We start from the raw sequence: 54,107 nt of genomic DNA, 5'->3' as shown, positions 1-54,107 counted from the left end.
GTTGCCAGCAATACCCCAGTCTCCGCTCTTAACCTCTTCGAAGATGACCCAGGTAAGGGCACGCATGTTCTCCCCTTCCACTGACACCATTGCGTCAGTCACTTTGCGAATGACCTCGGCTTTTTGCTCGTCGGCAAAAACCCCTTCGATGCCTTTGATAGTCACGAGTGGCATAGTGTTCTCCTTAATGTATCGACTGGGATATCAGGCTTTGGCCGCTGCGTATTCGGGGTAGTCGGTGTAGCCCTTATCAATCGAACCGCTTACGCCGTAGTAGGTCGCGCGATCACCCTCGGCCAATGGCCAATCGTTCTGCATACGCTCTACCAGATCAGGGTTGGCAATGTAGGCGGTGCCAAAGGCAATCAGATCTAGCTCGCCTTTGGCCAGCTCAGACTCTGCGATCTCTTTGGTGAAGCCGCCCGCAGCCATCAAGGTGCCCTTGTACGCTTTACGGAATGCAGCGCCGAAACCTGGTGGCGTTTGCGCGGCAAGGATGGTCGGTTGGTAGTTCAGGTGAACAAATGCCAACTCTCGTTCGTTGAGGGCAGCCGCCATGCTCATCCAGGTTACGTCTTCGCCTTCGTACACACCGAAGTCGTAGAGGCGACCAAAAGGAGAAAAGCGCACGCCGATCTTCGATCCGCCGATTTCAGCAGCAATCGCGTCAATGGTTTCCAGCAGGAAGCGCTGACGATTGGCAATGGAACCACCGTACTGGTCTGTCCGAGTATTCAGTGCGCTGCTCAGGAATTGGTCGAAGAGAAAACCGTTAGCTGCCATGATTTCCACACCGTCAAAGCCGGCGTCCGTGGCCATCCGTGCGGACTTCACGAAGTCAGCGATGACGCGTTTCACTTCTTCGGTTTCCAACGCACGTGGAGCGCTGGGCTGCACCGGGCCAGCTTTGCCAGGTTCGTTCCAGGCATACACCGTGGTATCCACCGCAGGCACCGTGCCCGAGGAGACTGGCACCATGCCGTGTACCGAGGTGTGGGACATACGGCCTACGTGCCAGAGCTGCGCAAAAATCTTCCCGCCCTTGGCGTGCACAGCTTCAGTCACTTTGCGCCAGCCTGGTAAGTGCACATCTTCGTAAATGCCAGGGGTGTAAAGATAGCCGCGAGCCTCATCGGAAATGGGCAGACCTTCGGTAATCAGCAGGCCGGCAGAAGCTCGTTGCGCATAATAAAGGGCGTTGGATTCATTAGGAATGTTGTTCAAGGTTCGTGTGCGAGTCATAGGGGCCATGACAACGCGGTTTTTCAAACACATACCGGCCAGGTTGTAAGGAGTGAACAGCTTATTCATGGTTAATCTCGACGTCGTTAAGGGGGAAGAAAATCGGCGGTTGAGTCAGGACTTGTCGAACGCGTCGAGTACGTGAGTGCTGTAGACCAGCGCAGCACCAGCATTCATGTTGATGGCCACACCCAGTGCCTCTGCTACCTCTTCACTGGTTACACCGAGCTTCTTGGCTTCAGCTGCGTGGAATGCAATGCAGCCGTCGCAACGAGTCGTCACGGCCACTGCAAGGGAGATGAGCTCGCGAGTCTTGGCGTCTAGATGGTTGGTTTTCCCACCAGCGCCGCCGAGTGCGGCCATGCCTGTCATCGTTTCCGGCGACAGGCCGCTGAGCTCTACCAAACGAGTATTGATGTCTTTGCGGGTTTGCTTCCAATCTTGCATGGGATTCTCACAGGGATGGCGTTGATTGCATAAATTTAAGATACAAAACAAAGCTACCATCCAGTTGATAGGCATTCAATTGCTTCTTGGTGATATTTGATATCAGTGCAATGAATTAAATGTGGATTGTTGTTTTTAAAGGCACCGATTAAAAAGTCAAAAGGTGCGCAAAGGCCTTCAATATTCAGGTGAATACGTATCTAACTGACAGCACTTATGCCGACGTGAAAATTTGGTAAGCCTGCTGAGGATGGCCGTTTTCGGAACAGCGATCTCTTTCGCTGGCTGTTCAATGAAGTGCTGCGTCGTTGTATGGACGCAGGTTTGGTCAGGGACGAAGGCTTTGCCGTTGACGCCAGCGTCGTCAAAGCGGATGCGGGCCCGCAGCGCGGGTGCCGGGTGATAAACAGGTCAACTGGAGCGATCCGGTCTGAGCACGCGCGCGGTGCGTGAGCATCTTGAGGCACTCGATGAAGAGGCTCTGGGCGAAACGCTACCGAAGCGCCTATCGCCGACTGATCTTCAAGCTCGCACGACCGCTGCTCCCCAGCGGTCTACGCTGACTCCATGAATTATCTGGTAGATACCGAGCACGGTGTGATCATCGAAAAGGGGGCCGAAAAGGGAACAGATTTATTTTCCCTAGACATAAATCCGTCCCCTTTTCCGTCATGAGCCGGTCAACGCAGTAAATACTGCGTTGCCCGGCGGTACTTACCCCTGTTCCCAATGGATGTACGGGATAGTGCAGCCGTCGTCTGCACGACATGGCTCATTGAAAGGATTTTTGCCAACGGCTAGCGCGTTGGTGCCGAAGCCTAAAGCCAGCAAAGCAGAAAAAAGAACGATATGTAGTTTCATGAGGTTCTCCTTGAGCGACATTGCTCGCCTTAAGCGTAGTACGTGCTAGGCGGCAGGTCGCCCGCGCGCGCAGCGCTTAAAATCTAGTTCAGATTTTTCCTACACATCGTCGAGCCGATCGCTGAGCTGGGCGAAAGCGGCATAGATCAGGCGTCATGTTGAGCACTGCATCTTTCACCGCAATTGGTAGCGCCTGAAGGCAAAATCCGATTCGCGCGCCGCGGCTTGCTCCATTGCCTACGCGTGCGTCAGAATCCGCCGGCTTGTGCGCTAGGGAGGCCGTCTCTAAGGTGGCTCTGTCGCTGAATTGTTCAGTGATCGGGTTTAGTAGCCTGAGGGTTTATCCAAACAATGTGCACAAGCTTCATCGATCAGATATTGCGTCTGTGTTTGATGGTGGCTGTGCGCAGGGCACCTTCGGGTGCGCCGGCTTTGTTTGGATTCCCCGGTCTACTAACCTGCGCACAGCCGCCACCCTTATGTTTAGTAGCTAAAGGATGGTGGCCTTAAACAGGAATTCAAACATGCTCAAATCAGATTCAACCACGCTTTTCACCGTTGCCCCCAACGCCAGCAACGAAAGCCTCATCACCAACAGCTACGAAACCTTCACCAGCGTCAGCACCCTGCTGCTCGACCTGTCCGAAGACCTCAACGGCAAACAACGCGACATCGCCCTGGCCATCCACCAACTGAGCGAACTGGGCGTACTCCTCACCGCCAGACTTCTTGACCGCGAAGTGCCCTGCGCTGGCTGATGATCAGCTCTTCAACTCATTAGCCCGATGATTCGCCGCGTCGTCGTAAGCCACGTACGACGGCTCGGCGAGTTGGCTTTTGATGGTTTTGGTGCATTCAACCTCAGCAGAAGGCCCTCTGCGATGACTGGAACGGCGACTGCTTTCGGCCCAAATCGGACACTAGAAAAGTCGGGGCGACCGGTCAGTTCCCTGAACCAGTCTCCCACAGATCCGGACGTGCACAACTCACGCATCCGGCTCCTCAGTAACAGGGTTGGCTAATTCGTAACGCTTGCGCAACACCTCCAGCACCCGCCGAGCAGCCTGTTCATTGGCGAAACCAGCACCGCATCATCGGCGTACCGGTTACCCGAGCACCACGCAAGACTCGCTTCCGGTGGATGGCTGGTCCTTGCCGGACGGGGTTAGTACCCGCTGGGTTTCTTACGCCATTTCATGACGGCTTGCGCCGTTAATCCCAGGCGACCAAGCTTTGCCTGGCGCACATAAATCTGTTCCCTTTTCGATCTGGACTGTTCTACCACACCACGGCAGACTGGTTTTGCCCCCTACTGCACCACCCGTCCCCATACCCGTACTCGTACCTGGCCTAACAAAGCCCATAGTGAGAATGATTACCGTTTGTCTGAGTTATGCATAAATGCATAGATTTTTGTTGCGTTGAGCAGTGTTTATTTATACAGTGATTTTGCTTGCTGCCTGGTGTCCTTCGTCTGGTGGGTCCTAGTGACTTGAACGGTTAGTTATTGCCCACTTAAAGAGATCGCGCCTTGCTGGACTTTTAAGTTAATGAACTGCCGATTCGTTTACTAAAGACCATCTAGAAGGTTAGGTAGGAAGCTATTCAAACACAAAATGATCAAAATTCTTATACTCACTGAAGGGAATCGATAATGACAGAAAAAAATATCTTCGTTACTAGTGGCAGACCTTTTACTCCGCCAAGCAGCGGTGGTGGTAGTGGTAATTACGCAGGCTTACCAGCGGAGCCGAGTTTCACACGGCCTACTGCTGGGGTTGAGTTTATGTATCAATCCTTAACAGACCAAGCTGAGGAGCTATTGTTTGACTCTAGCGCGGCCACTCGAAAATATTATGCGGATGAACAAAAGAAAATACCAGAGCGTGTAAGTAACAAAATAGCTGACATTGAATCTAAAGTTTCCAGCAATACTGGAAAGTTGGTTGATAAGGCACAGCTAAGAATCTACAGCATCACAAAAATCATGGTAGAAAACTCAAATAACTATGTAGAAAAAGTTAATGCCGCCAAGGCTTTTGACGGTGCCGACCCAACTCTCGGCTGGCGATATTCTCATGGTAACTATGGGCCTGATTTTTACCAATCAGTCTTTGTCTGGAAGGATTCTTTTCGTGCCGCCTATGATGCAAAGTTGTTGGTAGAAGAGAATGATGCTTTGTACACTCACCTCATCGCCGCAAACGGGATGCTTGCAACTGCTCAAGCCGCGGAAGCTGCTGCGATTGCAGCCCAAGCCGAATCACAGGCAAAGCTCCTGAGGGATGCTGAAGAGCAGGCTCGTCTCGGTCAATATCCTGCTGCCCCGCCTGGAGTATCACTTGACCAAAACCTACAAGAAGCGTTAAATCAATATAAACAGAATCCAGGGTCTCCACTTGTTTACACTTGGTTCTATCTCAAAGTTCGAAATAGCGCCCCTTGGGATTACAAGCAGATTGCGCGCCTACACGAAAACTTCGGAAACTTTAACTATGGCGCTACTGGGACAGCAGCAGGCATTCCAGACGTTGTACTTTTGAGGGCTGCCGGTGCAGCACAGAGTGTTGCTGGTAGTTCATCAGCAGACTTTGGGAAATGGTGGTCGGAAGAGCCCTACGGGGATGATCCGGTAGATCAAGTATGGATCAAAGCAGGCATTGATTATGCGAAGTCAAAAGGGTACTAAGCTTAGTATATGGATACTTCTGATTATTTGTATCGGCCAAGGAATATACATATATTTTTCTGAGCCCACTAGGCCGCCCCCCACAAAGGTTGTTTCTGTCACGAACGTGGGTGAAGGTGGCGCTATTTATGAAATTTTATACGACTCAGGAGGGGCTACTGTTCCCATAATCTATAGATATTTCCTCATGGATGTTCAGGAGAACGATCAGGAGGTGCTTAAAAAGTCCACGGAGCGAGAGCCATTTCTTGTTACTAAAAGCTCTAATGCGGTTCGTAAAGTCATTGGTGATAGCGTTAAGTTAAAAACTAACGAGACCATTTATGACTTTCACAACGTATCAATATATAAAAATAATGGTAAAATCAATATCGTAACATTTGATTTGGTTTCTACCGTTAAATAGAACCGAAAAAGGGGACAGATTTATTTTCCTAGAAATAAATCCGTCCCCTTTTTCCCTCCATAGTCTCGCGCAACAGGCCCCCACAACATGTCACTTCTGTAGGAGCGAGCTTGCTCGCGAAAACCCCGAACGATAACGCAACGCCTGAAATTCCCCAGCCGCACCTTGCTCCATTGCCTACGCCTGCGTCAGCACCCCTGCTGCTCGACCTGTCCGAAGACCTCAACGACAAACACCGCGACTTGGCTTTTGAAGGTTTTGGTGCATTCCGCCTCAGCGCAAAGCCCTCTGCCATGACGGGAGATGCGACTGCTTTCGGCCAGAAGCGGACCTTCATCGTCCGAATTGAAAGCCCACGTTTTTTACCTCAGGGATTTGTAAATGCTCTGCCAAATTTGCTGGCAAGCATTTCCCGTACAGCACCGACCAAATCAGACTCGCCAGCACGCGCAGGTAACAGGCTGAACTCAACATCGGGTAAAGTCGGCAAGCGGAGGGCCGGCCGGCAAACCTCTGCCCCCAGCGGAACCGCGGAGGCATTCAGACAAGCGACGCCCAGCCCTGCCATCAGTGCTGATTGCAGCCCTGCCACACCGGACGCGGAATGGGCAATCACATAAGGCACTTTGTGTGCGTCCAGCGTCTCTCGGGTTAGACGTTGGAGGCTGCATCCCTCCGGCAGCACCAAAAGTGGCAACACGCTATCTTCTTCACCCTTCGGCTCTAACCCCGAGGCTGATACCCAATGCAATGCTTCCCGACGCACCGGAATACCCTCGGGAAAGCTGCGGCCGTCGAGTATGCGCATTGAAAGGCCGATATCAAAGTCTCCAACATCTGCCCCGTCCTCTATTTGCAGGCTCTTTCGCACCGACACATGCACTCGAAGGCGTGGGTAGCTCAGGCGCAGTTGTTTCAATAACTCAGCAATCGAGCCAGGTAAGAAGTAGTCGGTGATTGCCAATCTTAATTCGCCGGCGAACGTCACTCCACGTACGTCTTCAAGAGCGCGATCACTCAAGGCCAATAGTTCTCGTGCATGCGCCATCAATCGCTGCCCCGCCGGCGTAGGCCGAACCCCCTTTTTGCCCCGTTCCAGCAGCGTTACACCGGTGAATGCTTCGAGCTTACGTAATTGTTCGCTCAACGCCGATTGCGACCGGCATAAGTGCGGCGCTGCTTTCGAAAGGCTGCCTGAATCGATGGCAACGGTGAAAGATCGCAAGAGATCCAAGTCAAGGGGTCGCATGTTCATCCTGCTGTTTTTACGATAGATAGATGCATATCTTCCGGCTTTTCAGCGGCATCGCAACTTCTTACTCTGCGCTGGACATTCATTATCCGCAAAGGAGTTCAACATGCCCGGCATTACACTCAAGATTTCTGGCGAGCCAAACCTTGACCTGATCCATAGCATCGTCCCCAAACTCACCACTCTGACCTGTGAACTACTGGAAAAACGACCGGATCAGACATTGGTAATGGTGCAGTTCCTTCCTCATGCGCAGTGGTTCATCGACAGTCGTTCGCTGGCCCAACAAGGGCTTAACTCCTTCCGTCTGGAGGTCACCATCACAGATGAAACCAATACCAAGGCCCAGAAGGCACGCTTTCTGCGCGAGGCTTTCGAACTGTTGGCAACAGAAATAGGAAATGTACATGCGCACTCAAACATCCATGTGATCGACTGCCGTGCCAGTGCCTACGGCTATGGTGGGTTGAGCCAGGAGTACAAGCTCCATCACCCTTACTCCCCAGATTCACCTCGTCCGGCATAAAGGAGTTCACATAGGTACTGACTTCGGTGGGATGACCGCTTTGGGTCGAAAGCAGTCAACCACGACCGGCAACCATCGACCCGGAGCTGACCAGGTCAATGGAGCGCATCATCTACTGGCATCGGTTAGAATCCTCAGCTTATTTCGACAACGCTTGCTACAAACGAGGAAATTCCATGGCGAGGATGGCCGCTGTTTTCACTTTACTGAGTTGCATGGCGTCAACCTCGGCATTGGCGGCGTCTGATTGTCCGTTTCCGCAGGGAATGCAGGCATCCATCGGTGCATCGAAGCAAGCTATTGCGGCCAGGCAAGCGGGCGTCGCCAAGGATGATCTGCTCACCAAAATTTCCCCCGCGGCCAACGGGCAGATGTCCCAGATGCTAAAGAGTATCGTCGACGAGGTTTACGATTATCCGGCACTGCTGCCCGAGGTATATGCCGCCTTCCGGTTCGAGCGCTGCTTTGTTTCGCAGCAGCACGCCGAACAGGTGGCGGCTATGAAATTTGCCGATGCGTATCCGCTGCTGAAGAAATGCGAACAGCTCGACCCGGAAGGGGCTCGACCGCCTTGTGCAATGCGCGTAGTGCATACTGTGACCGGAATTCCCGAGTAAACGATCCGTTAATTTGCTTGCGGGAAGGCATGCTGTGTTGCTGCGTCCTGAAATCGAGAGCGAGAGGTCGTCTCCATCCTTGTTCGCATCGAAGGTCCGCTTCTGGCCGATTTCTGCCGTTCGTGAAGGGCAGCGCCCGGCCACACTGATACCCAGAGTTAAACCACCGGTATCTGATATACAACCGAATCATATTTCTCCGACGTCCGCCTCTCAATGACAACTCCCCCCAAAGCTTCGGCAATACATCGACTCGCACGATTCTGCGTCGCAACAGGGTAGATAAAGTGCTTTGCCACCACCCACTGGCTAGCCCACTGAACAACCGCCCGCACCGCTTCACCACCAAACCCCAGCCCATGTTTATCTTCACGGATCCAGATACCCAACTCCGGTGTTTCACTGCCAGTATGGTGCAGCCCGACCAAGCCGGTAAAACGGGCATCAGCCAGTTCCCTGACCGTGAACACGATGTCGCTGCCATCCGCTATCGCAGGCAGCCATTGCCGCCAGACTTGCGCGTATTCCTCCAGAGAGGCAGGCGGTTCCCAGGACATGTAGCGAGTCAGAGACGGTGTGAGGCAAGGGAAGGACTCAGCGGCGTCCTGCTCACAAAAGGGCTCAATGCTAAGGCGTTGCGAGAGAATGCGGATTGGGTGGGTGTCTACTGGCATTGCAATTTCCTTTCTGGGGGGCCGTTACTCCATTTATGCCGTGAACATACCATGCGGGTCGCTTCATCAGTATCAGGCTCTCTATACTGGGCCCCCAGGATGGTAGTTGGAGCACACCATATGCCCGTCGCACCCAATCAAAATTCCCCCATCATTTTGATCCCCGCTCAACAGAGCGACTTGGATAATCTTGTAGCCATTCGAATTGAGGCCATGCGCGAGAGTCTGGAGCGTGTTGGGCGGTTTGATCCGGTCCGTGCGCGGGAGCGGTTTCTTAGCGGCTTTGAAGCTCGCAACACACGCTACATCGAGGCAGCTGGAGAGCGGGTGGGTTTCGTGGTGGTCAAACTTCACCACAATGAACTCTTGCTCGACCACTTGTATGTAAGGCCGAGCGCGCAAGGATCAGGGGTGGGGTCTGCTGTTCTCACGCAGATTTTCAAAGAGGCGGATGCAGCTGCGCTTCCTATTAAAGTGGGTGCTCTCAAAGAAAGTGCTTCCAATCGCTTTTATACCCGCCATGGCTTCCAGTTCATCGAAAGCAGTGAATTCGACAATTATTATGTTCGTCAGAATGTTCCGGCGATTGGCCCAGCTTGATAGCTGGATATGATGCGCCTCAACGTACGCAAAGCTCTGCCTTTTCAACAGGCACGTTTTCAGCTTGGCCAGCCGGGTTCAAGCGCTACAACGCGACCAGGCACTGGCCACCGCTCAACAGAAGCTGTTCATAGTGCTGAACCGCCTTTGGGGTGAAGCGGAAGGTTTGGTGGCAGGGTTAGCGGCAGTGGTAAAGACTCTCGCTGCGCAGTTCCTCGCCACTGTGGTGATAGCCGGTAGCGGCAATCAGGACCACTGCGCAAGTTATTGAAATTGAAGGGTTGCAGGCTGGATATGTGTTAGTTTCTGCAGGTTGTGAAATCGTTATTCATCCGATGTGTCAAAAACAACAACCTTTGGCTTAAAGAATTCTGGTTACCTGCCGCTATAGAGGTTGAGTCTTGCTGTCTGTTCTACACAAGACAACGCGCAAGGACAAGAGTCATAGTGATTATCAAATTAAAGGGATATTTATGAGATTCGCTAAACTGTTCGGGGCAGCAACTTTATTCGTCTCTATGATTGCATCTGCCCAGGCAGGCATAATCGTCACCGTGAAGGTGAAGAACTCTACGACCGGTCCAGCCGCCTACACTTTCGAGTACTTTTCAGGGAGTGTAGCCCCCTCCCCCAGTACGATTCTGCCGTCTGCAACGACAACATTTGCCCTGACCAGTGTGGCGGATACGGTTTCAGGAATGCGGTTCGTCTATACGTCAAGTAATAAGCAATGTCGTTTTGCAGCAAGCCACCAAGTCAATCCAACGACTAAAACCCCTAGCTGGACTAAAATGGGCACTAGTACTGGTTCCGATAAGGCTACTTGCAATGCCAATATCACAGCAATTCAATCGGCGCCTCCCTATAACTACACTGTCGAATTTGAAATCAAATAATCCGACATTTTTATAGGCACCCTAGCTGGAGATAGCTCTCAATCTATCGTCGGCGTATGGAGTATCACCATGGATATTTCGATTAAATCGTATCAAGCGAGCACACAGGCAAAGGTTTCTACACAAGAGAAGCTTGCTTCGTCCAACTCTGCAAATTTACCTTCAGGGGATGCCGCCCTCAAGACGACGGAGACCGTCACAATCTCCGATTCTGCACGGGCACTGTACGCATTAAGTAGCGCTGATGATAAACAAGCCTCTATGTCCAATAGGGATTTAAAAGGACAATATGCAAAAGGTCAGAGCGATATGTACAGTTTCGGGCAGCGGATTGCTGGGGGGAATTTTAATAATGAGGATCTACTTCCCAAAACAGACGACCCTGTCCGTTTGGCGTTAGGTCAACGGTCACTGGATTACGCAATTGGGCTTTCTAAACTCCCCCCGGAAAAACTTCCAAACCCATTTGAAGGTATGGCCCGAAACGGGCTAAGCAATATTGTTTATGATGACTCAGGAACCTATACGGATGCAGAACGATATGCCGCTTATGGGGAGCTTAGTAAGCAGGATGAAACCTATTTTTCCAAGTTGTACGCCAATATAACGAACGGCGGTGACAACAGTGAAATCTTCAAAGGCATCATGGACTATTTCGATGATCTTCCAGCGGTCGAGAAAGCGGCATACCCTGATGGCTTCAGGGACAGTATAAAAAGTCTTTACCAAGAGCAGTTAGAACAATCGGGGCCGCTCGCCCTCCTCAGGCAATCGACTGAAAACGACTCTGATAAATTGTCACCGAGCGTCTTCAACAAGGCACAATCACCGGAGAAGATGTTACAAGCCGTTTTAGAAAAAGCGATTGCTCTTTCGACGGCCTGATCAGTCCAAAGCAACCAATGTGTCACTGCACGGATCAATCAGGAACGTCAGCATGGTGGTATATCCGACAGTATCAGCTGCTTGCTTGGGTACGCCACAGCACAGGCCAATACACCTGATCCAGCCCCATGCACGGGATCATTTCAGCCGCATGCGTCAGCGTGAAACCCTTACCATCGTAACGCCAGCGCAGCGCAGTGCCACAATTACCCATACTCATCGCCCTTACCTGACTGCTAAGTTCACCCGTGGCCGGATCAAACTCTACGAAGCCCTGGGGCTCTCTTTCCGGCAGGTTTGGCACTTCGGCGATCAGCGCTGCACGCGCCTGCTCCGGGTGGTCCAGAGGCGCTTGGTAAATATTGTAGAAACAGTTGTAGGCCCCACAGCCGGTTTCGATGATCACTAGCGCTTGATCTGAACTCAATGCGTACGCTTTGGTTTTTGGCGCGGCTCCTTCATCTAGATCTTCTTGCCATGCCCTACGCGTGGCAACCACCACGGCATCCGTGATCTCTTTTGCTTTGTCCAGAGTGAGCGCGGCAGGTGCCTGCCAACTGGGCGCTATCGCAGCGGCAGAGGCTTGCGGCACGCTGCTAGCGGGCGCCGGCCCCTTAGCGATCAGTGCGTCCTGGGTGCCGACCCGGCCCTGAACCGAGTCCATCAGCAACAGCGCCGCACTCATCCCGCTTAGCGATGCGTACGACTTGCCCTCCTCGAGCGGCAGCACCAGGTAGTTCCCGTCGCGCAACTCGGTGATGAGGGCTTGGGCAGACTTACCGTTCAGCGCAAACACCTCGTGGGTATCGCCTTCTTTCAGTTCGCCAGGCTCAAATTGAGACTTCAGCGGTTTGTCATCAAGTGTTGGCTGGCCGCGGGGTTTTGTATAGCTGAACACCCCGACATGCAAGGCGCCCTGAGGGCCGGCTTCACGTGTGACTCGTACGCTGAAGGTTGAAAAGCCAGTGTCATCGCGCTGCTGCACGGCACTGATAGCCGTGCATGTTCGTGTGTTATCGCAGCCGATAATCCAGTCCTTGATTTCGCGCGCCAACGGGACCTTCTCGGCAGCGTGCACGCAGCCAATGCCTGCAGCCAAAAGGAATATGAAAGTGCTTCGTATCATCAGGCGACGCCTTTGAACAAGTAAAAGCCGATTTCCCATCGTGGTCTGACCCCGTTTTTTACGTTTTTTACTGGCGCAGCGCATCGAGATGTTGTTGTGCGTGGGCTGCTTTGCAATAGGCGTTGAGGATGTCTGCGATCTGGTCGCAATCCAGGGTAACGCCCTCATGCATCAGGCCGGCAGATTGGATGCGGATCTGCGGCTGGGGCTTTTTCAGGGCCAGGGCCTGGTTGCCGAACAGCTGTCGCGCGGAGCGATGAACAGGCAGGGGCGCATCGGGACGCAACATCAGTTTCTGCACCGTCAGCCAGCCTTCCTCACTGACGGAGACGTCGACAATGTCCACCAGATCCAAGGGTGCGCTCAGGGTGTCCGCAAACAGCTGGCGGCGGGTCAAGCGCATAAACGCGTGTTGCCCGGCGTTGCGGTGCTGCCAAGTGATCAATCCACACACCACCGCTATCACCGCCGCACAGACGGTCAGGCCGGTGCCCCCGCGATTCAAGGCGAGCCCCAGCAAACCCAGGGCAATCAGAAAAAACAGCGGGCCGCGCACCTTGTACCGGCGCGAGTTGGTGAATTCGGTCTGCTCGGGTACGCGCTGGATAACTTGCTCGAGTTCGGCGATCGCACGCTCGCGCTGGGCGTCGCGGGAGTCGGCATATTCTTGGCTGAGTGTGCTGGCGAGATCCGATAGCGGATCGAAGGGTTGGGTCATGGGTCATTCTCCTTGGACGGTTGGTATTGGCGGTGATTCGGACTGCGTGGCAGGCGGCGACGCCGTACGGGTGAGTTGGCTGAACCAGTGCCGGTCGTGTTCGGTGGGCACACGGGTGGCCTCGGCCAGCAGCGTCTGATCCAGGGTTACGCCCAGTTGCTGGAGCCGTAATGCCGTCGGCGGGTGTGTATCGAAAGGGTGCGCGATGGCGTAGTCCAGTGCCGCCTCGTTCAGGCGCAGCGGCGTGTGGCTCAGGTGGTCGGCCAAGGCCTGGATCAGGTTGGAGTGACGCTCGGCGAGCAGCGTGTTGATTTCACCGTCCAACGCGATCACCCGTAACAGCGCCTGGCAGAACAGGCGCTCACCGCCGATGTTGCCACCCACCCGATCCGCGACCAATTCCTGAGCGCGGCCCCAGTGATGCACCGCCAGTTGAAAGTAATGCAGGAAACGTTGCGTCATCCAGATCGCCGGGCGCTCGATCCAGGCCGGGTCGGCATCCTCAGTACGGATAAACGCAAAGTGCAGGCACATCAGGCTGAACTGCGCACTTATCTCGCTGCCCCGCTCGGTGTCGCGGCGGCTGAAATGGCCCAGCTCATGACCGATGATCGACGCGGTCTCGGCCTGGCTCAGGGTCGAGAGGTAGGTCAGCGGCAGGTAAAGGGTACGCCCGCAGAGCAAGTCGCAGGCCGGTTGCAGGACCACATCGACGCTGGTGACGAAAAACGATTGGTCGATGCCCACCACTATATGGTCGGGCACCGGCGCGCAGGTGGCTGTGGCCAGTTGTTCAATCCATGCCCACAAGGCCGGGGCCTTGTCACGCCCGATCCTTTGCCCCAGAAGCGTCGAGGACGGGCTGGCCATCGCATCCCATTGCTGGCGCAGACGCCCGATCAACAAACATCCCGCCCACAGCACGGCAACCAGCGGCACCGCCACCAGCAGCATGGACCAGCCACCGGCCTTGAAGTGGCTCCAGCCCCAGTTCAGTTCATACAAAAGGCTCAGGGCCAACGCGCCCATCAACAATCCGGTATACGCCACCAGCCAATGCCCCAAGGCGTGCCAGCAGAGGAATAGGCGGTCGTAGAGAAAATCCCTGGACTTCAGCGCGCGCCAAGCATCCAGCCTCAGCTTGAGCCACGTCGCAGGCCCGGCCACCAACGCGGCAAGGGCCAGCCAGTAGGCCAACCCAGCCAGCACCTGACGCACGCGGAGCCAGGCGTAGTCGCTGCCGATACTCTGTGCTTGGCGCAGCACGTCATCGACGCGCCCGCTTTGCACACTGGCCCAGCCCATCAGTACCAGCGGCAGCAGCCACATCGTCAGCGGCCACGACCACCGCGCGAATCGGCCCATGGCTCAGTTGGCCTGCAAATAATCGGTCAAAAAAGCCTGTGCATTGCCTTGGCTGGACAGGAACTCGTCATAGCCGACGTTCAGCGCCTGCGATTCGCCAGGCAGGTATAGCTCGCCCCAACCTTGTTGCAGCACCAGCACCACGAATTTTTGGCCGTCCACGGTGGTGGAATAGCGGGTGTCTTTGCTGGTCTTTTCCACGGCCATCTTCTGGATCTTCATGTTCCAGTCATGGTCCACGCCCTCTACTTGCACCAGCGCCTGATTGTCACCGCGCGCGCCGATGCGCAGGGTCCAGACTTTCACGCCGCTTTCGCCGGTATAGGCCAGCACTTTTTCCGCGACTTCCGGGCGGTTGTCAGCATGGGCGACTCCCGCGATCACGGCCAGAACCAAGCCCAGCAGCGCTGCCCACTTGCGATACATCAACATTTATGGCTTCCTCGACAGTTCAAAGCCAACCATTGAAATCAAAGCTGCGGCGCCTGCCAAGCGGTCCGGCCGTGGCGCACAACAATAAGGCCGTGACTCACAACAACTGATCGGGCCGCCCGATGTCGATATCATGCAACGCTGCCCACCAGCTCTGACGGACGCTTTTGCCAATGCATCGCCGCAACCCCTATATGGACACCCACTTCTGCTTCGATCACCCGGAGGCCCTGGACCAGGCCGGTGTATTCGATGCCAGCGCGCGGCAGGTCATGGGCAGCGCGATCGGCCATTACCGCGCGCAGACGGTGCGGTCACACCTGCAGTATTTCGACTGCGATTTGCAGTTCCCCGAACCGTTACGCATCCACAAGGTGCTGCCCGACAGCATGTGCATCGTGCAGGTACTGGGTGGGCAATGGCAGCATCGGGTAGACGGTCGGCTAAATGAATACACGCTCGGCGCACCTCATGTGCTGGGCTTGAGCGAAAGCATGGAAGCCATGGACCAGATGCCTGCCGGCAGCCGTGCGCGCATGGCCGGGCTGCGCATCGGCGGCGAGTATCTACGCGAATTGGCCGAAGAAGACCCGTCACTCCAATCGCTGGCCAGGCTGCTCGACGATGGCATGCACTTTTCGGAACTGCACGGCTGTCGTATCGTCGGGCGTTTGTTCGAGCGCCTTTATCACTCGCCCTACCAGGGGACGTTGGAACGACTGAATCAGGAAAGCCTGAGCCTGGCCGTGCTGGTCGAGCTGGCGACGCATCTGGCGCCACAGCCGGCCAAACCTGTGGCCGCGTTGCGCAGCCATGCGGACCTGGCACACGAAGCGCGCTTCAAGCTCGACGCCGACCTGATGAACCCACCCGGCACTCTGGCGCTGGCACGGGAACTGGGCGTGGGTGAAACCACTTTGAGACGTGCGTTCAGCCGGGTATACGGCCAGTCGATGCTCGATTACGTACGCCAACAGCGCCTGGAACTGGCGCGCAATCTGCTGCGCCAGGGCAAATGGCACGTGGCACAGATTGCCCACCGTATGGGCTACGCCAACCCTGCCAACTTCAACCATGCCTATAAGGCGTATTTCGGCCATACGCCAGGGGCAGAATCCTGACGTTCGCTACGACTACTCTGCCGCCTTACGCATCAGCACGCCTAAAAGCTCACCGCTCGACGGGCTTTAGAGGCTAAGCGAGCTGACAAAGCTGCGTCTGTCCGGTAGCCACAGGCTACTACCGACCCAAAGCAGACGGTACCCACTTAGTGTCAGCTAAGCTGAAAATTTGCCGCTCAGAAGAACTGCCAAGCTCTCCGAAGATAAGCTCCACTTTAGTTGTTGGCTTTTGTAGAAAATCCAGGTTTTGGATATGCGGAAGGATGACGGCCAATAGCTGTTTTGCATCCAAGCCTCGAAATATAGCCTCACAGTCGCCGCCATCGATTGCCATGTCATCGCTATCGAATTGACCTACGCCACTCCGAGCAAGCTGTGGCTTGAGTTCTTCAATAACGTTGCACCACGGGACAATGTCCTCGATGGAATGAGTGAAATGAAGGATCAGATGTTGCATCGGTTATTCCTGAAGTTCTGATGGTGATAGGAGCGCTGGCTATTTTCTTTCCTTTATCGTTTCGCCGGTGGAAACTCCTACTTCGAGGATTTTCATCCTTCATAGCGAGGCTTGCTTAAGCCTAGCTTGATTCCTCAATCACGGGCTGGCTGCTTTCGAACTGAAGACGCGCATGCGACTCACATCATGCAGCTAAGCAACGGCTGACTCCGGCAGCTATTGGCCGATTTCTGCCGTTCGTGAAGGGCAGCAATCGGCCAACGTAGTACCTAGGGTTAAACCACCGCTATCTGGTACACACCGAATCATATTTTTCCGACAGCATTCTGCTCGCAGAAGGGCTCAATGCTAAGGCGTTGCGAGAGAATGCGGATTGGGTGGGTGTCTACTGGCATGGCGTTTTCCTTCCTGGGGGCCATTAATCCATTTATGCCGTGAAAATACCAAGCGGTTCGCTTCACGCGTGTCGCTTATACGTCAAGTAATCATGTGCCCCGGTACCGCTGCACACAAACCCTGCCTTCTCGTACATCCTCTTCGCGGGGTTATCAGGTCGCACACTCAGCCGCAATTGCGTGAATCCGTGCTGTATCGCGTCCAGGGCATAGGCTTCCAACAGCGCTATGCCCACCCCGCTACGCCGGTGTTCTGGCATGACATGGATAGTGCAAAGTTCTGCGTAATGCTGCTCAGGCGTCCAGAGTGAGTAACCCGCGAAGGTATTACCCATGAGCGCGACATTCAGACGATCAAAATTATCTACCCAACGCGTCAGGTGCCGTTCCAGTTGGGCTCGCCAGGATGCTTCATGCTCGGGCTCCCAACAGCGGATATAGCTCTCCTCGCCGCGGTAGATGGCCGGAAGATCGGTCACACGTGCTTGTCTGAGTCGTAGTGCCATTCCATTAGCCCTTGATGAGTTGAAGGGATGGTATGGCCTCATCCCGCAGCCATGGACTGACTCACACTAGCCCTTCAACTCACTCGCCCGATTGCTCGCGGCGTCGTCATAAGCCACATACAGCGACTCTGCAATTTGGCTTTTGATCGCCTTGGTAGCCTCCAAACCCAACACAAAACCCTCGGCTTTACCGCCAGCACGGTTAAGTTCTTCATGGGTGGAGGCGCCAGTAATGGCGTCAAGAAGCTTGGCGGCGTGAGGGCCGACGCCTTTGGGGAGGGAGATCTGGTCGATGGACATTATCGCTACCTTGAAAAATTGAGTTCGGGAGCGAGTGGAACCACTGCCGGGGCTGGCATGTTAGACCTGTTTGCCATGAAAAGGGTCGCTTTACGCGCAGCGGCGTTATTCTTCGAGGGCTACACAGTCAGCGTCGGGGCATTGATAAATCTGGAGGGGTTTATGGAGTATTGCGTTGAAAGCCACTGCCTTCGGCCATTGGCATGCGACGATTTCGAGAGGATCAGCCGTTACGAACGCGTCAACCGCAGGCACCTGCAACCCTGGGAGCCGCTCAGGGACGAGGAATATTTCACCACGGGCAACGCCAAGGCCAGGGTCGAGCAGCAGGTAAACAGTATGCAAGCTGGCAATGCTCTGTTTTTCCTCTTGCTTGAGTCCGAGAACGGAGAGGTTCTAGCGCGGTGTAACTACGCGAACATCGTGAAGGGGGTTTTTCAGGCCTGTCATCTCGGTTTCTCGCTGGCAGAATCGGTCCAAGGTCGCGGCCTGATGAAAAAGACACTTCAGGTCACCAACCGTCACTGTTTTGAGCAACTGGGTCTTCACCGGATCATGGCCAATCATTTACCCCGCAATGTGCGAAGTGAACGCCTTCTGGAGTCGCTGGGGTTTGAGAAGGAAGGTTATGCGCGAGCCTATTTGAAAATTGCTGGCGTCTGGGAGGACCATACGCTGAGATCACTGATCAACCCTGAACAATAAGCGCGCCACCTACCCCACTCAGGAAAAAAGCTGATGCCCACCGAGCCCCTCTGCCTGGTTTTCGTCCCCGCCCTCGCCGCCGTGCTGACAGCCGCCGAATCGAAAAAAGGCGCTCCCCTCAGCGAGGTCGAAGTGTGCGATATCCGCGACCAAGCCACTTGCATTGCGGTAACCTTCTCCACCGCGCTGGCGATGGAACAAGAGCGGGGTTACCCGGACATCGTTGCCGAGGATTGCTGGAATGAGTGGCAACGCTTGCGCCCCTCGCTGCAATAACCCTCTCACTGATCAGCCTATCGCCTGACGCCCCACCCCACTCCCAGGATTCACGGACTTGAAAAAATTACTCTCGCTTGGATGCTTCACCCTGGCCTTGAGCGGCTGCACATTCACCGGCGCCAATGAAGTTGCCCCGGGTGAATACATGATCAGCAGCCATGGCAGCATCTTCAACTCCAGGGAAGGCCTGCTGGAAAATATCAACCAGAAAGCCGCAAAGGTCTGCAATGGCAAGCCTTATCGCTTGGAAGGTGACACCGGCGCCAATATGCTGGTGAGCACAACCTCCCATCTGGGCCCGACGCCTACTACCGTGCTGGGGCTGAAAGCCATTTGCGAGGGCGACAAGCCATAAGCCGTTGGAGCCTTTATGCCGCCTGCCTCACGCGACCACGCACGTATTGAACGCCGTCTCATCGCAACCCTGACCGAAGCCTGCGAAATCGCGAAAGCTGAAATACCGGGCTTCGACTGGTTGACCCACACCGTCGACTACCGCGCCTTCCCCCAGAGCTTGCGCGTGACCTGGGTGTTCGACAGCCGTGCGAGCAAGGAGCACGCCCTCTCCACCGGGGCCGACGCACGCATGCGCGAGCTGACCGCCGCCGCACTGAATGACGCAGGCGTGCAGGTCACGCACGTGGTGCGTTGCGTCAGTTTCGACTCCGAAGAGGAATGCCATCACCAGCATGGCGGCGATTGGCGTCGGCGATTGGCCAATGTGCGGGCGATCTGAAATCGGCCTTTCACTCCCCCGCTTTACACGTCAACCAGGCCCCCCAGAAAAGGCTGCTGAAGAAACGCGTCGCGTCGCCAAACCCGGCGTCGTGCAACAGTTTCTGAACCGCCGCTTCGGAATGCGGAGGGTCGGCGCCTTGGAGGATTTTCCCGAGCTTGGCCTTTACTTCGTCCGAGCTGGTTCCATGCTGGCGCCACCGTTGCCCCCAGGCCGCCAGCAGTAACGGTTGGCTGGCGTAAGCATAGTGATTGCCCGCGACAATCAGCGGTGCGCCCGGTTTGAGATGCGCCTGTATCGATTGCAGAATCCGGCGCTTGGCCTCATCACCCTCCAGATGGTGGAGTACACCGATCAAGGTGGCGGCGTCGTATGACGCATCTGCTGGCAGGTCTTCGAGGTGCCCAAGATGCAGGGTGGTTCTTTCAAGCAAGTGGTTGGCTTGCAACTGCTGCCTTGCTGCTTCCAGCATCGGCTGGGAGGGATCAACGGCCATGAAGCGCCAGCCCGGCTCGAGCCCGGCCATGGCTATGATCTCCTGCGCCGTACCGCCCGCGCCGACCACGAGTATGTTGGCCGAGGGCGCATCGCCAAGGCTTGCCGCCAGCATGCAGGCTGCCAGATCCTGGCAAGCGTCATATCCCGCCAGGGCAATACGGCTCTGGCGTGCGTATTCACTGGCTCTTGAGGTATCGAATTTTTCAGCAGGGTTGGATGGGGTCGAGTTCAAGGCGGTTCTCCGTGGGCTTGAAGCAAATTACGTCACCCACAGAGATAAGAAAAATTCATTAATTTTATCTGCTGCATTCCCTTAGGGAATGCGCCTCTCAATCCTCAGCCTGTGACAACGGCCGCGCCACGGCCTCCAGCGCCTGGCGCTCCGCCGCCACGCCCCACACCGCCTGCACCAGCGCCGCCGCGCACATCAACCCTGCGCCGATCAAATACCCAATCAGTAAACTCCCGCGTTGCTGGGTTTGTATAAGTTGCCCGAACAACGTCGGGCCGATTATCCCGCCCAGCCCGGTGCCGAACGCATAAAACACCGCAATCGCCAGTGCGCGTATCTCCAGCGGGAAGGTTTCCGCCACGGTCAAATACGCCGAGCTCGCCGCCGCCGAGGCGAAGAAGAAGATCACCATCCACGCCAGCGCCTGCTGGGTCACATCGAACCAGCCCTGTTGGAACGCGTAGCCACTCAACGCCAACAGCACGCCGGAGATGGCGTAGGTCGCGCTGATCATCACCCGGCGACCAATCACGTCGAACAAGCGCCCCAGCAGCAGCGGGCCGCAGAAGTTGCCGAGGGCCAGTGGCAGCACGTACCAGCCGACTTTTTCGGCAGGGACTTGGTAGAAGTCCGTGAGCACCAAGGCGTAAGTGAAGAAGATCGCGTTGTAGAAGAACGCCTGGGCGGTGAGCAGGGTCATGCCGACCAGGGCGCGGCGACGGTAGCTGACGAACAGGGTGTGGAAGATCTCGCCCAGGGGCGTGTGGTCGCGGGCATGCAGGCGCAGCGCTGGGCCAGTGACGGCGGGGAGCGTGTGGCCGGTGTCGCGCAGGCGCGCTTCGATGCCTTCGACGATGCGCCGGGCTTCGTCGTGCCGGCCGTGGATCATCAGCCAGCGCGGGCTCTCGGGCAGCCACAGGCGCATCACCAGGATGATCAAGCCCAGGGCGGCGCCGATGCCGAAGCACAGGCGCCAGCCAAGGTCGCCGCCGACCACTTGAGGGTCGAGCAGCACAATCGCGCCACCGGCACCGAGGGCCGCGCCGAGCCAGAAGGTGCCGTTGATGGTGAGGTCGACCCAGCCACGAAAACGCGCCGGGGTGAATTCTTGGATGGTCGAGTTGATCGCGGTGTATTCGCCACCGATGCCCATGCCGGTCAGGAAGCGGAACAGCAGGAAGGTTTCCAGGCTGAAGGAAAACGCCGTGGCGGCGGTGGCGCCGATGTACAGCCACAGGGTGATGAAGAACAGCTTGCGCCGCCCCAGGCGGTCGGTGAGCCAGCCAAACAGCAGGGCCCCAAGCACGGCGCCGGCGATGTAGACGCCGCCGGCCAGGCCGATATCGAGGTTGCTCATACGCAGCTCTGGGCTGTTCTTCAAGGCGCCGGAGACCGAGCCGGCCAGGGTCACTTCCAGGCCGTCGAGCAGCCAGGTGATGCCCAGAGCAAACACCAACAGGGTATGGAAGCGGCCCCAGGGCAGGCGGTCGAGACGTGCGGGCAGGTCGGTTTCGAAGACCGTGCCCATTTCGCTTCTGAGTGCCTGTTGTCGGGTCATTGCCACATCCATCCTGTGCACATGCTCCTTGGTTATGAGTCAGCCCGCGCAGCGGGAGTTCAGTTGCGCAGGCTGAACGAAGCAGGCCCTGGTGCAGTCGGAACAGCAGGCCATAAAGGCAAGGAACCCTGCTCATGTCGTTACGCTGCGCCGCCCTCCTCAGCTTGTTCACCTTGACTGCCAGTTCGTATACCGCAGCCCAGGAGCCATTGCGCCTGGAAAACCTCAAGCGATGTGGCGACCTGCTGGACAACCGTCAGCAACACTGGTGCCTGACCGTGCGCGGCCTCGGCGCTGCCACTCCGCAGTTGAAACTGGCGGGCCAGGCATTGCCGGCGAAGGCCCTCCAGCGTGACGGCAACCAGTTGCGCCTGCACCTGGACAGCGCCACCTACCAGAGCGGCCCGCTATGGCTGGAAGACGGCCCGCGTACCAGCAACGCGGCCTGGCTGACCCTGCGCCACAGCCAGGTAGTAGCCGCTGGGCCAAGTGAAGTCGCCAAGAACATGGATGGGTTGACTACTTATGTCGATCTGGTCAGCGTATTGATTGAAGAAGACCACGAGGGTCGCCAGGAAGCCGAGCGCCTGGCGCGCAAGTACGGCGCAACCGTGGTGGGCAGCATTGCGCCGCTGAATGTCTACCAACTGCGCCTGCCGGCCAAGGACCTGATGCAACGCGATGCACTGGTGCTGCGCCTGGGCAGCGAGACCAGCGTGGATGCGGTGGTCATCGAAGAGTCCGCAGCCGAAGAAGCCGAACAGGCCCGCCCTGAAAAGCCAAACAAGCCGGCGCCAGATTCTGATGAATGGGCCGCCAACCGCTTTCTTGACGCCGTGGCTTACTACCAGCGGCGCATCCCCGGGCAGCACACGCCTATACCGCCCAAACCGGTACGCATCGGCGTGGTCGAGCGCGGGGTGGATTTCGACACCGCGGATTTTGCCGACTACCTCGGCCCCTGCTCGCCCAAACGCACCTGCGTGTATGCCCGCGATACGCAGGCGCCGGACAGCCACGGCACCACGGTCACCGGCATACTCGCGGCAGGCTGGGATAATGGCGGCAACAGCGGCTTTCTGCGCGGGCTGGACAAGGCCAGCGATGGCTTCGAGGTGATTGTCGACCGCAACTCTGATGCCGGCATTACCGCCAACATCGCCGCGTCAGTCAACTTGGTGGAAGACGGCGTGCGCGTGCTCAATTGGAGCTGGGGCATTCATCGCGTCGGCACCAAGGACGTCAATGGCAACGACGTCGATTCCCTGGTGCGCTCGGGCATCGCCATGAGCGGCTATGAAGAATTGCTGGAAGAGTTTTTCCTGTGGCTGCGCAAGGAACATCCCGACGTGATCGTGGTGAACTCCGCCGGCAATGGCTCGGCGTTTTCGGGCAGTGACGACTACCGCCTGCCCTCCTCCTTCATCACCGAACAACTGCTGGTGGTCGGCGCGCACCAGCGCAACCAGCGCACCGACATTGCCGTTGAAGACCCGGCTTACGCCGTCACACGCAGCTCTTCGAATGTCGACATGCGCGTAGACATCACCGCCGCCGCCTGCGCCCATGCCTCCACCGCCACTGCCGGCGAGGAAGGCGCGGTGCATTGCGGCACCTCCTACGCCACGCCTATGGTCGCAGGCCTGCTGGCGGCGATGCTGTCGATCAACCCGCAACTGGAACCCGAACAACTGCGCATGCTGCTGCGCCGCAGCGCCATGGCGATTGGCGACAACCATGATTTCGAACGCAGCGATGCCCAGGACCTCACGGCGCCCATCCTGCCGTCAGAGCGCAACTACCAACTCAATGACAAGGACGTGGGCCGTTCGGCACGGCTGGATATGCAAAAAGCGTTGGACCTGGCGGTGCAGAGTCGTACGCGGGTGCGCTGAGGTTGCAGGATCGTACAAGCCTGCTGAGCGCTTGCCTGGGTAGTCTGGCCTTCTCATCGACAGGAAGATCCAGCATGACTCAAGCACAGCCTGTAAATCTTGCGCAAAAAGCCTCGCTCATCGACCGGCAATGGAGCCCAAGGGTGGTCGCCGAAATGAACGACTACCAGTTCAAGGTGGTGCGCATCGAAGGCGAATTCATCTGGCACTCGCACCCGGAAACCGACGAGGCCTTCCTGGTGCTCGAAGGCACGCTGCGCATCGACCTGCCGGACGGCCCTGTGTACGTGGCGCCGGGTGAGTTGTATGTGGTGCCGCGTGGCATTGAGCACAGGACGGCGGCCGAGGGAGAAGCCAAGCTGATGATGATCGAGCCGCGGGGCATCCTGAATACCGGGAATGAGGGTGGTGAGCGTACCGCGTTGAATGACCAGTGGATTTGAACGTTGAGGCGCATGACTTTAGGTACTCCGCTGGACCCTGTGGGAGGGGGCTTGCTCCCGATAGCGGATTGTCAGTCACTGCATGTGTTGACTGAACCACTGCCATCGGGAGCAAGCCCCCTCCCACAGGGGCCAGCGGCGTACGCAAAAAAGTTGTGCTTATACCTATCACCGCGGCCTTATCGTCTTTGAACCTGCACACTCGCAAACGTCGGCTCGTCGCGCGCCTGCTCCAATGTGTTCTTGGGCCTTTCCGATACTGGGGCTGGCGTCACCGGTCGCACTGCGGCGGGCGGGTGCAGGCGCATGTCCAAGCGTTCGTCACTAGGGGCCACGCCGAAAAAATCCCGGTAGCACTTGGAGAAGTGCGGCGTGGACACGAAGCCACAGATCACCGCCAGCTCGACGATCGAAATCGGCGTCTGCATCAGCAATTGGCGGGCACGGGTCAGGCGCAGCTTGAGGTAATAGCGCGATGGCGTGCAGTACAGGTACTTCTGGAACATGCGCTCCAACTGGCGGCGGGACACTTGCACATAAGCCGCCAGGTCGTCGAGGTCGATGGGCTCTTCCAGGTTGGCTTCCATCAAGGCCACCACTTCCTGCAGCTTCGGCTGTTGGGTGCCGAGCAGGTGTTTGAGCGGTACGCGTTGGTGGTCGCGTTCATTGCGAATGCGCTCGTACACGAACATCTGCGAAATCGCCGCCGATAGCTCATGCCCGTGGTCGCGGCCTATCAGGTGCAGCATCATGTCCAGCGGGGCGGTGCCGCCGGAGCTGGTGAAGCGGTTGCCATCGAGGGTGAAGACGCTGGAGCTGACCCGCACGCGGCTGAACGCCTCCTGCATCGACGCCATCAGCTCCCAATGCACGCTGCACTGGAAACCGTCGAGCAAACCCGCCTGGGCCAGCGCCCAACTGCCGGTGCACACCGCACCGAGGCGCTTGCAATACAAGCGCGCCTGGCTGCGCAACCAGGCTATGTGGGCAGAGCTGATGGCCTGCTGAATGCCGATGCCACCGCACACGATTACCGCGTCGAAGCCACGCTGATCCAGCGCGCAGGCATCCGGCGTAACCGATACACCATCGCTGGCCCACACCGGCCTGCCATCGAGGCTCAGGGTCTGCCAACGGTAGAGTTCTTCGCCGGCCAACTGGTTGGCCATGCGCAACGGCTCGACCGCACACGACAGCGATATCAGCGTGAACTGGTCCAGCAGCAAAAAGCCGATGGTCTGGCAAACCGGCGCGTCAGCGTCCATCACGGCGACTCTCCACGCAGGATCAGGACTGTTCGAGCGCAACCGGCTTGGTCGCCCGATTATGCTGGCGCGCCGTGACCAGGCCGATGAAGGAAATCACCAACGCTAGGCCAATGGTCGAAGACACTTCGGTGCGGTGTTCCGGCGTCACCATCATCACCCCCAGCGCCAGGCAGATGAACACGATCACCAAGTAAGTCAGCCAGGGAAACAGCCACATGCGGAAGGTCAACTCGATGTTCTGTCGAAGCAGGAGCCGACGCATGCGCAGTTGCGAGATCGCGATCACCAGGTACACCAACAACGCGATCGCCCCGGAGCTGGCGAGCAGGAACTGGAACAACCCCGCCGGCATGAAATAGCTCAGCAGCGTGATGCCCGCGCCGATGATGGTGCTGGCGATCACCGCTGCCCTGGGCACACCCGCCGCCGAGGTGATTTTCAGTGCGCGTGGCGCATCGCCGCGTTTGCCCAGGGAGAACAGCATGCGCGAGGAAATGTAGATCGAGGAGTTCATGCAACTGGCCACCGCAATCAAGACCACCACGTCGACCATGAACTTGGCGTTGGGGATATTCATCAGCTCCAGTGCGCGCTGATAGGAGCCCACGGATGCCAGCAGCGGGTCGTTCCAGGGCACTACGGAAATCACGATGGAGATCGACAACAGGTAGAACACACCGATGCGCCAGATCACCGAGCGTGTGGCCTTGGCGATGTTCTGCGCCGGGTTGCTCGATTCGGCTGCGGCGATGGTCACCGCTTCGGTGCCGATGAAACTGAACATGATGGTGATGAACGCGCCCACCACCGCCGACAGGCCGTTGGGGGCAAAACCTCCGTGTTCTTCCATCAAACGGCTCAAGCCGCTGGCTTCACGATCCGGGATCCAGCCCATGAGCACGCTGAAACCCAGGCCAATAAAGCCAACGATGGCAATCACCTTGGCCATGGCGAACCAGAACTCGAACTCGCCGTATTTGGCGACGCTGAACAGGTTGGTGATCACCAGCAGGATGATCGAGAGCAAGGCGAACAGCCAGGCATCGACCTGGGGGAACCACTGGTTGAGCACATGCCCGGCGGCCAGCGCCTCGATGGGGATCACCAGCACCCAGAACCACCAGTACAACCAACCGATGGTGAACCCCGCCCAGCGACCGATGGCCTGGTCGGCATAGGTGGAAAACGAACCGGTGTCGGGGCGCGCCACCGCCATTTCCCCGAGCATGCGCATCACCAGTACCACAAGCAGGCCGGAGAACAGATAAGCCAGCAATACCGCCGGCCCGGCGGCGGCGATGGCGTGTCCGGAGCCGACAAACAGCCCCGCGCCGATGATGCCGGCGATGGACAACATGGTCACATGGCGGGGCTTGAAGCCCTGCGCCAGCTGACCGGTGGAATCGTTGGGAGTCAGGCTAATCATTGTTTTTGTTGTGCTCAGGCGGCCAATGACCCTCACCTTAAGTGCGTGAGGCCCGGTACAAGTAGCCTGGTTACGCCATCATCGTGTCTGATCTCGACATTGGTGATGGCGATGCACGGGTTCAGCGAGTGCCGCGTCTTACTCTTGAACGCTGCGAATCAGCGCGCCAAACAGCTCCCCACGCGGCATCTTGTCCAGTGGGATATCGGCATTCTCAAACCACTCCTGGCCGGCTTCCGGATGTGGCCCGCTCAGCACCACAACGCCTTTCTGGTAGGCGTAGCGCGCCGCTGCTACATCGCCGTTGTGGTAGGTGGCGAGGGTTTTGTAGGGCGCGTCAGCGCTGGGCTTGGGAAAGTACGGGCCATCCTGATAGAACACATGATCAGCCTGGCCGGCCCACGTCACCCGCACAGCAGCGTCGTCGATACCGGTCACTTCAAAACCGGGGCGGCCGGCTTCGGTGTCCAGCGCGTGGGGGATCAGCCCGAGGTTGTTGTCGTCCGCGAGGTAGGCGCCCATGCACAGGCCGAGGTAGCGGCCACCCTTGGCGACGTAGTCGCGGATGGCCTCGGCACGCTCATCGCCGAGACTGTCGAGGGCGCCGGGGATGTCCTGGCCGCCGCCGGGTTGTACGTAAAGGTCGTAGCGGGCCAGGGTGTGTGGGGTGATGTCGATGGGTTCGTCGGCGCCGACGAAGTCGATCTGGTAATTCGGGTTAAGACGCTGCAAGGCAGTTTTCACGTTTTCCGAGCAGTCCGCGCAACCCGCAGGGCCACGGTAGATGGCGACATGGGTGATGGGCGTTGCGCCGTGTACGGGTAAAGGGTGCAGCGTAGCGAAGGCAAGCAACGTGGCAGCGATGGCGGGCAGTTTCATGGGGTAGGCTCAACGGTCAGTTGAAGGGGTTGATCCAAACGTCGCAGCGCCAAGCCTATAACGATGAGCCTTTTGAAGTCGTGAAGAGTTGTAAATCCACGTGGGCCGCTCAGCCATTGCCCAGCATCTGCCACAACGACGCGCCCACGCCGGTAATGCTCTCCCCGGCGATCAACCCTGCCGCTGCCGTGATCGCAAAGCGTTGCGTCACGCTCGGCCAGCGACAACTCACCGCCCAGGTGATCACCGCGCCCAGGGCCATCATCAGCGACACCGAGGCGGGCAGGACAAAGGCCAGGCCCAAGGCTGCCGCGCTCGGCAAATAGCGCGCACGGTGGGCCGGCAGCGTGCTGTCGAGCAGGCCCAGCAGTACGCCGAACAGGCTGGCAATGCCGATGGCCCAGCGGATGCTCGGCGATAGTGAATCCAGGCCATGGGTCAGGGTCTGAGCCACGGCTTTCCAGGTGGCCACCGCCGGGGCCGGCCATTCTTCAGTGAGCAGCATGGTCTGAGGGTCGGGAATCAACGCCAGGTAAGCGAACACGCCGACGATGCTGCCGACGAAAATCCCCAGGATCTGGGCGATCACTTGCTTGTGTGGTGTAGCGCCAATCGCCTTGCCCACTTTGAAGTCATTCATCAAGTCGGTGCATTGCCCCGCCGAACCGCCGGCGGTATTGGCGCTCATCAGGTTGATCGGCACCTGGCCGGGCGCAACGATGCCAAAACTGAGCTGGGACAGTTGCCCGATGGCGCCAATCGGTGGAATGCCGGTGGCCCCCACTACCCGCGCCGCCACAGCGGCCAGGCAGATCGCCAAGGGAATGGTCAGCAGCGCCATGCCCAGGTTGATGCCGAACAGCAGCGCTTGCAGGCTTACCACCAGCACGATCGCCAGGGCAAAACCAGCGGCTGGTCCAGGTTTGGGCACCGTCCACGGCGTACCGCCAGCTGCTCGGGTCGAGCGATGCAATGCCCATAATCGGATCGCCAAAGACGCCAGGGTAGAACACACCATCAGGCTCACCCCCGGCCACAACAGCCATTCCACCAGCACCGCAAACTGCGGGCCGCTGCTGCCGGCGGGCAGGCTCACCAGCCCGTTCGCCAACAGCCACGGACCCAGCCCACCCCATGCGAGCAGGGCGCCGAGCAGCAGGGTCAAGCCCACGCGAATGCCGATAATGCCGCCAAACCCCAGCAACAGCAGCGAAGGGTCTGCGGTGAAGGTCAGGCGCTCCAACTGGGCACTTGGCGACCAGCGCGGGAAGGCCCACATAAAGGTATCCACCCACTTGACCAGTCCGGACAACAATGCCGCGCCGAGCAGCACTTTCAAGCGCGTTGCGGCTTCGCGCCCGTGGTTGTAGATGTGCAGGAGGGTCTCCAGGGTGGCCATGCCTTCGGGAAACTTCAGCGCCTTGTCATTGAGCAATGAAGGCCGCAGGTACCATGCGATCCAGATCCCGAGGAAGCTTACGGAAAACACCCAGGCGATCATCGGCAGCGCCGCCAGTTGGTTGCCTGTGAGCAAGGTATAGGCCGGGATGGGCGCGACCAGCCCGCCGGAAATGATCGAAGCGGCGGCCGAGGCCACGGTCTGGTTGATATTGCTCTCGTGCAGGGTCCACGGCAGGTGCTCGCCGGAACGCCGGGCCAGGCCTTGCCAGATTCCGTAGCCGATCAACAGGGCGATGATCGACATATTGAATGACCAGCCGATCTTCAAGCCTGCGTAGACGTTGGAAGGGGTCAGCAATATCCCCAGTACGATGCCGGTGATGACCGCCCGCAGGCTCAGTTCGCGTTCTACGGGGACGGTTGCCGAGGTGGAGTGCATGCAGATTCCTTTCGAGAAAAGCCAGTGCCACCTCTTAAGTGAGCGCTGGAGAACTCGAAGGTTCACCTACCGTACACGGGATTGGTTCCAAATGTGGGAGGGGGCTTGCTCCCGATAGCAGTCTGTCAGTCAGCATTTTTGTTGCTGACCCACCGCTATCGGGAGCAAGCCCCCTCCCACATTGGTCTTCCTCAAGCCTGGCTATTTGGCGAACGCATATTCCCCGCCCCGCTCCACCGCCTTGCGGTAAGCCGGGCGCGCCTGGAGCTTTTTGACCCACGCCGCCAGGTTCGGGTACGCCTGCAATTTGCCCTGGGCCTGGGCCACTTCACCGATAAAGCTCATCTGGATATCCGCACCGCTGAGTTCGTCGCCCACCAGGTACGGCGTGCGCCCCAGCACATCATTCAAGTAGCCCAGGTAGTTGGCCAACTCCGATTCAATCCGCGGATGCAGCGGTGCACCCGCTTCACCCAGCCGCCCCACATAGAGGTTGAGCATCAACGGCAGCATGGCCGAGCCTTCGGCAAAATGCAGCCATTGCACATAGCTGTCGTAGGCGTCGGTGGCCGGGTCGGGTTGCAGTTGGCCGTTGCCGTGGCGGCGGATCAGGTAGTCGATGATTGCGGCGGATTCGATCAGCACGCGGGAACCGTCTTCGATCACCGGGGATTTGCCCAGGGGGTGAATGGCCTTGAGGTCAGGTGGCGCCAGGTTGGTCTTGGCGTCGCGCTGGTAGCGTTTGATGTCGTAGGGCAGGCCCAGTTCTTCAAGCACCCACAGGATACGTTGTGAGCGGGAATTGTTGAGGTGGTGAACAGTGATCATAGCGGGCAACACCTTGGGGGATTTAGGAGAAGACTACAGGGTAGCGGTGAAGTGCCGTGAATGTGGCTCAGGCGAGCAACTGATCGATCCACTTCACCTGCTGCACGATCTCCTGCACTTTCTGCTCGGGCACGGCCTGCCGCGCTTGTTCGAGGCTGGCCAGTGTCTTGCGTTTCTCGCGCACTATACGTTGCCACTTCGCCAGGAAATCCGGGCTGCGCGCCTGCATTTGCAACGGGCCGAAGTACAGCTGCTCGGCGGTATAGGTCACCGTCTCGGTGGGTTCGGCGACGATGATTTCGTAGTAGAAGCGGTTTTCCCGCAGCAACTCTTCATGGAGGATCTGGTAGCCGTTGTCCATCAGCCATTGGCGCAGCGGCTGCTCGCCGCCGTTGGGTTGCAGGATCAGGCGTTCACGGCCATTGAGGTGAGCCTTGCCGCTGTCGAGGATGTCGCGGATGGTCTCGCCGCCCATGCCGCACAGGCTGATGGCGGTGATTGCGTCAGCCGGCTCGATGGCCGCCAAGCCGTCGGCCAGGCGCACCGTGATGTGCTGCGCCAGGCCGTTATCGTTCACGGTACGGTTGGCTGCGTGAAATGGCGTAGCGGCCACCTCCCCCGCCACGGCCGCCGCAATGGCGCCACGACGCATCAAGGCCACCGGCAGGTAGGCGTGGTCCGAGCCGATATCGGCCAGGCGTGCGCCGGTCGGCACATGCGCTGCCACACGCTCAAGGCGCATGGACAAGGTGTGTTGGTTCAACGGTGGTTCCTTATGATTGCCCGGAAAATCGATCCCGGCTGTTGGTCAAGTGCAGCACCATGGCCGCCCGTGCGGCGTCCGGGTCCTGGCGCTTGACCGCATTGTAGATCGCCTCATGCTCCAGGTTCGCCAGGTGCCCCAGCTTGGCAAAATCCGCGCCGCCACGCTCGGCGGCCTTGACCTGGGTGCGCGGGATCATCCCGCTGCCCAGGTGCAGCATGATGTCGGTAAAAAATCGATTGCCGGTGGCCTCGGCGATCAGTTGGTGAAAGCGCTTGTCTTCCTCCACGCAACTGTCGTTGTTGGCCAACGAGGCTTGATAGTCATCCAGGGCCTGGCGCATGTGGGCCAGTTGCGCGTCGCTCCTGCGCAGCGCGGCCAGGGCCACGGCCTGCACCTCCAGGCCCAGGCGCAATTCGAGCATGTTGCGCACGCTGGCGACCGTGTCCACATGCAGGCGCAAGCCTGGCTGCGTGTGCTGCTCCAGCACGAAGGTGCCGATGCCGTGACGGGTCTCCACCAGCCCGGATGCCTGCAGCTTGGACAGCGCTTCGCGCACCACGGTACGGCTCACCCCGTGTTCACGCACGATGGTGGATTCAGACGGCAGCTTTTCACCCGGCTTGAGTTGCCCGAGCAGGATGCGCTGGGTCAGCGACTCGACCACGCCTTGGGCCAGGTTGGTTGAACGTCTACGCACAGGTGTTGTGCTTTCAATGGGCATTGTCACGGTCCACGGGCTTGGGCTGGAGGGAGCTTATCACTCTGAATGCAAAGGACACCTCATTGCTGAAAAATACTCAACTTGTATGACAACACCACTACGCACCCTTTTTATCAACTGTTTCGCTCTGAAAGAGCCGCCTTACCACTGCACCTTCACCGCAGCGTTAAAACCCAACAAATACTCACAAATAACCAAAACACGCAGCTAAACCTGGCCCTTATAAACACAAAATCACTGACCTGAGCATTGCGATACTCAGAAAAGCACTTGTATGATGTCTGGCAACAAACACCTAACCCGCATAAAAACAATCAGGGGACGTTTTCAAATGGTGAGCCATTCAAGCCCAGCATCCGCCGCACTCGAACGTGATTCGGTACTCGCCCGCGCCGTAAGCAAAGTGAAGCGCCATGTGCTGCCACTGTTCGTCATCATGTTCATCCTCAACTACATCGACCGGGTCAATATCGGCTTCGTGCGCACGCACATGGAGCATGACCTGGGCATTGGCGCGGCGGCCTACGGCTTTGGTGCCGGGTTGTTCTTCATCGGCTACGCGCTGTTCGAAGTGCCCTCCAACATGCTGCTGCAAAAAGTCGGTGCACGTATCTGGCTGACCCGCATCATGTTCACCTGGGGCATCGTCGCCACGCTGATGGCGTTTATCCAGAACGAAACCCACTTCTACATCCTGCGTTTCTTGCTGGGCGTAGCCGAAGCGGGCTTTTTCCCGGGGGTGATCTACTACTTCACCCGTTGGTTGCCCGGTGTGGAGCGTGGTAAAGCCATCGCCATCTTCCTCAGTGGTTCGGCGGTGGCGTCGTTGATCTCCGGGCCGTTGTCGGGGGCGTTGCTGCAGATCGATGGTTTTGGCTTGCACGGCTGGCAATGGATGTTCGGCATCGAGGGCCTGGCCTCGGTGGCGCTGGGCTTCTTTGTGTGGTTCTGGCTGGACTCCAAGCCACATGATGCCAAGTGGATGACCCGCGAAGAACAGGACGCCCTGGTTGACGCCATTGACCAGGAACAGCGCGAACGTGAAGCCCTGACCACGGTGAAACCGACCATCGGCAAGCTGCTCAAGGACCGCCAGATCCTGCTGTTCTGCGCCCTGTACTTCTGCATTCAACTGACGATCTATGCCGCGACTTTCTGGCTGCCGAGCATCATCAAAAAAATGGGTGACCTGAGTGATGTGCAGGTGGGTTTCTTCAACTCGATCCCCTGGCTGATCTCGATCATCGCCATGTATGCGTTCGCGGCGCTGTCCGGCAAGTTCAAGTTCCAACAGGCCTGGGTCGCCGCGGCGTTGCTGATCGCAGCGGCCGGGATGTTCATGTCCACCACCGGCGGGCCGATCTTCGCCTTCGTCGCGATTTGCTTTGCGGCCATCGGCTTCAAGTCCGCATCGTCGCTGTTCTGGCCGATTCCCCAGGGCTATCTGGATGTGCGCATCGCCGCCGCCGTGATCGCGCTGATCAATTCCATCGGCAACCTGGGCGGCTTTGTGGCGCCAACCACCTTTGGCTTTCTGGAACAAACCACCGGCTCGATCCAGGGCGGGCTGTATGGCCTGGCCGGTACCTCGGTGCTTGCGGCCATTCTGGTGTTCTTTGCCAAGACTTCACCCTCTGCCGTGTTGGCCTCACCTAGCGCCGTACCGTCAGGCGCCGCCATCAGCAAATCCCTTTGAGCGTCTATAAGGACCTTGCCATGAATACCCCTGTAGTCACCCATTTCCAGGTCATCCCGGTCGCCGGCCACGACAGCATGTTGCTGAACCTCAGCGGCGCCCACGGCCCCTACTTCACGCGCAATATCGTCATCCTCAAGGACAGCAGCGGCCACACCGGCGTCGGTGAAGTGCCCGGCGGCGAACGCATTCGCGAAACCCTGGAAGACGCCCGCAGCCTGGTGATCGGCCAGCCGATTGGCCAGTATCAGCGCGTCCTCAACCAGATGCGCAGCACTTTTGCATCCAGGGATAGCGCTGGTCGCGGCCTGCAAACCTTTGATCTGCGCATCACCATCCATGCCGTCACCGCCATGGAAGCCGCACTGCTCGACCTGCTGGGCCAGTTTCTCGAAGTGCCGGTGGCGGCCTTGCTTGGCGAAGGCCAGCAGCGCGACGCAGTGAAAATGCTCGGCTACCTGTTCTATGTGGGGGATCGCAACGCTACCGACCTGGCCTACCGCAACGAGGCCGACGCCGATGATGAGTGGTTCCGCCTGCGTCACGAAAAAGCCCTGACCGCTGACGCCGTGGTGCGCCTGGCCGAAGCCGCCAAGGCCAAATACGGTTTCAACGATTTTAAGCTCAAGGGCGGTGTGCTCAGTGGCGATGAAGAAATCGAAGCCGTCACCGCGCTGGCCGAACGCTTCCCGGATGCGCGCATCACCCTTGACCCAAACGGGGCCTGGTCACTCAAAGAAGCCATCCGCCTTTGCCGTGACCAGCATCATGTGCTGGCCTACGCCGAAGACCCGTGCGGTGCAGAAAACGGCTACTCGGGCCGCGAAGTCATGGCCGAATTCCGCCGCGCCACGGGCCTTAAAACCGCTACCAACATGATCGCCACCGACTGGCGCGAAATGGGCCACGCCATCCAGCTGCAATCGGTGGACATCCCCCTCGCCGACCCGCACTTCTGGACAATGCAAGGCTCGGTGCGCGTCGCACAAATGTGCAACGACTGGGGCCTGACCTGGGGCTCACACTCCAACAATCACTTTGATATTTCCCTGGCGATGTTTACCCAGGTGGCCGCGGCCGCACCGGGTGAGATCACCGCCATCGACACCCACTGGATCTGGCAGGACGGCCAGCGCCTGACGCGGGAGCCGTTGAAGATTGAAGGGGGCTACGTAAAGGTGCCGGCCAAGCCGGGCCTGGGTGTGGATATCGATATGGAAGCCGTGGCCAAGGCCCATGAGCTGTACAAAGGCATGGGCCTTGGGGCGCGGGATGACAGTGTGGCGATGCAATTCTTGATCCCGGGTTGGGGCTTTGATAACAAGCGGCCTTGTTTGGTGCGGTAAATCGGCTTTATGAACGCTCAGCGCAATTTGAGCGTGACGCAAAAAATCCGATGCCCAAACAGGCATCGGATTTCAGTCAGATCAGAAGCTTAGCTGTTTGACCTCTGGCACGTCTGCCAGAGGTCTCTTTGCGCTACTGCTGATTGGCGACCTCGAGATCCGCCGTATCCTCCTCAAGGCCAGAGACAGCAGTGCCATTGATCAACGGCCCATAACGGCGGCTGAACTCCCAGTTGTAGGGCACGTGGTCTTTGTTGACCCCGTTATCCCAATTCACCGACCAGGTCATCAGGCCCTTGATCGACAATCCTTTGTCGTACAAACGCTTGAACGCACGGGTCACGGCTGTTGGGTTGATCACATAACCGGTGGCAGCCGCGTCGACGTTCGCGGGCAGGCCAATGACGAACTTGTCTGCCGGGATTTTGGTAAACCCGCGCGTTCCGCTCACCAGGCTTTCGGTCAGGTAAAACAGGAAGTCCTCTTTCATCGCGTCGTTGTTCTGGGCAATCCAGGCGCCGTTGCCGTTGTTGACCTCTTGCACCCAGATCCCGTCGCCACCCTGGTTGTAATACTGCGGGGCGATGAAGTCGTAATAGCCTTCCAGCGCCTGGATGTAACCGACGTATTTGCCAGCGGTGGTGAGGTAGGGAAACTCCGGCGCCATGCTGATGATGAAGTGTTTGCCTTGACCTGCGTAGTGGTCCTTGACCAATTTCAACGCGGCGGGCAGGACAGTCTTGTTGTCGGCGAAATCAATCGCGCTCTGTTCAAGATCGATATCCAGGCCATCAAAGCCATAGGTTTCCACCAGGCGGATAATTTCGTTGGCCAGTGGCTGTTCGTTGCCTTTATGCAGTTCGATGTGCGCATCGGCGCCGCCAAGGGAAATCAGCACAGCCCTGCCCTGGCTGTTGAGCACGCCCACCTGGCGACGGAACTCGGCGTCGGACAGGTTGTACGGCTTGAAGGTTGGGATACCGTTGCCCTTCATGAAGGCCACGGCCACCACGTTGTAATCCTTTGGTACATCCGCCAGGCTCATATTGGCGAACTGGCCACGCTGGTAGCCGTCGCTCGGGCCGGCAGGCCAGTTGTGCCAGAAGCCCATGAGGATCTTTTTGCCGGCAATGCTGGGCATCAGCGAAGCGGCATCGTTCAGTGGCGATTGCAGTGAGGTAAAGTCGATATTTGACATGTTCTAATCCTTCAGAACCTGTGGGTTTAATGATGCGGGCTTATTTGAAGTCCACGTCGAAAGCTTGATAGAAGGCGTTGCCGGTGTTGGCGACGATCCACATCAATACAATCACGTGCTGGCCCTTTTTGTTGGCCGGCAGTTTCACTTCATGATTGACCTTGGCCTTCAGTTCGCCTGCATGGCTGTAGTACGGCACCTGGGCATAAAAGTCTTCGGCGAACGGCTGGGTTTCCAGCTGTGCGCGGGTGATGCGCTGTTTCGGGTCCCAGCCATCCTTGGTGATCAGCCAGCGATAGCCACGGGTGGTGTGCGGCGCGGTGTATGCCCAGGTGACCTTGAAGGTCTGACCCGGCTCGACATTGAGCAACGGCCAGGTGAAGGCGCGGTTGAGTTTCTTGGCCATTTCCTCGCTGGTGAAGTTGATGCAGTCACGGGCATCGGTCTTGCCACCGCTGAGGATGAAACCGTCGGCTGGTGGGGTGACGCTGTCACTGTCGGTTTGATAAGGCGCCTGGAACGGACCGGCCATCAGTGCCGGGAAGTTCTTGCCGCCTTCCATCTCATTGACCTGCCAGGTCTCCAGCAGGCCAAGATCCACGGCGACTGCGCCACGGCTGGAAGGGGATGTGACACGACCATGGCGAAGCGGTGTCTGGGTTTGTGGTTTGTTCATTTTGTGACTCCATTGATTTGATTAAGAACTCTCCTTTCTTGAAGGAGAGGACCTCAACCTAACGGAGTTGCTTTTTTTTGCCACTGGCCCATTTTTCACTCATTTTCGTTTCATGAGCGCGCCGACCTGAAAACACTGGATATATAACCAGTACAATGGGAATAGCCTTACGCTACCAGAGGTCAATTTCCTACAAGACCAGGCGCACATCAACTCTGCTTCTCTCTTAAATCGTTTGATCCCGTTCGTAAGGGAATGGCCCTCTGTGGACAAAAAGGGACGTCTCTATTTTCAATCAAATAAACCGTCCTCTTTTGGGTCCATCAGGTTTTGCCAATGACGGCCGTTTTTTTAATTGCGGTCTCGGCAATCGGTTGCACCGTCAGTTCCACCCCTAAAGCCAACATCAGCTTCTGGACCGTCTCATAACGCGTCTTTGAGCCGCCTTTCAGGGTTTTATACAGGCTCTCCCGATTCACCCCCGCCGCTTCGGCAACTTTGTTCACACCCTGGGCCTTGGCAACCTCGGCCAGCGCCTTCATAAGGATTTGCGGGTCATGGCACGCCATGCTTTGCGCAAGATAGGCACTGATGGTTTCCGGGCTATCAAGGAAGCGTAAAGCCTCATAGGCGCTGGTACCGGATGTATCCAGCTCGAGGATCGGCATGTCCTCTGGTTTGAACGTCGACTTACTCATGTCATTGACCTCTCAGGGCATCGAGAATCTTTTGTCCGCCTGTAGCCTACTGGCTACATCTTGCATCTACCAGTGCTTTTTTAAAACCAGCAACACACATCCAATGTGGGAGGGGACTTGCTCCCGATAACGGTGTATCTGCCATTGAGAGGTTGGCTGACCTGCCGCAATCGGGAGCAAGCCCCCTCCCACATTTGCACTGGGTTGCTGTTGAGGCAGCATTTTTCCGCGCAACGTCAACCCGCGACTTTCTTTGGTATTAAGTAAACCGGGGCAGACACTATTAAGATGTCGCCCGAGCCCACCACCCTATCGTCACAGCGGGCTCTACCCTCCCACCCCGACATCGGAAGCGCTCTGCATGAAGCTACCTGAGATCAGTACATTCATTGCTCAATGGCCCTCCCTTGGCGTGACGCAGCCTGCCGCTTGGCGGGTGTCTCAAGACTGCGAAAACCAGGTTTTGGCCTTGCTGTCACGCCTCGGCACGGGCTACCGGCGCCACGGAGACTGTGCCATCCACGAAAGCGCCATTGTCGAAGAAGGCGCTGTGTTGAAAGGCCCGATCATCATCGGCGAAGGCTCATTCGTAGCCGCGGGAGCCTACCTGCGTGGCGGCGTTTATCTGGGCAGCCATTGCATTGTGGGCCCAAGCTGCGAACTGAAAAGCACCTTCATGCTGGCCGCAAGCAAGCTGGCACACTTCAACTTTGTCGGCGATTCATTGATTGGCGAAGGGGTAAATATTGAAGCCGGTGCAATCATCGCCAATTACCGGAATGAGTTGGATGGGGCGGATATCAAGATCCGCTACGCAGACAATGTGATCGACACAGGGGTGAACAAATTTGGTGCCCTGGTAGGCGACGGCTGCAAAATCGGCGCGAATGCCGTCATTGCTCCAGGCGCAATATTAGAGCCAAACAGTCGTGTTCCGCGTTTGGGGTTGATTGACCAGTTCGCCTACGAGTAGCGATAGCCTGTAGACATGTCCTACAGCGCGCTGCACCACCTTGCTCCGTTGCCTACAGTTGCGTCAGAATCCGCCGGCTTGTGCGCTTGGATGGGCGTCTCTAAGGTGGCTCGGTCGCTGACAACTCAGTGATCGGGTTTAGTAGCCCGAGGGTCAATTACACTTAGTGCATGAGCTTCATCTATCAGACGTTCCTGTCTGTGCCTGATGGTGGCTGTGCGTAGGGCACCTTCGGGTGCGCCGGCTTTGTGTAATTCCCCGGTCTACTAACCTGCGTACAGCTGCCACCCTTTCGTTTAGTAGCGAAACGGTGTCGGCCCCACTCAGGAATTACGCATATGTACAAAGTCACACCTAACCCTCCAAACGATCCAAACCTCAAGCTTGATCAGGCAGCCGTTAACACCCACGCCGAACCATCTCCCTCACCGCTGTTCAGCGTTGCCGACGATGCCAGCAACGAAATGCTCATCGCCAACAGCTACGAAACCTTTTCCTCGGTAACCGCCTTGCTGCTTGATCTGTCGGATGAACTGACAGGTAAACAGCGCGATGTCGCGTTGGCGATTCATCAGTTGAGTGAATTGGGGGTTTTGTTGGTGGACAAATTGATGGCGAGGGAAAGTGCTTCAACGGTTAGCTAGTCTTGCAGCCACCCGATAGACCGCCGCGTCGTCATGATCGACTTCACGACGACTCGGCAGCGCCTAGGCGCCCGTCAGGCCCTCGGAGCCTGGTGGGCGCCCTTTCTCTTGGAAGACGCTGGAGCCACCCCTTCCTCGCGCAGACGATTAATCAGCAGCTGCGCATTCTGCACATGCCACACCCTCGGGTTTACCTTCGAAAACCATTGACCTTAAAGTTGGCTTTAAACCTAAGTCAGTGGGTGGCCAAGGCGTGTGATTGCACCCCTCCTCATGGTTTTGGATTTTTCATCAATTTTAATAAATACCCAGGCCAGCGCCATCGCGGGGTGGACTGATCGGGGGTGCCTGCAAGGGTGTCTACCAGAGAGCGCGTCTTTAAAGGGTCGGCTACGGCCTCATCGACGACGCTGTGCGGCTGCCTGTCGTCGACTGAAGGCGCAGCCGCCCGACGCGGTTTTCCGGTGGCCGGGTCCATGGTGTAACCCGCGGCCTTACCTTTTTCGGTGATGGTCCAGATGCCATCGGTGTTGATAAGCACGGGCTCATCAAATGTGAGCGTTACCTCTTCGGCTACTGTGACCACCATATTGTCGTTGATACTTATCGGTGTATAAGTCGCGAACTCCCTGCCCAGCAAAGCTTGCGTGGCACCTGCACTGGAAAATTTCAGCACCATCTGCTCAAGGAAAGCGATGCTGCCCATATTGCTCAGCGCGCCGAAGTCCGGGTTCAGGACATGACGTAAAAAACCCTGTTCGAGGCGGGTAGAGTCAATGGCCGAGCCGTACAGAATGCGTGATGCCGCAGCTACATCATGCTCCTTGAAGTTGAACGTCACCCGGCGCCCCTCCTGGTTGTAGCCATTATTACCGCTCAAGAGCTGGCGACCATTGTCGTGATGGCGGTAGTTGCCGAGGTCGTAGGCCAGCATGTCGACATATGCCAAGTCGGCTCCTTGCTCCTGCGCATAAGCGTACATGTCTGACAACAGGCTGCGATCATCACGAGTCAGGAAGTCGTAACTGCTTTGGGCCATATTGCTAGAGGTCAGGGTGCCTTCGGCCACCGCAGGTTCATGCCCCAGGAAGAGCCGAGAAATCATGAGTTCACGCCCAATGGCGGAACCTGAAGAGGCGCTGACCCGCTGTTCATTCAGGCGAACCTCCTGCCAGGCTGCGCGCCGTTCGTTGACGGTGAACGTACCGCTTTCGTCGCGAGCAATCAGCGTCAATTGATCGACCGCGAGTCCTTTGAAAGGGTTACTGGCCAAACCGTTGGCAAAGGCGGTGGCTTGCTTGGCGCGCTCAAGCAATTCCAGAACGTGAGTATCGGGAACCTCAGCATCATGCTGAGCTTTGTCAGCGAAATATCTTTCGTCGCTGATCGCATCGAGCGGGTTGGAGAGGTTGTTGCCTGGGTCTGCTTGACGCATGCCGGCGTCATGGTTGGCAGCGTCACTTAGTTGCCTCGCCAGGATCGATAAGGTGTTGTCAGCATCGGCTTCAACAACGGCAGGCGCGCCGATAGGGTCTCGAAGAGGCAACACCGAGGCTGGGCTCAAGTCACGGACAACAGTACTACCCAGGCGATTATTGGCTAACGACGTATCAACGTTGATAGTTACCATAAATGGCCTCGCGATCGATTAACAACGCTTTTGAGCTGCAAGTAAGCCCCGCAGGCTGATCGCGAGCGGGGCTCGCAACTTAGTCCCTATACCGAACTGTCACCGTGTCGCTGCCAGCGGGATAACCCAGTCGTGCACCGCCGCCCAAAACATGATGCTTGATGGTCACGCCCGCACCTTGGCCGAAGGGCTGATCATTGAAGTCGGTCGACGTTCCGGAAGATCCAGGCCAAATCGGCACACACGTTCGCTGGGCGGTTTTATAAGGACGCGAATAGCACAACTCAACGCTTTCCTTTATGTTTTCGGGATAGGAGGTCGTATTCCAATCAATCCCTAGCAACTGTTTGGGAACGCCGAAGGAACCGGCTGGAAAATCGCTGGGGGACAAGCTAAAAATGGCCAGTCCAGTCCCACCAATAGAAATGACGTTGATAACAGTGGGCGTGACCGTTTTACTGATCATTTTTTCCTCGGCATTAACTACACCGGAGGGGGAAAAAGTTATTCCGATCAGCAAAAAGACTAAATAACTACGGCCAGACAGGTCATACCTCGGCTTCGAACCAAGTGATGCACTTATAAGCTCCATAATCATCACCCTTTAATTAAAGGTCAGTGTCGACACATCCAGTAGGATTCACGCTCCAACACTGCATGATTTACAGCTTCAAGTAAGCCAGCTACTTCCTAAAAACGTGAAGTCCGCATCTGTAATACCAAGCAGTAGGACTCTGTCAGCCACTTCGTAGTCCCGCCTCCCCTCTACCTGAACCGACCGTTTCAGGTCATGCTGCGCCCTCCCTTTCAAGGACGAAAAAAGCATGAAAGCCCCCCTCGCCGCTCTGCTGCTGATGTGCCTGAGCGCTCCCGCATTCGCCAGCGACAACCCCGTCGGCTTCCAAACCACCACCCTGCCCGACACCCACAACAACCGCCCGTTGGAAATGGCTGTGTGGTACCCCGCCGCCGCCACTGCCAAATCCAAGCTGATCGCCGACAATGTGGTGTTCATCGGCGTGCTGGCCGTTCCCGATGCGGCGCCGACGCCGGGTAAGCATCCTTTGGTGGTGCTCTCCCACGGCTACGGGGGCAATTGGGGCAAACAGGCGTGGCTGGCCAGTGCGTTGGCGCAGCAGGGTTATATCGTGGCGGCGGTCAACCACCCAGGCACTACCAGCCAGGATCGCAGCGCCGAGGCCGCTGCGCAGCTGTGGCAACGGCCCAGGGATTTAAGCCGGGCCATCGATGCACTGTTGGCTCAGCCCGAGCCATTCGGTGCAGTGGATAGCGGCCGGATCGCGGTGGTGGGTCATTCCCTCGGGGGTTGGACGGTGATGGAGACGGCCGGTGCGCGTTTTGACCCGGCGCTGTTTGCCCGGGACTGCAGCGCCCATCCGACGCTGGTCGCGTGTACCGCCTACCGCGAGATGAATCCTGAGGGCACTGCGAACGGGAAGGAGCAATTGGCCGCGGACTTGAGCGACAAACGCGTCAGCGCCGTGGTGTCTTTGGACCTGGGCCTGTCGCGCGGGTTTACCGATGCAAGCCTGGCGGCGCTTCCGGTGCGGGCCTTGGTGATCGCCGCCGGTGTGCCGTCAGCGGATTTGCCGGCGCAGATGGAATCGGCCGACATGGCCAAGCGGTTGCCAAAAGCCTCGACGCAGTACGTGCAGATCAGCGACGCCAACCACTTCAGCTTCATGTCGCAATGCAAACCGGGCGCAGCGGCGGTGCTCGACGCGGATGTGCCCGGCGACAGCATCATTTGTCAGGATGGTCCGGGGGCACGGCCACGACCGATTATCCAGCAGCAGGTGATCACGTTGATCAGCCAGTTTTTGGCACGTTGATCAGGGTTTGATGATGTAGGAGCGAGCTTGCTCGCGAAAAATCTCAACGATAACGCGCGCTTCCAGGTAAAACGTGGCGTGCTGAAGTGCTTCGCGAGCAAGCTCGCTCCTACAGAACAGCGGTTCAAATAAGTATGAAAAGAAGCAAAGACACCTTTGCCTATCAGGCGGTGTACCGCTACCTCATCGAGCTGATCGAGGCTTGCCCTGCCGACGGCGAACGCAAATTGCCGTCCCTGCGCCAACTGGCCCTGCGCCTGGGCGTGTCGGTGTCGACCACCAAGTACGCGTATGCATTGCTTGAGGAACAAGGGCGGATCCAGGCCAGGCCCAAGCTCGGTTTCTTTATCGCCCCAGGCTCGGCTGCCGTCATCAACCCAAGCTCATCTCCCCTGCTCGACCAGGTCTTCGCCAACGCACGCCAACCCGGTATGCTGGCTCTGTGCAGTGACGCGCCGGCGATGCTGCTGTCGCTAGAGCAGCCTTTGTTGATGCTGGAACGCGAACTGACCCGGCGGTACCCGCGCTCACTGGCGCCGCTGTATCTGCCAATGGGGGAACCCGAGTTGCGCGCCGCCCTGGCCGAACGTTACAGCCGCTCCACGGAGCACTATTGGCAGGCCGACCAGGTCTATATCGGCTCGGACCTGCACAGTGTGTTGGAGGTCTCGCTCAATGCCCTGGAGCTGGCCGGCACGCTCGCGTTGGTGGAGTCACCCTGTTCGTGGGCGATCCTGCGACAATTGCAGGCGGCGAAGATCCGCGTGATCGAGATGCCGCTCGGCGCGGATGGGCGTTTCGACCTGGACGCTTTGAGTGCGCTGCTCAAGCGTGAGCCGATCCGACTGGCGGTGCTGTCGTCGACGGTGAATATGCCCCAGGGCGGCGTGGTGCCGCCACAGGACAAACAGCAGATCTGCCAGTGGTTAGCCGAGCGCGATATCTGGCTGTTCGAAAACGATACCTACGGCGAGCTGTACTTTGGCCCGCAACCGGCGCGCTATCGTGACTATGCCGACCCGCAGAAACTGTTGGTGTTTTCGACCTTCGACAAAGTCATCGGCTCGGAGGCGCCCTACGGCTATGTGCTGTGTCGCAGTGCCGGGGCGCCGTTGCAGCGGCTGTTTCTGGAGCGCGGTTTCCGCCTTTCGCCGATCCGCCAGAAGGCCATTGCCAGGCTGTTCACGACCCAACGTTTCGACGCTCACCTGACGGCGTTGCGGGCACTGCTGCTGGAGCGCATGACCCAGCTCAAGGCCTTGCTGCACGCCTATGGCGATGACCTATGGCGCGTGGTCACCCCCCACGGTGGCGCAAGTTTTTGGCTGGAGGCCACGCGCCCTGTGCAGATGCGCCAGGTGTTCACGCACTTGCTAAGCCAGCGTATCGTCATCGCCCCCGGCGAATTGTTCAGCCAGCAAGGCGCCTGGTCTCATCACCTGCGCCTGAGCTACACACTCGACTGGAGCAAGGACATTGCCCTGGCTGTCCAGCTACTGGCCCAGGCGCTGCGTCAAAGCCCGTAGCAGTGCCGGTCTTCGGGAAAACGCCCCTGGCGCACATCGTCGGCAAAACGCTCGCACGCGTCACGAATCACCGCCCCCACGTCAGCGTATTGCTTGACGAAGCGCGGCATCGAACCGCCGCCCAGGCCCAGCACGTCCTCGGTGACCAGCACCTGACCGTCGCATGCCGGCGATGCACCGATACCGATCGTGGGTTTGCTCGAGTCCAGGGTGATCTGGCGCGCCACGCCCTCGGCCACGCCCTCCAGCAGCAGGCTGAAAGCACCGGCCTCCAGATTGGCGCGGGCATCTGCCGCAATCATTGCAGCTGTTTCAGGCGTAAGCCCCTGGGCCTTGAACCCGCCCATCACATTGACGAACTGCGGCATCAGCCCCACGTGGGCCATCACCGGTACACCCCGTGCAACCAGAAACTCCACGGTACCGGCCAGGGCCTGATTGGCCTCCAACTTGACCGCATCGCAACCGGTACGCGCCAGCACCTGGGCACAATTGCGAAACGCCTGCTCATGGGATTCCTGGTAACTGCCAAACGGCATATCGGCGATCACACAGGCCAAGCGGGTACTGTCGACCACCGCCCGAGTGTGGCCGATGATTTCTTCGAGCTGCATGCTCAAGGTCGAGGCGCGGCCATAGCCGACCATGGCGGTGGAGTCACCGATCAGGATGAAGTCGACAATCGGGTCGATCAGCTTGGCGATAGCGCTGGAATACGCGGTGAGGGAGACGATCTTCTGCTGGCCCTTCATGGCAACCAATTGGGGAACGGTGGTGCGTTTAGTGCGGGTATGGATACTCATTGAGGGGCTTCCGTTTGCGCTGGATACCCGACCTGATTATTGATAAAACCCAGCCCCGTTCAATGCACAGATTGCCGCGAAAAAGCGACCCAGGCCCGGCCATGTTTTTTCAAGCTGGTATCATCCACTCCTTTCCTCCCCAGGCAGCAAGACATGAACCGCCAGAAAAAACTCCAGCAGCTCTTCAAGGCCAAAGCCAAGAAGGCCAGTGCCAAGCTGGCGCCAAAAAGCAAAGATAAATACATCAGCAAGGCCGACCGTTTGAAGCTGGAGACCGAGGCCGGTGAAAGCCCTGTCACGTCCCCCGAGACGCCTGCTGAATAAGGCGCACCGCTGAAGGGGTGGCCGCTTCATATTTGCCCCAGATACGCCGCAGATGCCGCGCCGAACCAAAGCCTGCGCGCTCGGCAATAGTTTCAATGGCCAGGTCAGACTCGGCCAGCAGTTCACGGGCCACGGCCAGGCGCAGGCGGTGCAGGTAATCCAGCGGGCTGATCCCTACGTGCTCCTGGAACAAGCGCCCCAGGTGGCGGCTGCCGGTGCAGGCCAGGGCGGCCATACGTGTCACGGTCCAGGCTTCACAGGGGGCTGCTGCGATAGCGTCCTGCACCCGATGCACCGCCGGGTGCAGGTGATTACGCCCGGAAATCCAGGGTGACAACTGCGGGTCGCTGCCGCTGCGGCGCAGGTACACCACCATGTCCCGCGCTACCGCACACGCCAGCCGTGGCCCGGCCAATTCGGCGACGAGGTGCAGCATCAGGTCGATACCGGCCGTGACACCGGCGCTGCAACTGACCGGACCATCGGTCACGTACAGGCGGTTTTCCAGGACCCGGGCCTTGGGCGCCATGGCTTGCAAGGTGGCGCACAACGAGTGGTGCGTGGTGCATTGGCGCCCATCGAGCAATCCGGCCCTGGCGGCACTCAATGCACCGGCGCATACGCACACAAGGCGTTCCGCGGAGGGCGCGAAAACGCTTTGCAGCCAGTGGGTCAGGTGGTTGCTGGCCGACTCGAAAGCCTGTTGGTGCACCTTGTCGACCTTCATCGTGGAACCCACCAACACTACCAGGGTACCGGGGGCCAGGGCCGGTGGCAGTGGCGCCAACCCTGTCAGCGGCAAGCCGATGGACGTGTGCAGTGACGCCACCGGGCTGACGTATTGCAAGTCGAAATCCACAGCCGTCGGGTCGTCGACTTGCGCGGCCAGGCGCAGCACTTCGGCAGGCCCCGCCAGGTCGAGCATCAGCACATTGGGCAGCAACACGAACAGCACCGGCACGCTCATTGACTCATCCCGCCAGGGCCTGGGCGACCGTCACAATGCGCGCAAATCGATCATCCAGGACCAGCTCCGTGCGCTGGCGAATCTCAGCCGGCGTGTAGACCCGGCCGCTGTACACATGGGTCATCGGGAAGGTCAGCGTCGCCTCGCTGACAAAATCCACCGTAAAGCCGCTGTCCGAAGCCTGCCGTGTGGTGGTCTCGCAGCATTGCTCGGTGCGAATGCCACTGATGATCAGCGTGGTGACGCCCATCTCCGTCAGGCGAGCAGCCAGTGGCGTACCGGCAAAGGCACTGTGGTAGCGCTTGTGGATTACCAACTGCGGATCGATCGACAACTCGCTCAATGCCCTGACGTTGCCCGATTGCATGGAGAAATGCCCCTGGTCTTCAACATGGAAGACTTGTACCACCGGGATGCCTTGCTGAACACAACCATCGATGAGGGCCTGTTGTTTTTCCAGGTAATCGGGCAGGTCATTTTCGGACCAGTAGGTTGAATGCCGGAACGAATGCTGGGCGTCGATCACGATCAGGGCTTTACGGCTCATGGATTGTCCTTGTGGCTTGTATCAGTGGCTGAACGATGCAGCCATGGTATGGGCAACACACTTCGCACGACAGACGCGCGACGGACTACTTCAGGACGGATTCGGACTTCCTACCGAGCAGGCCATGGCGCATCGGCTGCCAGGTTCGAAGCCATGGGCATACTCATCCGCCAGGAGATTTTCCAAACGCTGATCGGTATGCGCTACAAACCCCAGGCGCCGATAGAACGGGGCATTCCACGGCACCTGCAGGAAAGTGGTCAGCGTCACCGCACGCAGGTGCCGAGCACGTGCATGGCCCATCGCCGTTTCCACCAACTTGCGGCCCCAGCCTTGGCCTTGCAGCGGCTGGGCCACCGACACTTCATGGATATGCAGGTCGTCACCGACAGACTCTGCGCTGAGGAAACCCTGGGGCTGGCCGCGTTCATCAACCACTACCCAACAGGTCATCAAGGCGATCCACTGCCGATGGCGCTCGACGCTGATCGGCGCGGCATCCGCCAGCCAGCCCAGCCCCTCGATTGCCCGGAACGCTTGGGCGGCAGAGCGCTCGATGGCGGGCAATAGTCCGGAATCCTCCATGCGCGCCAAGCGAATGTGAGCGGGCCGCTCAGCACCCACTCAAGGCCACCTGGGGCCGTTCGCCCGCGAAGAAAAACGGCCGCAGACGCACGCCCACGCTGTTGCCGATAAACGCTGCCACCAGCCACACCCAACCGTGCAGGCTGCCCGAAGCGATGCCGCTGAAATAGGCGCCGATGTTGCAGCCGTAGGCCAGGCGCGAACCATAACCGAGCATCAGGCCGCCGATCACCGCCGCAATCAACGAGCGCGCCGGAATATTCAGGCTGGGCGCGAAACGCCCGGCCAGGCCAGCAGCCAGCAGCGCGCCGAGGACAATGCCGATATCCATGACGCTGGTAATGTCTTCCCATACCGGCGCGGCCAGCGCCTTGGCATTGGCCGGCATCTGCCAGAACGCCCAGCTCGCCACATCCACGCCCAACCCACTCGCCACCTTGGCGCCCCATAGCGCGAACGCCGAGGTGATGCCCCACGGCCGCCCGGCCAGGGCCAGGGTGGCGTAGTTGAGCAACGCCAGGCCAATCGCGCCCCACACCAACGGCCAAGGCCCACGCAGGAAGCGGCGCAGGCCTTGGTGCTCGCTGTGCAGGCCTTGTTCAAGCTGGCCATGGCGGCGTTTTTCCAGGCGCACCGTGACTAGCGCAATCAACGCAAACAGCGCCAGGCTCAGGACCAACGCCGGCAGTACACCGAAACTCTTGACGATGGACACCGCGGGGAACGACGGCAACGCAAACCACCAATCAACATGATGAGTGGCGATCAACGAACCACAGATAAAAAACAACAACGTCACCAACATGCGTGCATTACCGCCGCCCACGGTGAACAAGGTGCCCGATGCACAACCGCCCCCCAGTTGCATGCCGATCCCGAAGATAAACGCCCCGAACACCACCGACACCCCGGCAGGCGCCACCAGCCCCACCACGGGCTGGCCGAACAGGCTGCCTGCGCCCAGCGCCGGGAAAAACAGCAGCACCGCTACCGCCAGCATCACCATCTGCGCACGCAAGCCGGCGCCACGCCGATCATTGATAAACACGCGCCAGGCCGAGGTGAAACCGAAGGCGGCATGGTAGAGGGTCAGGCCTAGGGCGGCGCCGACCACCAGCAACAGCACCTGGCGCGCGCCGACTGTGTTTTGCAGGAACAGGGCGCCCGCCACCAGGATGACAAAGGCTATCAGTGGCGCGATGGGCGTGCGCGCCGGAGGGAGGGAAACAGAGGTGCTCATGGGGATCTCGATGTATTTGAAGAAGGCCAGTATAGACCCTTAAGGTGCGGGTCCTATTTGAGGCTCAAGGAATTCCACGCTGCTTCGGCCAGCAGCTCACGGTACTCAAAGGGGCTCTTTTTGACCTTCGCCGACAGCCACGCACGGGAGTAGCTTTCCGCCGCGCCGATGATCAACGAAGGGATAAGTTCTGCAGGCAAATGACTGAAATATTCCTTGCGCCCTTCCCCACTCATCCAGGCCTTCAACTGTTGGTTGCGCTGCTGGTTACGCGCAATCAGCTCGTCCTTGAACGGGCCGTTGGACACGGCGAAACGGCTATGGAAAACAAACCGTGCCCACTCCGGCTGCGCGCTGACCCATTCAACATAGCTGTACACCAGGCCGACCACGCCAGCGTGGGCCGTATCCGCCGCTTGCAGGTAGCGATCACGCAAACTGGCCTGGTCTTCCAGCGCAGCGAAGAACAGCGCCGCCACCAAGCCCTCTTTATTGCCGAAGTGGTGATAGATAGCGCCGACGCTGGTATCACAGCGCGCACGGATGGTTTCGATATTGGTCGCTTCGATACCCGCCTCGTTAAAGCACGCCAGCGCTTCACGCAGGATGGTGCGTTTGAGGTCGCTGCGCCGGCCGGGAAAGGTGCGCTCGATAAGATCGATGGAGTGCATGGGGGGACGCCAAATAAAAACAGTTTATAGGTTGAGCGACCGCCAGAGAAAGCCTGGTTGACAGACCGGGAAACAACGGAATATTGTTCGGTTACAGAATATTATTCTGCAAACCACTTCTGAGGATATTCCTATGAGCCAAGCCCTGAGCATGTTCAATAGCGTCGGCCCCGCCGCATTCAGCAACCTGGCGTGCCAAATGGCCCCTTACTTCAGCACGATCACGCCGCAAATCGCTGAGCTGAAGCCCAACCACGCGGTGGTCACCGTGCCGTTTCGCAAGGAAATCACCAATCACCTGGCTTCGGTGCACGCCATCGCGCTGTGCAACGCCGCCGAACTGGCTGGCGGCATGATGACCGACGCTTCGATTCCCCCAGGTGCACGCTGGATTCCCAAAGGCATGAACGTGGAATACCTGGCCAAGGCAAAAACCGATATCCGCGCCGTCGCCGACGGCAGCGCTATCGATTGGCAGACTGCTGGGGACAAGATCGTGCCGGTAGAGATCTTCGATGCGGGCGACATCAAGGTGTTCACCGCCCACATCACCATGAATGTGAAACTCGCTTAGGCGATCGGCCGGTCAGTGCCCCACCACCGCAGGCCCATTGGCAGACCGCCGTCCCGGCTTGAAACCATGGGCATGCGCCGTCCAGGCGATCAGCAACGCGAGGATGATCAATACCAGCATCGCCCAGGGAAACGCGGCCACGCTCCAGCGATCCAGCAGCAGCCCGCCGATCACGCCACTGCCGGCAATCGCACTGTTCCACGCTACTACGTTAAGTGACAGCGCCACATCCGCGCCGTCACCGGCGGCATCGGCCAGGGCGGTTTGCAGCAGGGTGGCGGCGCCACCAAAGCTCAGTCCCCATATCGCCACGCCGAGGTAGACCACTGCCGGCTGGCTGCCTAGCAGGCCGAACGCCACACAGATCGCCGCGAATGTTCCCAGGCTCGCCAACACGGTTTTGCGCAGCATCGGCTCGACCAAACGCGCCGTCAGCCATATACCCGCCAATGCGGCAACACCGAACACCAGCAGCACCAGGTCGACCCTGTCCGCCAAGCCAGCCCGCGCCACGAATGGCGCGATGTAGGTGTACAGAATGTTGTGGGCCAGCATCCAACTGATGACGACCGCCAGCACCGGGCGCACGCCGGGCGTGGTCAGTACTTTGCCGAGGGGTATGCGCTGATGCGCAGGCTGTGGTGCGTAGTCAGGGACCTTCACCAGCACCCACACGATCAGCCCTAGCGTCAGCGCCGACATCAGGCCGAATGTGGTACGCCAACCCACCAGGCCACCGAGCCAGGTGCCCAGCGGCACACCCAGTGACAGCGCAATCGGCGTGCCGACCATCGCCAAGGCCAGGGCCTTGCCTTGTTGCTGTGGCGCTACCATGCGCCGCGCATAACCGGCCAGCAGGCTCCAGGCCAACCCTGCCGAAACGCCGGCAAAGAAGCGCGCCACTAGGGTCACGCCATAGTGAGACGACCACGCGGTGATGGAGTTAAACAACAAAAAACCAACGATGGTCAGCAGCAACACATTGCGCCGGCGCCAGCCGCGAGTAGCGATGGTCATGGGGATCACCGCCAGCACCGAGCCCAGCGCATAGGCGGTGACCATCTGCCCGGCCATGGACGGCGAAATGCCTAGGCCTGCGCTGATCAACGGCAACAGCCCGGCGGGCAGGGTTTCGGTGACGATGCAGATGAAACCGGTCATGGCCAGAGCGAGCAGCGCGCCGATGGGCAAGCGTTCAGACGACGCCGATAGGCTGAGTGAGGGTGTCATGGGAAACTCCTTGGCGGACTTAAATACTGATCGATACAAATGTTGCGCGACCTGGCGTCGCATTGTCAACGACTTATGTATCGACTAGTATTTATCTCATTTCCCCAAGAGGATTGCCGTCATGGCGCAAATGGGCCGCCCCCGCAGCTTCGACCGAGAAGAGGCCGTTGAACAGGCCATGCACCTGTTCTGGCAGCACGGCTACGACGCCACCTCCCTTGCTCAACTCAAGACGGCCCTGGGTGGCGGCATTTCCGCACCGAGTTTCTACGCCGCGTTCGGCTCCAAGGAAGCACTGTTCGATGAGTGCGTGCAGCGCTACCTGGCAACCTACGCCCAGGTCACCGAATGCTTGTGGGATGAAAGTCTGCCGCCACGCCGGGCCGTCGAAACCGCATTGCGCCAGTCAGCGCGCATGCAATGCGACGACGCCCACCCCAAGGGCTGCATGGTGACACTGGGGGTGATGAGCGCGCCGAGCCCGGAGCATGCGCGGGTGGTGGACGCGCTGACCCAATCCCGGGCGCGAACCCGGGCGGGAATTGTCGCGTGTGTACAGCGGGCGATCCAGGCCGGCCAGTTGCCGGACACGCTGAATGTTGAGGCGATGGCGACCCTGTTCGATTGCTTCTTGCAGGGCGTGTCGATCCAGGCACGGGATAACACACCCCATGAGCAGATCGATGCGGCGATCAACCATCTGCTGTTGACCTGGGACATCGCGGCATCTACGGCAGCGCCCATTCGTCACGGCACGCCAGCGCTGTTGAAAACACCACAGCCGTAAGGAAGGACACGGTCGCACTATCTATTTGCAGCGCTCGGCATCACGCGGGTGAAATCGAGGATGACGGTGAAGCGTTGTTGCTCGCGGATCACGTCAATCTGCCAGTTCAACTTTGCGCACAATTGGCGCATCAACTGCAACCCAAGGCCATAGCCATAGTCGTCGGATTCCTGGCGCGGCTTGACCTCCCTGATGTGATTGGCAATCACCAGCCGAGGGTATTTGAAGCTGATATCTACTGCGCCCTCTTCGGCGTATTGCAGTGCATTGCGCAGGAAGTTGCCGATCACGATGCGGCACGCAGTAGGGGGCAGTCGGCAAGGTTCGTCGTGGATGTCGATGCTCAGCTCGATATCCCGGTTACCGATCAGGTAGCGGTGCTTCTCAATCAGTTCGCCGACCACTTCGCTCAAGTTAACGTCTTCCTCCGGCAGCGATTCGGCGTGCTCGCGACTCATCCACAGTAAGGTCTCGGCGATAAGCTGCATATTCAGCACGGAGCGTTCTATACGCTGCAAGGAGGGAGGCAGCACACCGCCGGATTGCAGGGCCAGCAGTTCGATATTGGCCTTGAGCACCGCCAATGGCGTTCGCAGTTCATGGCTGGTGTAGCGCAACAGGCGGCCTTCACGCTGGCTGGCGGCCTGCACTTGCTCGACACTTTTGGCCAGGGCATCGGCCAGCATATTGAACTCCTTGAAGTTGAAACCAGGCCGCCTGCTGGCCAGGGCATCAGGGTTTTTCAAGGTGCCGGACCATTGGACCAAACGTCCCAGCGGACGGACCAACCACCACACCAGCAAAGCGATGATGATCAGTGCCGGCACGAATACCGCCAGGCTGATGAACTTAACGCTCTCTATGACCTGATCAAAATAGGCGTCAGACAATGGCGTCTCGACCTCCCCCCCGGCCTCTTTATCGTGGTCGATGTCGTACATGTAGAGGGTTTTGCCGTCACCCAAGGGCTGTTCAAGGATGATCTGGAATGGCTCGTCGTCGTCATCGGAATAGAGATCGCCGAAGATATTCACCGCACCGAAGGACAGATTCGGCGGTGTATTGAGCAACTCACGGACGTCCTGCGGCAACGCCTCCTTGCCGATGACGCTGGTATAGAAATAATTGTGCGGAGTCGGTGTGGTCGGGTCCTGCTTGTAGTGCCTGACAAAATACTGGGCTTCCTCTTCCATCATCGCGCTGGCGGTATAGAACAAGCCGCGCACGGTAAATTCAGGCAGCAGCCTGCTGTAGATCACCAGCACCACCGCAATCAGACACAGGAAACTCCCGCTGATCACCCATTTCAAGCTCAGGCCGTTACGCATGGGCTTTCACCTGAATGCCGACACCCGGCAGGGTATGGATCAACGGCCGGCCGAAGGGTTTGTCTACCGCCTTACGCAGCCGATGCATGTGTACTTTGAGCGTATTGCTGTCAGGTGGCTCATCGCCCCAGATCTTCGCTTCCAGGCGTTCTCGGGGAACGGGTTGGGGACTTGCGCGCATCAGGCTTTCCAACAAGGTCCAGCAAATGGGTGACAAATGCAGCTCCTGCCCCGCGCGGCTGACTTTGCGGGTGGTCAGTTCCATCACCAGATCATCTACTTGCAGGCGACTGGTCTGACCGCTGCGGCGCAGGCTCAGTGCGCGAATCCTGGCCAGCAGTTCAGCCAGCTCGAACGGCTTGACCAGGTAGTCGTCGGCGCCCGCAGCAAAACTGGCGAGCTTGTCCGATAAGGCGTCCAGCGAGGTCAGCATCAGGATGGGGGTCTGAATGCCTTGCTGACGCAACCGCTCGCATAATTGCTGGCCGTCCAGTCGCGGCAGCATGATATCCAGGAGAATCACGTCGTAATGCTGGTTGAGAGCCAGGTTGAGCCCGGTCTGGCCGTTAGTGACGTGGTCGCAGACGATGCCGCTGATCTCCAGGTACTCGATGACGGTGGTGGCCAGATCCAGGTTGTCCTCGACCAACAGCAAGTGGATATGCACGGAAAAAACCTCGGACAGGGAGTGCGCAGAGGTTTGAAGGATAACGGAAGTCGAGCGGTTCCCTACGGGTGTTTACCTGACGTTAACCCAGCGCTGATTAAGCTGGAGTTCCTCTAGTCCAGAGCTCGTCATCGCCATGAACCTGTCTTCGATGATCAAAGGCGTCCTGCTAGCCTTGATTTTCCTCACACTGCTGCTCGGTTGCCTGCCACCACAAGCTCAGCGGATGCGTATGGGAGGCAATAGCTGGTTTCCGATTGGCCACAACATCGAGCACTCAGGGTCGTGGTATGTCACCCGTGCATGCTGACGACGTCGACGCCAGCTATGCCAACCAGTTGGTCGCCTGTGTGGTGCTGATTGTTTGTGTTTCGGTTGCGGTGGGTATCTATATCGCGCGCTTAAATGCCCATGTTGATAAGCAACGCGAGCTGGCGTCGGTATACCTGCACGAATGTCACAATGGGCGCGGGGGCTTTATTGTCTACCCTGATGGCAGGCGCAGCGCAGACGACTGCTACACCGCCACAGGGGGTAAATCGACGGATGCCGACG

59 protein-coding genes and 3 pseudogenes (2 of these 62 running past the window's edge) are annotated in these 54,107 nt (G+C 58.4%); 25 read left to right on the top strand and 37 right to left on the bottom strand.

The features are described from left to right. The 3 genes in view from ASD70_RS27905 to ASD70_RS27895 are tightly spaced (at most 45 nt apart) and all read right to left on the bottom strand, a layout consistent with a single transcriptional unit that may run on beyond the window. A protein-coding gene (locus tag ASD70_RS27905; protein ID WP_056848013.1) for a tautomerase family protein crosses the window boundary here: on the bottom strand, positions 1-174 show its 5' portion. 45 nt of this gene lie to the left of the window's left edge; only the first 174 of its 219 coding nucleotides appear in the window; the start codon lies at positions 172-174; its stop codon lies off the left edge, out of view. Between the two features lie 30 nt (positions 175-204). Then, entirely contained in the window at positions 205-1,311 is a 1,107-nt protein-coding gene (locus ASD70_RS27900) for an alkene reductase (RefSeq protein WP_056848012.1), read from the bottom strand. 45 nt (positions 1,312-1,356) lie between these two features. Further along, the gene (locus tag ASD70_RS27895; RefSeq protein ID WP_056848011.1) at positions 1,357-1,689 is read right to left on the bottom strand and encodes a carboxymuconolactone decarboxylase family protein; all 333 of its coding nucleotides are present in this window, start codon (positions 1,687-1,689) and stop codon (positions 1,357-1,359) included. A gap of 252 nt (positions 1,690-1,941) precedes the next feature. Here ASD70_RS27895 and ASD70_RS29710 point away from each other — a divergent pair. Beyond that, a pseudogene (locus tag ASD70_RS29710) lies at positions 1,942-2,298 on the top strand (IS5/IS1182 family transposase); the annotation flags it as partial. A gap of 105 nt (positions 2,299-2,403) precedes the next feature. Here ASD70_RS29710 and ASD70_RS29050 read toward each other — a convergent pair. Further along, positions 2,404-2,550: a hypothetical protein gene (locus ASD70_RS29050; protein WP_156382957.1), complete on the bottom strand. Its 147-nt coding sequence runs from the start codon at positions 2,548-2,550 to the stop codon at positions 2,404-2,406. 524 nt (positions 2,551-3,074) lie between these two features. Here ASD70_RS29050 and ASD70_RS27890 point away from each other — a divergent pair. Together ASD70_RS27890 and ASD70_RS29870 are read left to right on the top strand one after the other, a co-directional pair. Next, a complete protein-coding gene (locus tag ASD70_RS27890; RefSeq protein ID WP_046068966.1) occupies positions 3,075-3,308 on the top strand; it encodes a DUF6124 family protein in 234 nt (77 codons plus the stop codon). 896 nt (positions 3,309-4,204) lie between these two features. Further along, positions 4,205-5,239 (top strand): polymorphic toxin type 44 domain-containing protein, encoded by a 1,035-nt coding sequence (locus ASD70_RS29870; RefSeq protein WP_330219692.1) that lies wholly within the window; start codon positions 4,205-4,207, stop codon positions 5,237-5,239. Between the two features lie 773 nt (positions 5,240-6,012). Here the strand turns inward: ASD70_RS29870 and ASD70_RS27875 are convergent. Beyond that, positions 6,013-6,894, bottom strand: a complete 882-nt coding sequence (locus ASD70_RS27875; protein WP_082561491.1) for a LysR family transcriptional regulator — start codon at positions 6,892-6,894, stop codon at positions 6,013-6,015. A 109-nt stretch (positions 6,895-7,003) separates the two neighbouring features. Here ASD70_RS27875 and ASD70_RS27870 point away from each other — a divergent pair, with 109 nt between their 5' ends. Together ASD70_RS27870 and ASD70_RS27865 are read left to right on the top strand one after the other, a co-directional pair. Further along, positions 7,004-7,423 carry a tautomerase family protein gene (locus ASD70_RS27870; protein ID WP_046071936.1) on the top strand — a complete coding sequence of 140 codons (420 nt, stop codon included), beginning with the start codon at positions 7,004-7,006 and terminating at the stop codon, positions 7,421-7,423. 98 nt (positions 7,424-7,521) lie between these two features. Then, complete coding sequence (locus ASD70_RS27865) at positions 7,522-8,040, top strand: hypothetical protein (RefSeq protein WP_156382956.1); 519 nt, start codon at positions 7,522-7,524, stop codon at positions 8,038-8,040. 158 nt (positions 8,041-8,198) lie between these two features. Here the strand turns inward: ASD70_RS27865 and ASD70_RS27860 are convergent, their stop codons facing one another. Then, positions 8,199-8,714, bottom strand: coding sequence for a GNAT family N-acetyltransferase (locus ASD70_RS27860; RefSeq protein WP_056848007.1), 516 nt, complete (start codon positions 8,712-8,714; stop codon positions 8,199-8,201). A gap of 120 nt (positions 8,715-8,834) precedes the next feature. Here ASD70_RS27860 and ASD70_RS27855 point away from each other — a divergent pair, with 120 nt between their 5' ends. The 3 genes from ASD70_RS27855 (at position 8,835) to ASD70_RS27845 (ending at position 11,095) form a co-directional block, all read left to right on the top strand. Next, positions 8,835-9,314 (top strand): GNAT family N-acetyltransferase, encoded by a 480-nt coding sequence (locus tag ASD70_RS27855; protein WP_056848006.1) that lies wholly within the window; start codon positions 8,835-8,837, stop codon positions 9,312-9,314. A gap of 401 nt (positions 9,315-9,715) precedes the next feature. Continuing rightward, the gene (locus ASD70_RS28790; protein WP_236708750.1) at positions 9,716-10,210 is read left to right on the top strand and encodes a hypothetical protein; all 495 of its coding nucleotides are present in this window, start codon (positions 9,716-9,718) and stop codon (positions 10,208-10,210) included. 69 nt (positions 10,211-10,279) lie between these two features. After that, the gene (locus ASD70_RS27845; RefSeq protein ID WP_056848004.1) at positions 10,280-11,095 is read left to right on the top strand and encodes a hypothetical protein; all 816 of its coding nucleotides are present in this window, start codon (positions 10,280-10,282) and stop codon (positions 11,093-11,095) included. 73 nt (positions 11,096-11,168) lie between these two features. Here ASD70_RS27845 and ASD70_RS27840 read toward each other — a convergent pair whose 3' ends face one another. The 4 genes from ASD70_RS27840 to ASD70_RS27825 all read right to left on the bottom strand — a co-directional run bounded on the left by ASD70_RS27840 (position 11,169) and on the right by ASD70_RS27825 (position 14,736). Beyond that, on the bottom strand, positions 11,169-12,221 hold the full coding sequence (locus tag ASD70_RS27840; RefSeq protein ID WP_056848003.1) for a DUF1176 domain-containing protein: 1,053 nt from the start codon (positions 12,219-12,221) through the stop codon (positions 11,169-11,171). A 67-nt stretch (positions 12,222-12,288) separates the two neighbouring features. After that, the gene (locus ASD70_RS27835) at positions 12,289-12,939 is read right to left on the bottom strand and encodes a hypothetical protein (RefSeq protein ID WP_046071939.1); all 651 of its coding nucleotides are present in this window, start codon (positions 12,937-12,939) and stop codon (positions 12,289-12,291) included. Between the two features lie 3 nt (positions 12,940-12,942). Beyond that, complete coding sequence (locus ASD70_RS27830; RefSeq protein WP_056848002.1) at positions 12,943-14,304, bottom strand: M48 family metallopeptidase; 1,362 nt, start codon at positions 14,302-14,304, stop codon at positions 12,943-12,945. Between the two features lie 3 nt (positions 14,305-14,307). Continuing rightward, on the bottom strand, positions 14,308-14,736 hold the full coding sequence (locus ASD70_RS27825; protein ID WP_046071938.1) for a hypothetical protein: 429 nt from the start codon (positions 14,734-14,736) through the stop codon (positions 14,308-14,310). A 173-nt stretch (positions 14,737-14,909) separates the two neighbouring features. Here ASD70_RS27825 and ASD70_RS27820 point away from each other — a divergent pair, with 173 nt between their 5' ends. After that, the gene (locus ASD70_RS27820; RefSeq protein ID WP_046071937.1) at positions 14,910-15,857 is read left to right on the top strand and encodes a helix-turn-helix transcriptional regulator; all 948 of its coding nucleotides are present in this window, start codon (positions 14,910-14,912) and stop codon (positions 15,855-15,857) included. 118 nt (positions 15,858-15,975) lie between these two features. Here ASD70_RS27820 and ASD70_RS27815 read toward each other — a convergent pair whose 3' ends face one another. From ASD70_RS27815 to ASD70_RS27805, 3 genes are all read right to left on the bottom strand, one after another. Continuing rightward, positions 15,976-16,314, bottom strand: a complete 339-nt coding sequence (locus ASD70_RS27815) for a hypothetical protein (RefSeq protein WP_056848001.1) — start codon at positions 16,312-16,314, stop codon at positions 15,976-15,978. A gap of 457 nt (positions 16,315-16,771) precedes the next feature. Next, positions 16,772-17,215, bottom strand: coding sequence for a GNAT family N-acetyltransferase (locus ASD70_RS27810; protein ID WP_056848000.1), 444 nt, complete (start codon positions 17,213-17,215; stop codon positions 16,772-16,774). A 66-nt stretch (positions 17,216-17,281) separates the two neighbouring features. After that, entirely contained in the window at positions 17,282-17,515 is a 234-nt protein-coding gene (locus tag ASD70_RS27805) for a hypothetical protein (RefSeq protein WP_020302473.1), read from the bottom strand. A gap of 162 nt (positions 17,516-17,677) precedes the next feature. Between ASD70_RS27805 and ASD70_RS27800 the strand changes: the two genes are divergently transcribed. The 4 genes from ASD70_RS27800 to ASD70_RS27785 are packed head-to-tail and all read left to right on the top strand — an operon-like array spanning position 17,678 to position 19,235. After that, positions 17,678-18,220 carry a GNAT family N-acetyltransferase gene (locus tag ASD70_RS27800; RefSeq protein ID WP_056848038.1) on the top strand — a complete coding sequence of 181 codons (543 nt, stop codon included), beginning with the start codon at positions 17,678-17,680 and terminating at the stop codon, positions 18,218-18,220. A 33-nt stretch (positions 18,221-18,253) separates the two neighbouring features. Further along, entirely contained in the window at positions 18,254-18,496 is a 243-nt protein-coding gene (locus ASD70_RS27795; protein ID WP_046071931.1) for a hypothetical protein, read from the top strand. A 58-nt stretch (positions 18,497-18,554) separates the two neighbouring features. Beyond that, positions 18,555-18,854 carry a hypothetical protein gene (locus tag ASD70_RS27790; RefSeq protein ID WP_056847999.1) on the top strand — a complete coding sequence of 100 codons (300 nt, stop codon included), beginning with the start codon at positions 18,555-18,557 and terminating at the stop codon, positions 18,852-18,854. 15 nt (positions 18,855-18,869) lie between these two features. Next, entirely contained in the window at positions 18,870-19,235 is a 366-nt protein-coding gene (locus ASD70_RS27785) for a hypothetical protein (protein WP_056847998.1), read from the top strand. 10 nt (positions 19,236-19,245) lie between these two features. Here the strand turns inward: ASD70_RS27785 and ASD70_RS27780 are convergent, their stop codons facing one another. Both ASD70_RS27780 and ASD70_RS27775 read right to left on the bottom strand, forming a co-directional pair. Continuing rightward, positions 19,246-19,965 (bottom strand): class I SAM-dependent methyltransferase, encoded by a 720-nt coding sequence (locus tag ASD70_RS27780; RefSeq protein WP_056847997.1) that lies wholly within the window; start codon positions 19,963-19,965, stop codon positions 19,246-19,248. 97 nt (positions 19,966-20,062) lie between these two features. Beyond that, positions 20,063-21,523, bottom strand: coding sequence for an MFS transporter (locus ASD70_RS27775; RefSeq protein ID WP_056848037.1), 1,461 nt, complete (start codon positions 21,521-21,523; stop codon positions 20,063-20,065). A gap of 134 nt (positions 21,524-21,657) precedes the next feature. Here ASD70_RS27775 and ASD70_RS27770 point away from each other — a divergent pair, with 134 nt between their 5' ends. Both ASD70_RS27770 and ASD70_RS27765 read left to right on the top strand, forming a co-directional pair. Beyond that, entirely contained in the window at positions 21,658-23,418 is a 1,761-nt protein-coding gene (locus ASD70_RS27770; protein ID WP_056847996.1) for a S8/S53 family peptidase, read from the top strand. Positions 23,419-23,492: 74 nt separating this feature from the next. Then, a complete protein-coding gene (locus tag ASD70_RS27765) occupies positions 23,493-23,861 on the top strand; it encodes a cupin domain-containing protein (RefSeq protein ID WP_056847995.1) in 369 nt (122 codons plus the stop codon). 179 nt (positions 23,862-24,040) lie between these two features. Here the strand turns inward: ASD70_RS27765 and ASD70_RS27760 are convergent, their stop codons facing one another. The 7 genes from ASD70_RS27760 to ASD70_RS27730 all read right to left on the bottom strand — a co-directional run bounded on the left by ASD70_RS27760 (position 24,041) and on the right by ASD70_RS27730 (position 31,589). Next, positions 24,041-25,126: a GlxA family transcriptional regulator gene (locus tag ASD70_RS27760; RefSeq protein ID WP_046071926.1), complete on the bottom strand. Its 1,086-nt coding sequence runs from the start codon at positions 25,124-25,126 to the stop codon at positions 24,041-24,043. A gap of 22 nt (positions 25,127-25,148) precedes the next feature. Beyond that, a complete protein-coding gene (locus tag ASD70_RS27755) occupies positions 25,149-26,555 on the bottom strand; it encodes an amino acid permease (RefSeq protein WP_056847994.1) in 1,407 nt (468 codons plus the stop codon). A 138-nt stretch (positions 26,556-26,693) separates the two neighbouring features. Continuing rightward, a complete protein-coding gene (locus ASD70_RS27750) occupies positions 26,694-27,434 on the bottom strand; it encodes a BPL-N domain-containing protein (protein WP_056847993.1) in 741 nt (246 codons plus the stop codon). Positions 27,435-27,543: 109 nt separating this feature from the next. Further along, the gene (locus ASD70_RS27745) at positions 27,544-29,274 is read right to left on the bottom strand and encodes an OPT family oligopeptide transporter (protein WP_056847992.1); all 1,731 of its coding nucleotides are present in this window, start codon (positions 29,272-29,274) and stop codon (positions 27,544-27,546) included. 201 nt (positions 29,275-29,475) lie between these two features. Beyond that, positions 29,476-30,102 (bottom strand): glutathione S-transferase family protein, encoded by a 627-nt coding sequence (locus tag ASD70_RS27740; RefSeq protein WP_056847991.1) that lies wholly within the window; start codon positions 30,100-30,102, stop codon positions 29,476-29,478. A gap of 67 nt (positions 30,103-30,169) precedes the next feature. Continuing rightward, positions 30,170-30,865, bottom strand: a complete 696-nt coding sequence (locus tag ASD70_RS27735; protein ID WP_056847990.1) for a tRNA (adenine(22)-N(1))-methyltransferase — start codon at positions 30,863-30,865, stop codon at positions 30,170-30,172. 10 nt (positions 30,866-30,875) lie between these two features. Beyond that, complete coding sequence (locus ASD70_RS27730) at positions 30,876-31,589, bottom strand: FadR/GntR family transcriptional regulator (protein ID WP_056847989.1); 714 nt, start codon at positions 31,587-31,589, stop codon at positions 30,876-30,878. Positions 31,590-31,923: 334 nt separating this feature from the next. On the opposite strand from ASD70_RS27730, the gene ASD70_RS27725 reads away from it, so the two are divergent. Then, positions 31,924-33,285, top strand: coding sequence for an MFS transporter (locus ASD70_RS27725; RefSeq protein ID WP_046072703.1), 1,362 nt, complete (start codon positions 31,924-31,926; stop codon positions 33,283-33,285). 20 nt (positions 33,286-33,305) lie between these two features. After that, entirely contained in the window at positions 33,306-34,631 is a 1,326-nt protein-coding gene (gene gudD, locus ASD70_RS27720) for a glucarate dehydratase (protein ID WP_056847988.1), read from the top strand. A gap of 196 nt (positions 34,632-34,827) precedes the next feature. On the opposite strand, the pseudogene ASD70_RS27715 reads toward gudD, so the two are convergent. The 3 genes and pseudogenes from ASD70_RS27715 to ASD70_RS27705 form a co-directional block, all read right to left on the bottom strand. Next, positions 34,828-35,829, bottom strand: a pseudogene (locus tag ASD70_RS27715) (chitinase); the annotation flags it as partial. 40 nt (positions 35,830-35,869) lie between these two features. After that, the gene (locus ASD70_RS27710; RefSeq protein WP_056847986.1) at positions 35,870-36,505 is read right to left on the bottom strand and encodes a lytic polysaccharide monooxygenase auxiliary activity family 9 protein; all 636 of its coding nucleotides are present in this window, start codon (positions 36,503-36,505) and stop codon (positions 35,870-35,872) included. A gap of 323 nt (positions 36,506-36,828) precedes the next feature. Further along, positions 36,829-37,173: an addiction module antidote protein gene (locus tag ASD70_RS27705; RefSeq protein ID WP_236708749.1), complete on the bottom strand. Its 345-nt coding sequence runs from the start codon at positions 37,171-37,173 to the stop codon at positions 36,829-36,831. A gap of 391 nt (positions 37,174-37,564) precedes the next feature. Here ASD70_RS27705 and ASD70_RS27700 point away from each other — a divergent pair, with 391 nt between their 5' ends. Both ASD70_RS27700 and ASD70_RS27695 read left to right on the top strand, forming a co-directional pair. Continuing rightward, positions 37,565-38,176: a DapH/DapD/GlmU-related protein gene (locus ASD70_RS27700; RefSeq protein ID WP_056847984.1), complete on the top strand. Its 612-nt coding sequence runs from the start codon at positions 37,565-37,567 to the stop codon at positions 38,174-38,176. A 338-nt stretch (positions 38,177-38,514) separates the two neighbouring features. Next, on the top strand, positions 38,515-38,820 hold the full coding sequence (locus ASD70_RS27695) for a DUF6124 family protein (protein ID WP_056847983.1): 306 nt from the start codon (positions 38,515-38,517) through the stop codon (positions 38,818-38,820). A 74-nt stretch (positions 38,821-38,894) separates the two neighbouring features. On the opposite strand, the pseudogene ASD70_RS29705 reads toward ASD70_RS27695, so the two are convergent. From ASD70_RS29705 to ASD70_RS27685, 3 genes and pseudogenes are all read right to left on the bottom strand, one after another. Beyond that, positions 38,895-39,018: pseudogene (locus ASD70_RS29705) on the bottom strand (MerR family transcriptional regulator); the annotation flags it as partial. Between the two features lie 73 nt (positions 39,019-39,091). Further along, on the bottom strand, positions 39,092-40,450 hold the full coding sequence (locus ASD70_RS27690) for a hypothetical protein (protein WP_124401338.1): 1,359 nt from the start codon (positions 40,448-40,450) through the stop codon (positions 39,092-39,094). Positions 40,451-40,529: 79 nt separating this feature from the next. Beyond that, positions 40,530-41,042 carry a hypothetical protein gene (locus tag ASD70_RS27685; RefSeq protein ID WP_156382955.1) on the bottom strand — a complete coding sequence of 171 codons (513 nt, stop codon included), beginning with the start codon at positions 41,040-41,042 and terminating at the stop codon, positions 40,530-40,532. A gap of 232 nt (positions 41,043-41,274) precedes the next feature. On the opposite strand from ASD70_RS27685, the gene ASD70_RS27680 reads away from it, so the two are divergent. Further along, on the top strand, positions 41,275-42,303 hold the full coding sequence (locus tag ASD70_RS27680; protein WP_056847980.1) for an alpha/beta hydrolase family protein: 1,029 nt from the start codon (positions 41,275-41,277) through the stop codon (positions 42,301-42,303). A gap of 134 nt (positions 42,304-42,437) precedes the next feature. Further along, positions 42,438-43,829 carry an aminotransferase-like domain-containing protein gene (locus ASD70_RS27675; protein WP_056847979.1) on the top strand — a complete coding sequence of 464 codons (1,392 nt, stop codon included), beginning with the start codon at positions 42,438-42,440 and terminating at the stop codon, positions 43,827-43,829. On the opposite strand, the gene panB is transcribed toward ASD70_RS27675, so the two are convergent. Next, a complete protein-coding gene (gene panB, locus ASD70_RS27670) occupies positions 43,817-44,632 on the bottom strand; it encodes a 3-methyl-2-oxobutanoate hydroxymethyltransferase (RefSeq protein ID WP_046071910.1) in 816 nt (271 codons plus the stop codon). The genes ASD70_RS27675 and panB overlap by 13 nt on opposite strands. Before the next feature lie 153 nt (positions 44,633-44,785). Here panB and ASD70_RS28785 point away from each other — a divergent pair, with 153 nt between their 5' ends. Further along, positions 44,786-44,956, top strand: a complete 171-nt coding sequence (locus tag ASD70_RS28785; protein ID WP_068967515.1) for a DUF2986 domain-containing protein — start codon at positions 44,786-44,788, stop codon at positions 44,954-44,956. Here the strand turns inward: ASD70_RS28785 and ASD70_RS27665 are convergent. The 5 genes from ASD70_RS27665 to ASD70_RS27645 form a co-directional block, all read right to left on the bottom strand. Continuing rightward, complete coding sequence (locus ASD70_RS27665) at positions 44,928-45,923, bottom strand: GlxA family transcriptional regulator (protein WP_046071909.1); 996 nt, start codon at positions 45,921-45,923, stop codon at positions 44,928-44,930. The two genes, ASD70_RS28785 and ASD70_RS27665, sit on opposite strands and share 29 nt — an antisense overlap. A 4-nt stretch (positions 45,924-45,927) precedes the next feature. Next, the gene (locus ASD70_RS27660) at positions 45,928-46,470 is read right to left on the bottom strand and encodes a cysteine hydrolase family protein (protein ID WP_046071908.1); all 543 of its coding nucleotides are present in this window, start codon (positions 46,468-46,470) and stop codon (positions 45,928-45,930) included. A 90-nt stretch (positions 46,471-46,560) separates the two neighbouring features. Continuing rightward, on the bottom strand, positions 46,561-47,055 hold the full coding sequence (locus ASD70_RS27655) for a GNAT family N-acetyltransferase (protein ID WP_056848036.1): 495 nt from the start codon (positions 47,053-47,055) through the stop codon (positions 46,561-46,563). 28 nt (positions 47,056-47,083) lie between these two features. Beyond that, positions 47,084-48,295, bottom strand: a complete 1,212-nt coding sequence (locus tag ASD70_RS27650; RefSeq protein ID WP_056847978.1) for a YeeE/YedE family protein — start codon at positions 48,293-48,295, stop codon at positions 47,084-47,086. A gap of 53 nt (positions 48,296-48,348) precedes the next feature. Continuing rightward, a complete protein-coding gene (locus ASD70_RS27645) occupies positions 48,349-48,966 on the bottom strand; it encodes a TetR/AcrR family transcriptional regulator (RefSeq protein ID WP_056847977.1) in 618 nt (205 codons plus the stop codon). Between the two features lie 133 nt (positions 48,967-49,099). Here ASD70_RS27645 and ASD70_RS27640 point away from each other — a divergent pair, with 133 nt between their 5' ends. Continuing rightward, a complete protein-coding gene (locus ASD70_RS27640; protein WP_046071905.1) occupies positions 49,100-49,540 on the top strand; it encodes a hotdog fold domain-containing protein in 441 nt (146 codons plus the stop codon). 12 nt (positions 49,541-49,552) lie between these two features. Here the strand turns inward: ASD70_RS27640 and ASD70_RS27635 are convergent, their stop codons facing one another. Further along, a complete protein-coding gene (locus tag ASD70_RS27635; RefSeq protein ID WP_046071904.1) occupies positions 49,553-50,770 on the bottom strand; it encodes an MFS transporter in 1,218 nt (405 codons plus the stop codon). A gap of 121 nt (positions 50,771-50,891) precedes the next feature. On the opposite strand from ASD70_RS27635, the gene ASD70_RS27630 reads away from it, so the two are divergent. Next, positions 50,892-51,557: a TetR/AcrR family transcriptional regulator gene (locus tag ASD70_RS27630; protein WP_056847976.1), complete on the top strand. Its 666-nt coding sequence runs from the start codon at positions 50,892-50,894 to the stop codon at positions 51,555-51,557. Between the two features lie 17 nt (positions 51,558-51,574). Here the strand turns inward: ASD70_RS27630 and ASD70_RS27625 are convergent, their stop codons facing one another. Both ASD70_RS27625 and ASD70_RS27620 read right to left on the bottom strand, forming a co-directional pair. After that, positions 51,575-52,885: a sensor histidine kinase gene (locus ASD70_RS27625; protein WP_056847975.1), complete on the bottom strand. Its 1,311-nt coding sequence runs from the start codon at positions 52,883-52,885 to the stop codon at positions 51,575-51,577. Next, complete coding sequence (locus tag ASD70_RS27620) at positions 52,878-53,552, bottom strand: response regulator transcription factor (protein ID WP_046071901.1); 675 nt, start codon at positions 53,550-53,552, stop codon at positions 52,878-52,880. The genes ASD70_RS27625 and ASD70_RS27620 overlap by 8 nt, the downstream gene beginning before the upstream one ends. A gap of 290 nt (positions 53,553-53,842) precedes the next feature. On the opposite strand from ASD70_RS27620, the gene ASD70_RS27615 reads away from it, so the two are divergent. Beyond that, positions 53,843-54,107, top strand: the 5' portion of a protein-coding gene (locus tag ASD70_RS27615; RefSeq protein WP_046071900.1) for a hypothetical protein. 38 nt of this gene lie beyond the right edge of the window; the window shows 265 of its 303 coding nt (coding positions 1-265); it begins with the start codon at positions 53,843-53,845; its stop codon lies off the right edge, out of view.

The sequence above is a fragment of the Pseudomonas sp. Root569 genome (assembly GCF_001427465.1).
In the GTDB taxonomy this organism is placed as follows: domain Bacteria; phylum Pseudomonadota; class Gammaproteobacteria; order Pseudomonadales; family Pseudomonadaceae; genus Aquipseudomonas; species Aquipseudomonas synxantha.
The sequence above is the reverse complement of the archived record's forward strand: the minus strand, read 5'-3'. Positions and strand labels throughout refer to the sequence as shown.

What these genes read in the sequence shown, in the direction of transcription:
- ASD70_RS27690 (WP_124401338.1), bottom strand. Translation starts at nt 40,450, where the DNA reads ATGGTAACTATCAACGTTGATACGTCGTTAGCCAATAATCGCCTGGGT.
- ASD70_RS27795 (WP_046071931.1), top strand. Translation starts at nt 18,254, where the DNA reads ATGCCCACCGAGCCCCTCTGCCTGGTTTTCGTCCCCGCCCTCGCCGCC.
- ASD70_RS27730 (WP_056847989.1), bottom strand. Translation starts at nt 31,589, where the DNA reads ATGCCCATTGAAAGCACAACACCTGTGCGTAGACGTTCAACCAACCTG.
- ASD70_RS27870 (WP_046071936.1), top strand. Translation starts at nt 7,004, where the DNA reads ATGCCCGGCATTACACTCAAGATTTCTGGCGAGCCAAACCTTGACCTG.
- ASD70_RS27775 (WP_056848037.1), bottom strand. Translation starts at nt 21,523, where the DNA reads ATGACCCGACAACAGGCACTCAGAAGCGAAATGGGCACGGTCTTCGAA.
- ASD70_RS27705 (WP_236708749.1), bottom strand. Translation starts at nt 37,173, where the DNA reads ATGCCGATCCTCGAGCTGGATACATCCGGTACCAGCGCCTATGAGGCT.
- ASD70_RS27785 (WP_056847998.1), top strand. Translation starts at nt 18,870, where the DNA reads ATGCCGCCTGCCTCACGCGACCACGCACGTATTGAACGCCGTCTCATC.
- ASD70_RS28785 (WP_068967515.1), top strand. Translation starts at nt 44,786, where the DNA reads ATGAACCGCCAGAAAAAACTCCAGCAGCTCTTCAAGGCCAAAGCCAAG.
- ASD70_RS27895 (WP_056848011.1), bottom strand. Translation starts at nt 1,689, where the DNA reads ATGCAAGATTGGAAGCAAACCCGCAAAGACATCAATACTCGTTTGGTA.
- ASD70_RS27830 (WP_056848002.1), bottom strand. Translation starts at nt 14,304, where the DNA reads ATGGGCCGATTCGCGCGGTGGTCGTGGCCGCTGACGATGTGGCTGCTG.
- ASD70_RS27805 (WP_020302473.1), bottom strand. Translation starts at nt 17,515, where the DNA reads ATGTCCATCGACCAGATCTCCCTCCCCAAAGGCGTCGGCCCTCACGCC.
- ASD70_RS27665 (WP_046071909.1), bottom strand. Translation starts at nt 45,923, where the DNA reads ATGAGCGTGCCGGTGCTGTTCGTGTTGCTGCCCAATGTGCTGATGCTC.
- ASD70_RS29870 (WP_330219692.1), top strand. Translation starts at nt 4,205, where the DNA reads ATGACAGAAAAAAATATCTTCGTTACTAGTGGCAGACCTTTTACTCCG.
- ASD70_RS27765 (WP_056847995.1), top strand. Translation starts at nt 23,493, where the DNA reads ATGACTCAAGCACAGCCTGTAAATCTTGCGCAAAAAGCCTCGCTCATC.
- ASD70_RS27655 (WP_056848036.1), bottom strand. Translation starts at nt 47,055, where the DNA reads ATGGAGGATTCCGGACTATTGCCCGCCATCGAGCGCTCTGCCGCCCAA.
- ASD70_RS27760 (WP_046071926.1), bottom strand. Translation starts at nt 25,126, where the DNA reads ATGGACGCTGACGCGCCGGTTTGCCAGACCATCGGCTTTTTGCTGCTG.
- ASD70_RS27660 (WP_046071908.1), bottom strand. Translation starts at nt 46,470, where the DNA reads ATGAGCCGTAAAGCCCTGATCGTGATCGACGCCCAGCATTCGTTCCGG.
- ASD70_RS27675 (WP_056847979.1), top strand. Translation starts at nt 42,438, where the DNA reads ATGAAAAGAAGCAAAGACACCTTTGCCTATCAGGCGGTGTACCGCTAC.
- ASD70_RS27710 (WP_056847986.1), bottom strand. Translation starts at nt 36,505, where the DNA reads ATGAACAAACCACAAACCCAGACACCGCTTCGCCATGGTCGTGTCACA.
- ASD70_RS27810 (WP_056848000.1), bottom strand. Translation starts at nt 17,215, where the DNA reads ATGGCACTACGACTCAGACAAGCACGTGTGACCGATCTTCCGGCCATC.
- ASD70_RS27700 (WP_056847984.1), top strand. Translation starts at nt 37,565, where the DNA reads ATGAAGCTACCTGAGATCAGTACATTCATTGCTCAATGGCCCTCCCTT.
- ASD70_RS27645 (WP_056847977.1), bottom strand. Translation starts at nt 48,966, where the DNA reads ATGCACTCCATCGATCTTATCGAGCGCACCTTTCCCGGCCGGCGCAGC.
- ASD70_RS27630 (WP_056847976.1), top strand. Translation starts at nt 50,892, where the DNA reads ATGGCGCAAATGGGCCGCCCCCGCAGCTTCGACCGAGAAGAGGCCGTT.
- ASD70_RS27635 (WP_046071904.1), bottom strand. Translation starts at nt 50,770, where the DNA reads ATGACACCCTCACTCAGCCTATCGGCGTCGTCTGAACGCTTGCCCATC.
- ASD70_RS27890 (WP_046068966.1), top strand. Translation starts at nt 3,075, where the DNA reads ATGCTCAAATCAGATTCAACCACGCTTTTCACCGTTGCCCCCAACGCC.
- ASD70_RS27625 (WP_056847975.1), bottom strand. Translation starts at nt 52,885, where the DNA reads ATGCGTAACGGCCTGAGCTTGAAATGGGTGATCAGCGGGAGTTTCCTG.
- ASD70_RS27875 (WP_082561491.1), bottom strand. Translation starts at nt 6,894, where the DNA reads ATGCGACCCCTTGACTTGGATCTCTTGCGATCTTTCACCGTTGCCATC.
- ASD70_RS27770 (WP_056847996.1), top strand. Translation starts at nt 21,658, where the DNA reads ATGTCGTTACGCTGCGCCGCCCTCCTCAGCTTGTTCACCTTGACTGCC.
- ASD70_RS27835 (WP_046071939.1), bottom strand. Translation starts at nt 12,939, where the DNA reads ATGACCCAACCCTTCGATCCGCTATCGGATCTCGCCAGCACACTCAGC.
- ASD70_RS29050 (WP_156382957.1), bottom strand. Translation starts at nt 2,550, where the DNA reads ATGAAACTACATATCGTTCTTTTTTCTGCTTTGCTGGCTTTAGGCTTC.
- ASD70_RS27740 (WP_056847991.1), bottom strand. Translation starts at nt 30,102, where the DNA reads ATGATCACTGTTCACCACCTCAACAATTCCCGCTCACAACGTATCCTG.
- gudD (WP_056847988.1), top strand. Translation starts at nt 33,306, where the DNA reads ATGAATACCCCTGTAGTCACCCATTTCCAGGTCATCCCGGTCGCCGGC.
- ASD70_RS27640 (WP_046071905.1), top strand. Translation starts at nt 49,100, where the DNA reads ATGAGCCAAGCCCTGAGCATGTTCAATAGCGTCGGCCCCGCCGCATTC.
- ASD70_RS27845 (WP_056848004.1), top strand. Translation starts at nt 10,280, where the DNA reads ATGGATATTTCGATTAAATCGTATCAAGCGAGCACACAGGCAAAGGTT.
- ASD70_RS27825 (WP_046071938.1), bottom strand. Translation starts at nt 14,736, where the DNA reads ATGTTGATGTATCGCAAGTGGGCAGCGCTGCTGGGCTTGGTTCTGGCC.
- ASD70_RS27855 (WP_056848006.1), top strand. Translation starts at nt 8,835, where the DNA reads ATGCCCGTCGCACCCAATCAAAATTCCCCCATCATTTTGATCCCCGCT.
- ASD70_RS27900 (WP_056848012.1), bottom strand. Translation starts at nt 1,311, where the DNA reads ATGAATAAGCTGTTCACTCCTTACAACCTGGCCGGTATGTGTTTGAAA.
- ASD70_RS27800 (WP_056848038.1), top strand. Translation starts at nt 17,678, where the DNA reads ATGGAGTATTGCGTTGAAAGCCACTGCCTTCGGCCATTGGCATGCGAC.
- ASD70_RS27745 (WP_056847992.1), bottom strand. Translation starts at nt 29,274, where the DNA reads ATGCACTCCACCTCGGCAACCGTCCCCGTAGAACGCGAACTGAGCCTG.
- panB (WP_046071910.1), bottom strand. Translation starts at nt 44,632, where the DNA reads ATGAGTATCCATACCCGCACTAAACGCACCACCGTTCCCCAATTGGTT.
- ASD70_RS27685 (WP_156382955.1), bottom strand. Translation starts at nt 41,042, where the DNA reads ATGGAGCTTATAAGTGCATCACTTGGTTCGAAGCCGAGGTATGACCTG.
- ASD70_RS27695 (WP_056847983.1), top strand. Translation starts at nt 38,515, where the DNA reads ATGTACAAAGTCACACCTAACCCTCCAAACGATCCAAACCTCAAGCTT.
- ASD70_RS27820 (WP_046071937.1), top strand. Translation starts at nt 14,910, where the DNA reads ATGCATCGCCGCAACCCCTATATGGACACCCACTTCTGCTTCGATCAC.
- ASD70_RS27650 (WP_056847978.1), bottom strand. Translation starts at nt 48,295, where the DNA reads ATGAGCACCTCTGTTTCCCTCCCTCCGGCGCGCACGCCCATCGCGCCA.
- ASD70_RS27680 (WP_056847980.1), top strand. Translation starts at nt 41,275, where the DNA reads ATGAAAGCCCCCCTCGCCGCTCTGCTGCTGATGTGCCTGAGCGCTCCC.
- ASD70_RS27860 (WP_056848007.1), bottom strand. Translation starts at nt 8,714, where the DNA reads ATGCCAGTAGACACCCACCCAATCCGCATTCTCTCGCAACGCCTTAGC.
- ASD70_RS27865 (WP_156382956.1), top strand. Translation starts at nt 7,522, where the DNA reads ATGGAGCGCATCATCTACTGGCATCGGTTAGAATCCTCAGCTTATTTC.
- ASD70_RS27755 (WP_056847994.1), bottom strand. Translation starts at nt 26,555, where the DNA reads ATGATTAGCCTGACTCCCAACGATTCCACCGGTCAGCTGGCGCAGGGC.
- ASD70_RS27815 (WP_056848001.1), bottom strand. Translation starts at nt 16,314, where the DNA reads ATGCAACATCTGATCCTTCATTTCACTCATTCCATCGAGGACATTGTC.
- ASD70_RS27840 (WP_056848003.1), bottom strand. Translation starts at nt 12,221, where the DNA reads ATGATACGAAGCACTTTCATATTCCTTTTGGCTGCAGGCATTGGCTGC.
- ASD70_RS27750 (WP_056847993.1), bottom strand. Translation starts at nt 27,434, where the DNA reads ATGAAACTGCCCGCCATCGCTGCCACGTTGCTTGCCTTCGCTACGCTG.